General features: G+C 63.9%; 51 protein-coding genes (2 of these 51 cut by a window edge). 40 read left to right on the top strand and 11 right to left on the bottom strand.

Annotated elements, in window-relative coordinates; genetic code table 11:
• Positions 1-295, bottom strand: the beginning of a protein-coding gene (locus tag P8014_RS00525) for a PBP1A family penicillin-binding protein (protein WP_337815347.1). Its footprint begins 2,210 nt before the window's first position; the window shows 295 of its 2,505 coding nt (coding positions 1-295); the start codon lies at positions 293-295; its stop codon lies beyond the left edge, outside the window.
• A gap of 146 nt (positions 296-441) precedes the next feature.
• Complete coding sequence (locus tag P8014_RS00520) at positions 442-1,335, bottom strand: EamA family transporter (protein WP_337815346.1); 894 nt, start codon at positions 1,333-1,335, stop codon at positions 442-444.
• Between the two features lie 99 nt (positions 1,336-1,434).
• Between P8014_RS00520 and P8014_RS00515 the strand changes: the two genes are divergently transcribed.
• Positions 1,435-2,313 carry a LysR family transcriptional regulator gene (locus P8014_RS00515; protein WP_337815345.1) on the top strand — a complete coding sequence of 293 codons (879 nt, stop codon included), beginning with the start codon at positions 1,435-1,437 and terminating at the stop codon, positions 2,311-2,313.
• A 72-nt stretch (positions 2,314-2,385) separates the two neighbouring features.
• On the opposite strand, the gene ald is transcribed toward P8014_RS00515, so the two are convergent.
• A complete protein-coding gene (gene ald / locus P8014_RS00510) occupies positions 2,386-3,498 on the bottom strand; it encodes an alanine dehydrogenase (RefSeq protein WP_337815344.1) in 1,113 nt (370 codons plus the stop codon).
• A 146-nt stretch (positions 3,499-3,644) separates the two neighbouring features.
• On the opposite strand from ald, the gene P8014_RS00505 reads away from it, so the two are divergent.
• The 3 genes from P8014_RS00505 to P8014_RS00495 all read left to right on the top strand — a co-directional run bounded on the left by P8014_RS00505 (position 3,645) and on the right by P8014_RS00495 (position 5,635).
• Positions 3,645-4,115 carry an Lrp/AsnC family transcriptional regulator gene (locus P8014_RS00505; protein ID WP_337815343.1) on the top strand — a complete coding sequence of 157 codons (471 nt, stop codon included), beginning with the start codon at positions 3,645-3,647 and terminating at the stop codon, positions 4,113-4,115.
• Between the two features lie 468 nt (positions 4,116-4,583).
• Positions 4,584-5,291 (top strand): AzlC family ABC transporter permease, encoded by a 708-nt coding sequence (locus tag P8014_RS00500; RefSeq protein WP_337815342.1) that lies wholly within the window; start codon positions 4,584-4,586, stop codon positions 5,289-5,291.
• Positions 5,291-5,635: an AzlD domain-containing protein gene (locus P8014_RS00495; RefSeq protein WP_337815341.1), complete on the top strand. Its 345-nt coding sequence runs from the start codon at positions 5,291-5,293 to the stop codon at positions 5,633-5,635. Before P8014_RS00500 ends, P8014_RS00495 begins: the two co-directional genes overlap by 1 nt.
• Before the next feature lie 60 nt (positions 5,636-5,695).
• Here P8014_RS00495 and P8014_RS00490 read toward each other — a convergent pair whose 3' ends face one another.
• A complete protein-coding gene (locus P8014_RS00490) occupies positions 5,696-6,409 on the bottom strand; it encodes an SIMPL domain-containing protein (protein ID WP_337815340.1) in 714 nt (237 codons plus the stop codon).
• Between the two features lie 204 nt (positions 6,410-6,613).
• On the opposite strand from P8014_RS00490, the gene P8014_RS00485 reads away from it, so the two are divergent.
• The 17 genes from P8014_RS00485 (at position 6,614) to P8014_RS00405 (ending at position 26,557) form a co-directional block, all read left to right on the top strand.
• On the top strand, positions 6,614-6,958 hold the full coding sequence (locus tag P8014_RS00485; RefSeq protein WP_337815339.1) for a DUF2934 domain-containing protein: 345 nt from the start codon (positions 6,614-6,616) through the stop codon (positions 6,956-6,958).
• Positions 6,959-7,253: 295 nt separating this feature from the next.
• Positions 7,254-7,718 (top strand): universal stress protein, encoded by a 465-nt coding sequence (locus tag P8014_RS00480; RefSeq protein WP_337815338.1) that lies wholly within the window; start codon positions 7,254-7,256, stop codon positions 7,716-7,718.
• 42 nt (positions 7,719-7,760) lie between these two features.
• The gene (locus tag P8014_RS00475) at positions 7,761-9,026 is read left to right on the top strand and encodes a DUF4010 domain-containing protein (protein ID WP_337815337.1); all 1,266 of its coding nucleotides are present in this window, start codon (positions 7,761-7,763) and stop codon (positions 9,024-9,026) included.
• 26 nt (positions 9,027-9,052) lie between these two features.
• Complete coding sequence (locus P8014_RS00470) at positions 9,053-10,441, top strand: FAD/NAD(P)-binding oxidoreductase (RefSeq protein ID WP_337815336.1); 1,389 nt, start codon at positions 9,053-9,055, stop codon at positions 10,439-10,441.
• Complete coding sequence (locus P8014_RS00465; protein ID WP_337815335.1) at positions 10,438-11,337, top strand: hypothetical protein; 900 nt, start codon at positions 10,438-10,440, stop codon at positions 11,335-11,337. The genes P8014_RS00470 and P8014_RS00465 overlap by 4 nt, the downstream gene beginning before the upstream one ends.
• Position 11,338: 1 nt before the next feature.
• On the top strand, positions 11,339-12,772 hold the full coding sequence (gene pyk, locus P8014_RS00460; RefSeq protein WP_337815334.1) for a pyruvate kinase: 1,434 nt from the start codon (positions 11,339-11,341) through the stop codon (positions 12,770-12,772).
• Between the two features lie 34 nt (positions 12,773-12,806).
• Complete coding sequence (eno, locus tag P8014_RS00455) at positions 12,807-14,102, top strand: phosphopyruvate hydratase (RefSeq protein WP_337815333.1); 1,296 nt, start codon at positions 12,807-12,809, stop codon at positions 14,100-14,102.
• A 69-nt stretch (positions 14,103-14,171) separates the two neighbouring features.
• Positions 14,172-14,885, top strand: coding sequence for a Crp/Fnr family transcriptional regulator (locus P8014_RS00450; protein ID WP_337815332.1), 714 nt, complete (start codon positions 14,172-14,174; stop codon positions 14,883-14,885).
• A gap of 226 nt (positions 14,886-15,111) precedes the next feature.
• Positions 15,112-15,909, top strand: coding sequence for a polyphosphate kinase 2 (gene ppk2 / locus P8014_RS00445; protein ID WP_337815331.1), 798 nt, complete (start codon positions 15,112-15,114; stop codon positions 15,907-15,909).
• Between the two features lie 12 nt (positions 15,910-15,921).
• The gene (locus tag P8014_RS00440; RefSeq protein ID WP_337815330.1) at positions 15,922-18,414 is read left to right on the top strand and encodes a plasma-membrane proton-efflux P-type ATPase; all 2,493 of its coding nucleotides are present in this window, start codon (positions 15,922-15,924) and stop codon (positions 18,412-18,414) included.
• Between the two features lie 12 nt (positions 18,415-18,426).
• The gene (locus P8014_RS00435; RefSeq protein WP_337815329.1) at positions 18,427-19,578 is read left to right on the top strand and encodes a hypothetical protein; all 1,152 of its coding nucleotides are present in this window, start codon (positions 18,427-18,429) and stop codon (positions 19,576-19,578) included.
• Positions 19,575-20,486 (top strand): prenyltransferase/squalene oxidase repeat-containing protein, encoded by a 912-nt coding sequence (locus tag P8014_RS00430; protein WP_337815328.1) that lies wholly within the window; start codon positions 19,575-19,577, stop codon positions 20,484-20,486. Before P8014_RS00435 ends, P8014_RS00430 begins: the two co-directional genes overlap by 4 nt.
• Positions 20,479-22,893 (top strand): phosphoenolpyruvate synthase, encoded by a 2,415-nt coding sequence (gene ppsA / locus P8014_RS00425; RefSeq protein WP_337815327.1) that lies wholly within the window; start codon positions 20,479-20,481, stop codon positions 22,891-22,893. The genes P8014_RS00430 and ppsA overlap by 8 nt, the downstream gene beginning before the upstream one ends.
• Positions 22,890-23,852 (top strand): LOG family protein, encoded by a 963-nt coding sequence (locus P8014_RS00420; protein WP_337815326.1) that lies wholly within the window; start codon positions 22,890-22,892, stop codon positions 23,850-23,852. The genes ppsA and P8014_RS00420 overlap by 4 nt, the downstream gene beginning before the upstream one ends.
• A gap of 12 nt (positions 23,853-23,864) precedes the next feature.
• Positions 23,865-25,244: an MBL fold metallo-hydrolase gene (locus P8014_RS00415; RefSeq protein ID WP_337815325.1), complete on the top strand. Its 1,380-nt coding sequence runs from the start codon at positions 23,865-23,867 to the stop codon at positions 25,242-25,244.
• Positions 25,241-26,026, top strand: a complete 786-nt coding sequence (locus P8014_RS00410; RefSeq protein WP_337815324.1) for a sulfite exporter TauE/SafE family protein — start codon at positions 25,241-25,243, stop codon at positions 26,024-26,026. The genes P8014_RS00415 and P8014_RS00410 overlap by 4 nt, the downstream gene beginning before the upstream one ends.
• A 54-nt stretch (positions 26,027-26,080) precedes the next feature.
• Positions 26,081-26,557, top strand: a complete 477-nt coding sequence (locus P8014_RS00405; RefSeq protein WP_337815323.1) for a universal stress protein — start codon at positions 26,081-26,083, stop codon at positions 26,555-26,557.
• A 64-nt stretch (positions 26,558-26,621) separates the two neighbouring features.
• Here P8014_RS00405 and P8014_RS00400 read toward each other — a convergent pair whose 3' ends face one another.
• Positions 26,622-26,996 (bottom strand): DsrE family protein, encoded by a 375-nt coding sequence (locus tag P8014_RS00400; RefSeq protein ID WP_337815322.1) that lies wholly within the window; start codon positions 26,994-26,996, stop codon positions 26,622-26,624.
• Between the two features lie 113 nt (positions 26,997-27,109).
• On the opposite strand from P8014_RS00400, the gene P8014_RS00395 reads away from it, so the two are divergent.
• The 8 genes from P8014_RS00395 to P8014_RS00360 all read left to right on the top strand — a co-directional run bounded on the left by P8014_RS00395 (position 27,110) and on the right by P8014_RS00360 (position 34,507).
• Positions 27,110-28,081, top strand: a complete 972-nt coding sequence (locus P8014_RS00395) for a 1-phosphofructokinase family hexose kinase (RefSeq protein ID WP_337815321.1) — start codon at positions 27,110-27,112, stop codon at positions 28,079-28,081.
• 21 nt (positions 28,082-28,102) lie between these two features.
• Positions 28,103-29,113 carry a 2-hydroxyacid dehydrogenase gene (locus P8014_RS00390; RefSeq protein WP_337815320.1) on the top strand — a complete coding sequence of 337 codons (1,011 nt, stop codon included), beginning with the start codon at positions 28,103-28,105 and terminating at the stop codon, positions 29,111-29,113.
• A gap of 28 nt (positions 29,114-29,141) precedes the next feature.
• Positions 29,142-31,673 carry an alpha-glucan family phosphorylase gene (gene glgP, locus P8014_RS00385; RefSeq protein WP_337815319.1) on the top strand — a complete coding sequence of 844 codons (2,532 nt, stop codon included), beginning with the start codon at positions 29,142-29,144 and terminating at the stop codon, positions 31,671-31,673.
• 13 nt (positions 31,674-31,686) lie between these two features.
• Complete coding sequence (locus tag P8014_RS00380; protein ID WP_337815318.1) at positions 31,687-32,307, top strand: TetR/AcrR family transcriptional regulator; 621 nt, start codon at positions 31,687-31,689, stop codon at positions 32,305-32,307.
• 160 nt (positions 32,308-32,467) lie between these two features.
• The gene (locus P8014_RS00375) at positions 32,468-33,199 is read left to right on the top strand and encodes a dienelactone hydrolase family protein (RefSeq protein ID WP_337815317.1); all 732 of its coding nucleotides are present in this window, start codon (positions 32,468-32,470) and stop codon (positions 33,197-33,199) included.
• Positions 33,200-33,203: 4 nt separating this feature from the next.
• Positions 33,204-33,551, top strand: a complete 348-nt coding sequence (locus P8014_RS00370) for a DsrE family protein (protein WP_337815316.1) — start codon at positions 33,204-33,206, stop codon at positions 33,549-33,551.
• A gap of 28 nt (positions 33,552-33,579) precedes the next feature.
• On the top strand, positions 33,580-34,314 hold the full coding sequence (locus tag P8014_RS00365) for an SDR family oxidoreductase (protein ID WP_337815315.1): 735 nt from the start codon (positions 33,580-33,582) through the stop codon (positions 34,312-34,314).
• Between the two features lie 37 nt (positions 34,315-34,351).
• On the top strand, positions 34,352-34,507 hold the full coding sequence (locus P8014_RS00360; protein WP_337815314.1) for a hypothetical protein: 156 nt from the start codon (positions 34,352-34,354) through the stop codon (positions 34,505-34,507).
• A gap of 55 nt (positions 34,508-34,562) precedes the next feature.
• Here P8014_RS00360 and P8014_RS00355 read toward each other — a convergent pair whose 3' ends face one another.
• Positions 34,563-36,089 (bottom strand): GGDEF domain-containing protein, encoded by a 1,527-nt coding sequence (locus P8014_RS00355; protein ID WP_337815313.1) that lies wholly within the window; start codon positions 36,087-36,089, stop codon positions 34,563-34,565.
• Positions 36,090-36,464: 375 nt separating this feature from the next.
• Between P8014_RS00355 and P8014_RS00350 the strand changes: the two genes are divergently transcribed.
• From P8014_RS00350 to P8014_RS00305, 10 genes are all read left to right on the top strand, one after another.
• Entirely contained in the window at positions 36,465-39,020 is a 2,556-nt protein-coding gene (locus P8014_RS00350) for an EAL domain-containing protein (RefSeq protein ID WP_337815312.1), read from the top strand.
• Positions 39,021-39,160: 140 nt separating this feature from the next.
• Complete coding sequence (locus tag P8014_RS00345; RefSeq protein ID WP_337815311.1) at positions 39,161-39,862, top strand: CerR family C-terminal domain-containing protein; 702 nt, start codon at positions 39,161-39,163, stop codon at positions 39,860-39,862.
• Positions 39,863-40,044: 182 nt separating this feature from the next.
• Entirely contained in the window at positions 40,045-41,121 is a 1,077-nt protein-coding gene (locus P8014_RS00340; protein WP_337815310.1) for an efflux RND transporter periplasmic adaptor subunit, read from the top strand.
• On the top strand, positions 41,100-42,854 hold the full coding sequence (locus P8014_RS00335) for an ATP-binding cassette domain-containing protein (RefSeq protein WP_337815309.1): 1,755 nt from the start codon (positions 41,100-41,102) through the stop codon (positions 42,852-42,854). Before P8014_RS00340 ends, P8014_RS00335 begins: the two co-directional genes overlap by 22 nt.
• Positions 42,844-43,986, top strand: coding sequence for an ABC transporter permease (locus tag P8014_RS00330; RefSeq protein ID WP_337815308.1), 1,143 nt, complete (start codon positions 42,844-42,846; stop codon positions 43,984-43,986). The genes P8014_RS00335 and P8014_RS00330 overlap by 11 nt, the downstream gene beginning before the upstream one ends.
• A 6-nt stretch (positions 43,987-43,992) precedes the next feature.
• Positions 43,993-45,102, top strand: a complete 1,110-nt coding sequence (locus P8014_RS00325) for an ABC transporter permease (RefSeq protein ID WP_337815307.1) — start codon at positions 43,993-43,995, stop codon at positions 45,100-45,102.
• Between the two features lie 251 nt (positions 45,103-45,353).
• Positions 45,354-46,454: an ABC transporter ATP-binding protein gene (locus P8014_RS00320; RefSeq protein ID WP_337815306.1), complete on the top strand. Its 1,101-nt coding sequence runs from the start codon at positions 45,354-45,356 to the stop codon at positions 46,452-46,454.
• Between the two features lie 87 nt (positions 46,455-46,541).
• A complete protein-coding gene (locus P8014_RS00315) occupies positions 46,542-47,741 on the top strand; it encodes an extracellular solute-binding protein (RefSeq protein WP_337815305.1) in 1,200 nt (399 codons plus the stop codon).
• 160 nt (positions 47,742-47,901) lie between these two features.
• Entirely contained in the window at positions 47,902-49,158 is a 1,257-nt protein-coding gene (locus tag P8014_RS00310) for an ABC transporter permease (protein WP_337815304.1), read from the top strand.
• The gene (locus P8014_RS00305) at positions 49,155-50,009 is read left to right on the top strand and encodes an ABC transporter permease (protein WP_337815303.1); all 855 of its coding nucleotides are present in this window, start codon (positions 49,155-49,157) and stop codon (positions 50,007-50,009) included. Before P8014_RS00310 ends, P8014_RS00305 begins: the two co-directional genes overlap by 4 nt.
• A 94-nt stretch (positions 50,010-50,103) precedes the next feature.
• On the opposite strand, the gene P8014_RS00300 is transcribed toward P8014_RS00305, so the two are convergent.
• The 5 genes from P8014_RS00300 to pstS form a co-directional block, all read right to left on the bottom strand.
• On the bottom strand, positions 50,104-51,357 hold the full coding sequence (locus tag P8014_RS00300) for a D-amino acid dehydrogenase (protein ID WP_337815302.1): 1,254 nt from the start codon (positions 51,355-51,357) through the stop codon (positions 50,104-50,106).
• Positions 51,358-51,462: 105 nt separating this feature from the next.
• Positions 51,463-52,359 carry a phosphate ABC transporter ATP-binding protein PstB gene (pstB, locus tag P8014_RS00295; RefSeq protein ID WP_337815301.1) on the bottom strand — a complete coding sequence of 299 codons (897 nt, stop codon included), beginning with the start codon at positions 52,357-52,359 and terminating at the stop codon, positions 51,463-51,465.
• Between the two features lie 17 nt (positions 52,360-52,376).
• On the bottom strand, positions 52,377-53,219 hold the full coding sequence (gene pstA / locus P8014_RS00290) for a phosphate ABC transporter permease PstA (protein ID WP_337815300.1): 843 nt from the start codon (positions 53,217-53,219) through the stop codon (positions 52,377-52,379).
• Positions 53,220-53,232: 13 nt separating this feature from the next.
• Positions 53,233-54,168, bottom strand: a complete 936-nt coding sequence (pstC, locus tag P8014_RS00285; protein ID WP_337815299.1) for a phosphate ABC transporter permease subunit PstC — start codon at positions 54,166-54,168, stop codon at positions 53,233-53,235.
• 196 nt (positions 54,169-54,364) lie between these two features.
• Positions 54,365-55,438, bottom strand: coding sequence for a phosphate ABC transporter substrate-binding protein PstS (gene pstS, locus P8014_RS00280; RefSeq protein WP_337815298.1), 1,074 nt, complete (start codon positions 55,436-55,438; stop codon positions 54,365-54,367).
• A 256-nt stretch (positions 55,439-55,694) separates the two neighbouring features.
• Between pstS and P8014_RS00275 the strand changes: the two genes are divergently transcribed.
• Positions 55,695-57,671 carry the 5' portion of a mechanosensitive ion channel domain-containing protein gene (locus P8014_RS00275; RefSeq protein ID WP_337815297.1) on the top strand. The gene runs 363 nt beyond the window's last position, so the window shows 1,977 of its 2,340 coding nt (coding positions 1-1,977); its start codon is at positions 55,695-55,697; its stop codon lies beyond the right edge, outside the window.

The following is a 57,671-nucleotide window of genomic DNA, read 5'->3' as shown; positions in this document are numbered from 1 at the left end:
CGTTTTCAGCGGCCACGAAGGCATTGCCGAGCTGCAGCGGCATCTGCCGCAGCGACACCGTATCGTGCAACTCCGGACCTATGGTGGCCAACAGACTGTCATTGGCACCGTAGATCTCCAACGGCAGCGAGGGCCGCCAATGCCGCAACTGCGCAACCGACGGTAGCGAACGCCACTGCAGATACAGCCAGCCGGCCAGCCCGCTCGCACCCGTCAGCCCCAGAATCAGCAAGATCAAAAAGGCTTTGAGCCAGCGGCGGGATTTGCGCGGCGAAGGCGCGGCCTCGTGCTCCATGAACAACTCCGTATAACCCACAACGCACGGACCAGAGCAGTCCGCATCTCGAACCTCAGGCCTTGGACCAGCAAGCGCTCCAGCGGTTCAATGACGTGAGTGCAAACGGAATTACGAGTTAGCAGAATTTGATGCTCACAGACGTATCAAGTACGCAGTCGAGGCCGCCCGGCGATCCACAAGGCGCCGCCCATCAGTGCAACCCCCGCCCACTGCACAGGCGACAAGCGATTGCCGAACACCCAATGGTCAACCAGAATCGCGGTAATCGGATAGATAAACTGCAGAATTGCGATCTGAACTGCCTGCAAATGACGCATCCCCGCGTAGAGCAGTACATAAGCGATTGCCGTCGGTCCAACTCCCAACCCAATCAACCATCCCCATGGTGCGGCGCCGTCCGGCCAGCCATGAAACCACGGCCACCAGGCCAGCAGGATGGCACCGATCGCGCATTGCCAAGCGGCCAGGCCGAATGCGCTCATCGACCTTTGCGTTTTCGCAATCAGGGTCACGGCGGTATAGCTCAGAGACGCGACGAACGCATACCCCAGGCCGTGGAGGTAACGTGTCTGCTCGGCAGAAGCGCTGTGCGTGGCGAGCCCCGTAGTCAACGCCAGCCCGATCAGCGCAGCAAAACCGGCACCGATCCGCACCGGCGACCTTGATTCGCCCCAGAAAATCATGCCGAATGCCATGACCCATAGCGGCTGAACATGGAAGGCGACGGTCGCAATGGCGATCGACGTATCGCCAATCGCAGTGAAGAAACAGGCCCAATTCAAGATCATCAGCCCGCCAGTCAGAATCGCGATGAGAAAACCAGCCGCAGTGAGCCGCAACTCGGAGCCACGCCCAACCAGCAATGCGTAGGAGAACAAGATCAGCGCACCGAAGGCGCAACGAAAGAACACTGCAGTCAGCGGGGATTGGCCGGATTTCTCGACGAACAGACCAACGGTGCCGAGCAGAACGCCGCCGGCGCTCATCAACAAAACGCCCCGCCCTCGATCGGCGGCGCCCTCGCGACCGGAATCCATGGGGCGATCATTATCCGTGTGCATGACGCACAGTTTCGGGAAAAATTAAAATTCGTAAAGCTAATAAACTAAAATGTAAACTTTCGATTGACGAATAATATGGTCATGCAGGATCTACAGATCGATTGGTTGCGCGCTTTCGTTGCGATTGTCGACGGAGGCTCACTAAGCTCTGCCGCCAAAATCATTCACCGCTCCCAGGCGGCGGTCAGCATGCAACTGAAGAAGCTGGAACACGCGTCCGGGGCGGCACTGCTGATCCGCGATGCACGGCGTCTGGCGCTGACCCCGGAGGGCCGGCAGTTGCTGCCATATGCACGCCGCATCATCGCCACGCAGCAAGAAGCTCGAGCGGCTTTATGCGAGCCATCGGTTTCGGGACACGTGCGCCTGGGCATTCCGGACGATTACGCGGTGTCATATCTCGCCCCGGTCCTGCGCACGTTCTCCGCACAGTATCCCGAGATCGAAATCACCCTCGTCTGCACGCAATCGACCTCTCTGCTGCCGCAGATCCATGCGAACGAACTTGACGTCGCGCTTGTCTCGCAGGAACGCCCGGGGCAGGGCACCGTACTCTTTCACGAACCGCTGGTCTGGGTCGGTTCGCCCACGGTCGAAACCTGGCGTGACGATCCTCTGCCGATCGCCATATACGAGGAGGGTTCAGTAGTACGTCGCGTGACCGAAACAGCGCTCGACGCGCAAAAACGGCGCTACCGCCTCGCCTACCACAGCCCGAGCTTGATCGGCCAGATCGCTGCGGCACAGAGCGGACTTGCCGTAGCCGTATTGACGCGCTGCAGCGTACCCGATTCCCTGCAGCTCTTGGGCTCGAGACACGGCCTGCCGGCGCTGCCGCCTACTCCCGTGGCCCTGGTCGCCAGTCAGGCGGCCGAAAACTCGGAGGCCGCACGCCATCTTCAACAGCAAATCGTGGCAACGCTCGCCCGCGAGACCGTATCCGGCAGACCGTAAACGCAGGCGGGCAAACGGAACGAACCGCATGACCGCGGCCTTTGCGGCCGCGGTCATGCACCCATCAAGCCCTCAAAGGGCTTGCGACGGATCGATGAAGTCCAGCTTCAGCGCCTCGCCGACCTCGGCATTGGTGAGCTTCCCGGCATGCACGTTCAAACCGCGCAGCAGATGCTCGTCTTCCGCCAGGGCCTGGCGCCAGCCCTTGTCCGCCAGCTTGAGAATATAGGGCAGCGTAGCGTTATTCAAAGCGTAGGTCGACGTCAAAGGCACACCGCCCGGCATGTTGGCGACGCAATAGTGCACCACGCCGTCGATCACATAGGTCGGCTCCGCATGGGTCGTCGGACGGGAGTTCTCGGTGCAGCCGCCCTGGTCGATCGCGACATCGACAATGACCGATCCCGGCTTCATCCGCTCGATCATGTCACTCGACACCAGCTTGGGCGCCGCCGCTCCGGGGATCAACACGCCGCCGATGACTAGGTCGGCCTCCAGCACATGGCGCTCAAGGCTGTCGCGCGTGGAATAGACGGTCTTCGCCCGCCCCTGGAACAGGCCGTCGAGTTGCTCGAGCGCCGCCTCGGACTTGTCCAGCACGACGACGTCCGCACGCATACCGACCGCTATCTCAGCGGCGTTGCGCCCGACCACGCCGCCGCCGATGATCACCACCTTGGCCGGCTCCACGCCCGGCACGCCACCGAGCAGCATGCCACGCCCGCCATGCGCCTTCTCCAGCGCACTCGCACCTGCCTGAATCGCCATGCGCCCGGCCACCTTGGACATCGGCGCCAGCAGCGGCAGCCCGCCGCGCGGCGAGGTCACGGTCTCATAGGCGATGCAGGTGGCGCCGCTCTTGAGCAGGTCGGCCGTCTGTTCCGGGTCCGGGGCGAGATGCAAATAGGTGAACAGCAACTGCCCTTCGCGCAGCATCGCCCGTTCGGGCACCTGCGGCTCCTTGACCTTGACGATCATGTCGGCGCGCTCGAACACCTCCGCCGCCGTTGCGCAGATTTCCGCACCGGCCTTGCGATAGGCATCGTCGTCCGCGCCGATGCCCGCTCCCGCGCCCTGCTCGACCACCACCTTATGCCCGTGCGCAACCACCTCGCGCACGCTCACCGGCGTCATGCCGACACGGTATTCGTGATTCTTGGTTTCCTTCGGTACGCCAATCAACATGTCTGCTCCTCCCTCGGTACAAGCTGAATTGAAAACTCCAGCCGCCGATTATGGTTCGCATACAACGATTTTTTATTTCAAAATAGCCCTTAAAGCACGCACACTCTGCAACTTTTAATCAGAATACAAGCATTTCATCGAATATCATGCCAGACACTCCAGAACTCGACGCCCGCGACCGCCGCATCCTGCGCCAGCTGCAGGAAAACGGGCGCCTCACCAACGCCGAACTGGCCGAACGCGTAAACCTTTCTCCCTCGGCGTGCCTGCGCCGGGTACGCCAGCTCGAGGACAGCGGCGTCATAGAACGCTATGCCGCACTGCTCAGCCGCACGGTGCTGCACAAGGAGGGCACCGCGATCATCTTCATCCGCCTGGAGCGCCAGAACCCGGACGTGTTCCGCGGCTTCGAAGCGGCCGTGCGGGAAATTCCCGAGGTCATGGAGTGCTACCTGATGGCCGGCGAAGCCGACTACATGCTCAAGGTCGTCTACACCGACGCCAAGGACTTCGAACGCATCTACCTGGGCACGCTGCTGCGCCTTCCCGGAGTATCCGGTACGCAGTCGCATCTGGCCTTGCGACAGGTTTACAGCAGTCCGGCCCTGCCGCTGTGAGGGAACTTTGCCGCGCCGTTGAGCCGAGACGGCTGATTCGGGTTCAAAAGAAATCCGGAGCTTCAGAAATATGCGTAAGCTCAATCTGTGAATCGCACTCGGCGCCGAGCGTTTCAAATGCGCGTGGCATGACGCCGCAAACTTGCGCACCGTTCCTCACTTCAGACACCCTAGGGCCTGTTCACGCGATTGATCGGTGCGCTGTTGCGCCCGGTTGACCACCAATTAAGGCACGAGGAGAGAGGTTTCGTCATTTCAAATGAACGACGAGCAACGCCGAATGGCGGTCAACCGGACACAACCCGCAGGGCCGGGCCGCTTTTCGCGTCCCGCGGCGTTGCCGCTCGCTCATGTAGCCGGGCTACACCACGCTCGCAGCGACTTGCGGGCCACGAAAAACAGCTCCGGCAGCGCATCGCGCAATAGTGCGAACAGCCCCCAAACACTCCTGACCGTTCATCACTCCCCATGCAGACCTCCCGCCTCAGAGCCTTCAGTGCCGGCTTCATGTCGATCGTCCCTCTCATGCCCGGCGTCATTCCGTTCGCCATGATCTGCGGAGTGACGGCCATCAAAGCGGGGCTGTCGCCGCAGGCGGCGATGGGCATGTCGCTCATCGTCTTCGCCGGCGCCTCGCAACTAGCAGTCATCCAGTTGCTTGCGGCCGGGGCATTGCCGCTGGTCATTTTCTTCACCGCCGTCATCATCAACCTGCGCTTCGCGATGTACAGCGCATCTCTCGCCCCATACTTCCAACATCTGCCGAAACGCTGGCGCTGGCCCCTGGCCTATTTGCTGACCGATCAGGGATACGCCATGACCATCAACCATTATCTGAGCGACAAACCAACTGCCGACACGCACCGGCACTGGTTCTATTTCGGCACCGGCATCGCCATGTGGGGTGCTTGGCAACCGGGTACGGCTGCCGGAATTTTGCTGGGTTCCACGATCCCGGCGAGCTGGTCGCTGGATTTCGCCATTCCCCTCACGTTCATGGCCCTGCTGATTCCCGGGCTGCGCGACCGGCCGACCCTGGTCGCCGCCCTGGTGGGTGGAGGCGTTGCCGTGCTGGCCGCCGGGCTGCCCTTCAACCTCGGGCTGGTGCTGGCCGCCGTCAGTGGCATCGCCGCCGGACTCGCCGCCGAAACCCTGATGCAGCGCCGGGAGGGCTGATGGGAATTTCACTCTCTTCAGCCGGTCTGTGGCTGCTAATCCTGCTGATCGGACTCGGCACCTTCGCTCTGCGGCTGTCCTTCATTCATTTCTGGGGGCGCATCGAATTGCCGCAGATCGTGCATCGGGCACTGCGCTTCATCCCCGCTGCCGTGCTGGCCGCACTGGTCTTACCCGCGTTGATACGCCCCGAAGGCGCGATCGACCTATCACTGCACAATCTGCGTCTGATCGCCGGGCTGCTGGCCGCCGTCGTCGCCATGCTCACGCGCAACGTCTTGTTCACGCTGGCAGCGGGAATGGCCGCCCTGTGGCTGCTGCAGGCGCTGGTGGGCGGCGCCTGAAACAGGCAAAACACATGCCCCGCACTCCGGCATGAGCATCGACTTTAACTTGCCGGCTCACTAAGGCTCGCAGCGCATCTTGGCCGTGGCACGCACCGCCACCTTAGTCGCACCGGGCGCCAGGGCCGCTGGCTCGGCTTTCATCGCCGCCATGCGCACGAGGCCGACCGGCGGACGTGAACCCTCGTCGCTGAGATTGACCTCGGAGAACGCCCAAGCCGAGCAACCCAGGGCCTGCGAAACCACCCGCGCACGGCGCTTCAGGTCCCGGATCGCGGCCTTGGTCTGCTCCTGGCGAGCGGCGTCCAGCGCCTTTTCGGCCGGTTCGGCCTGTACGCTCTCGACGCTGAGCCCCGCCGCCTGGAGCTTTCCGGCGAGCTGCGGAAACGTCCCGGCGTCGCCCACCGCCTCTATCCGCCCGATCAGACGCCAACCGACCTGCTTGCCCTTGTCGTATACCGGACTGCTGTGCAACCCGCGCGTCTGGGCGTTCACGCCCGGCGTGCCTTCGATCAGGCGCAGCGCCGAATTCATCCGCTGGTTCAGCTGCGACGCCAGCCCGGGAAGCACCTGCTCGCCCCCGTTCTTCTGCGCGATTGCCTGCAGCAGCAGGCGCAGACGCGTGTTCGGCACCTCGGTGGACGCGGTCACCGAAAACCCAACCTCCGCAGCCCTGGTGTCCGCGCTGACCGCGGCGCTGCAGGTCCCTGCAAACAAGGCCGTGCACAGCGCCACCGCAAAAGGCATCGTGATTCCGTATTGAAATTTGCTCACGTCAATTCTCCTCTTCGGTTGCATTTAACGACACTGTCATAGCGATACCCCTATATTTTTCGGAATAAAGTTTTATGATGGTGACCAGCTCATCTACAGGCAGCGGCACGCTTGCCGCGTCCGGCCCGACTTCCCCTGAGCCCGGCACGTTGCTTGCTTCGGCTCAAGACCGTAGTCCTACCCCTACCACTTGTGGAGGCCCACATGAGCGATACTACCGAACCGACCAAGCCCCGCCGCCGTACCGCCACGACCAAGACAGCCGCTTCGAGCAAGACGGCCAAACCCGCAGCGAAGAAGGCTGCAGCCAAGCCTGCGGCAAAAACCGCATCAAAAACAGCCACGACCGCCAAATCAGGCACCAAAACGACGCGTTCACGCAAGAAGGCGGCCTCGCCGGTCACCGCCGAGCAGCGTTATCGCATGATCGCCGAAGCAGCCTACCTGATCGCGGAAAGCCACGGTTTCGACAGTGGCCGCACCCTGGACGACTGGCTGCAGGCCGAAGCGCAGATAGACCGCCAGCTGAGCGGCACCACCCAGCACTGAGGCGCCCGTTCCAAGCGGCCCAAGGCCGCCTGCGCCCATTGACGGGCCTCCCAAAACGGGCCGGCCCGTCGGCCACCGTCCGATCCGCAACGGATCGGACGGCCGCGTATCGCGCACAAACCGGTTTTAGTTGATCACGATCAAGCCGAGCGCACGCAGGCTGCGAACCGCCGCTGCGCAAACGGTCAAACATAGGGTGGAGAGTTAAGATGTTCTCCGATGAACCTGTTGCACAAACGCACCCGTAACCGACCGATCGACAAGCGGCGCCGAAGCGCCGCTCTGGGGAGAGACCATGGGCCTATACCAGCGCATCCTGATTCCCACCGACGGCAGTCCCAGCTCCAACGCCGTCCTAGAACACGCCGCCCGCCTGGCACACGACCAGGGCGCACGGGTCAAACTGGTCACCGTAGTCGACGAGACGCTGGGCGACCACGTGGGCGGCGAGCTGGCCTGGATCGAGCCTGAACTGCTGCGTGAAAACCTGCTGGCCGGCGCCCGCAAGTCCCTGGACGGCGCCGTAGCCCGCGCCAGGGAACTCGGACTTGAAGTCGATTCCGAACTCATCGAATCCAGCGACGGGCGCATCGACCGGGCCATCCTCGATGCCGCCGACGGCTGGCAGGCCGACCTGTTGGTCATCACCACGCACGGCCGCCACGGCCTGGCCCGGCTGCTGCTCGGCAGCACTGCCGAAACCCTCGTCCGGCGCGGCAAGCTGCCGATCCTGGTCGTGCCGGCCGGCGATGCACATTGAACGGCGACGCGCCGCAGATGCACCGCATGGAGCGCTGAAGACGTGCCTCACGTCGCTACGTTGTCGCCGCTGCTGATCGCCTTCGTCGCCACGACGCTGTTCGGCTTCGTGATCGGCCTCGAACTGCACAGCTACCGGCGCGCCGCCGGCGAGGGTCTGGGCTACGGCACCACCCGCACCCTGACCCTGCTGGCGGTGTTCGGCTTCGTGCTGGCCCTGCTCGATCCCGATCTGCGGCTGTATGGAGTGGGTCTGCTGATCGTTGGCGGCTTCTTCGCCATCAGCTACTGGCATCGCCAGCGCGAAGGCCGCAAGCGCCTGCTGACCCACCTGGTCGGCCTGCTGGTGTATGCCATCGGCCCCCTCGCGCTCAAGGGCCCGCTGTGGCTGCCGGTGCTCTACGTCGTCGTCATCCTGCTGATGCTCGGCGAAAAACCTGGCATCCGCCGCCTGTCCGACGCCTTCCGCAGCACCGAGGCGGTCACCCTGGCCAAATTCCTGATCATGGCCGGACTCATCCTGCCCCTACTGCCGGACAGCCAGATCGCAAGCTTCGTCACCGTAACCTGGTACCAGCTGTGGCTGGCCGTGCTGGTCGTATCCGGCATTTCCTACATAAGCTATATCGCCCAGGCCTACTTCTTTCCGGCCCGCGGCATACTGCTCACCGGCGCGCTTGGAGGCCTGTACTCGAGCACCGCCACCACCGTCGTACTGGGCAAGCGCATACGCGAAGCGCCCGACGACGGCCGCCTGAGCGCAGCTGCCATCGTGCTCGCCACGCTGATGATGTACCTGCGACTGTGGGCGCTGATCGCCCTCCTCGGACACGGCGCCACAGCGCTGCGCCTGGCATTGCCGTTCGGCATTCTGGCGCTGAGTTCGGGCGTCGTCGTATGGCTGTTGCTGCGCGGTTCGCAACGCTCCGCTGCCGATCATGACGAAGCCCCGCCACACCACCCTCTGGAATTCTCGACCGCACTGCTGTTCGCGGTGCTGTTCGTACTGTTCGCCGCCATCACGCATTTCGTGATCACCGACTACGGCGCTCGCGGCCTGCACGTATTGTCCTTCGCGGTCGGCTTCACCGACATCGATCCCTTCATCCTGTCGCTGCTCGACGGCAAGTTCCCGATCGGGGAAACCGCTCTGATGGTCGCCGTGGTCATCGCCAGCGGCAGCAACAACCTACTCAAGGCCGGTTACGCCCTGGCCCTGGGCCGCAACCGGGCGGTCATGCCTGCCGCCGCCTGGCTCGCTGCGACATTTGCCATTTCCATCGGCTATGCCTATCTCACAAGTACCTGAATCCACAGCACACGGGATAACTCAGCATGACTACCGACAATACGGACGTTCTCATCATCGGCGGCGGACCAGCCGGCATGATGACCGGCATTACCGCTGCACAGTTCTGGCCCGACAAACGCATCACCGTCGTGCGCCCCGAAGAAGACGCCCTGGTGCCCTGCGGCATCCCCTACATCTTCGGCACGCTGGGCGGCACGGAAGAGGATCTTGCCGGCCGCGCGCCGTTCCTGGCCGCCGGCGGACATCTGATCGTCGACCGCGTCGCCGAGATCGATCTGCAGGAACACATCGCAACCCTCGAATCCGGACGTCGCATCGGCTGGGAGCGGCTAGTGCTCGCCACCGGCTCGCGCCCGTTCGTACCACCGATACCGGGACATGAACTCGAAGGCGTCTTCACGGTCATTAAGGACTATGACTATCTCGACGAACTGCTCACCGAAACGCTACCGGACCTGCGCAGCCTCGCCGTCATCGGCGGCGGCTTCATCGGCGTCGAGTTCGGCGACGAGCTGCGCAAGCGCGACATCGAAGTACACATCGTCGAACAGCTCCCGCAGCTGCTCGCCGCATCGTTCGACAGCGATGCCTGCAGCATCGTCGAACAACGCCTGCGCGAGAATGGCGTACACGTGCACACCGGCGCCACCGTCACCACCATCGAGGCCGACGAGACCGGCAAACGCGTCGCCGGCATTCGGCTCGTCGACGGCCGCCTGATCGAGACCGACGCCGTGCTGATCGCCATCGGCGCCCGCCCCAACACCGACCTCGCACACGCCACCGGCATGACCCTGGCGCGCTCCGGCGGCGTCTGGGTCGACGGTTTCCAGCGCTCGCGCGAACATCCGGACGTCTTCGCCGTCGGCGATTGCGCGCACAAGCAGGACTACTTCACCCGCCACGCCAGCCATGCCCTGCTCGCCTCGCAGGCCGCCGCCGAAGGCCGCATTGCCGGCATGAACCTCTACGCCCTGCGCCTGCCGCGCGCCAACGCGGGCACCATCGCCGTCTACGCCAGTCAGGTCGGCGACCTCGCCTTCGGCGTCGCCGGGCTCACCGAGGCCAGTGCCCGCGAGATCGGTTTCGAGGTCTTCACCGGCACCTCGCGCCTGCCCGACCACCACCCCGCCACCATGCCGGACACGCACGAAGTGTTCTGCCGCTTGGTGTTCGACGGCAACAGCGAACGCCTGCTCGGCGGCCAGATCATCGGAGGCCCCACCACCGGGGAACTGGTCAACATCATCGGCGTCGCCATCCAGCTGCACGCCACGGCCTCCGACCTGGCCAGTTTCCAGTTCGGCAGCCAGCCGCGCCTAACCGCGCCGGTCCACCCCATCGTCGCCGCCACCGGCGAGGCGCTACGCGCCCGCGTACACTGTCTTGATAATCTGAGAGGTCACGCATGAACAACCATTCGCCGATTCCCTTCGACGTTCCCGCCACCTGCCACCAAATCTACCTGGACAACCTTCAGCGGGCGACCCAGGGCAGCGGACGGCTGATGCTGATGGCCGGCGACCAGAAGGTCGAACATCTCAACGACGATTTCGTCGGTAGCGGAATCGCCGAGGATGACGGCGATCCCGAGCACCTGTTCCGCATCGCCGCGCAGGCCCGCATCGGCGTCTTCGCCACCCAGCTCGGCCTGATCGCGCGCTACGGCCCCGACTACCCGGACGTCCCCTACCTCATCAAGCTCAATGCCAAGACCCATCTCATCTCGACCGCCAGTCGCGATCCGGTCAGCCTGCAGTGGCACACGCTGGAGCAGGTCGCACGCCTGCGAGAAGATTCCGCGCTGAACATCGTCGGCGTCGGCTACACCATCTATCCCGGCAGCACCTATGAAAGCCAGATGTACTCCGAAGCCGCACGCCTGGTGTTCGAAGCGCACCAACTCGGCCTGCTCGCCGTCATCTGGGCCTACCCGCGCGGCGAGGCGGTCAAGAACGAGTACGATCCGCACCTGATCGCCGGCGTGGCCGGTCTGGTCGCCTGCCTCGGCGCTGACTTCGTCAAGGTCAACCCACCCGACGGTGGCGCGGACAAGCTGCGCGAGGCGGTACGTGCCGCCGGGCGCACCCGCGTGATCTGCGCCGGCGGCCGCGAAACCACCGTCGAAGCCTTCCTCGAACGGCTGCACGCCCAACTGCAGGAAGCCGGAATCGCCGGCAGCGCCACCGGGCGCAACATCCACCAGCGCCCGCTGGACGAGGCCGTGCGCTTCTGCAACGCCATCAGCGCACTCACCTTCGACAACGTCGATCCGGCCCGCGCGCTCGCCATCTACCACGGCGAATGACATGAATCTGCCACGCCACAAGACCAAGATCGTCTGCACCATCGGCCCGGCTTCGGACAAGATCGCCGTACTCGTGCGCATGATCCGAGCCGGCATGAACGTCGCGCGCCTCAACCTCGCCCACGGCGACGCCGACAGTCATGCGGGCACCGTCGCCAAGCTGCGCCAGGCCTCCGAGCAGGCCGGCCGGCCCGTGGCCATCCTGGCCGACCTGCCAGGCCCCAAGCTGCGCATCGGCCGCATCAGCCCCGCCCCCCTGCGCTTGCACCACGGAGATCGCTTCACCCTGACCACCGAGCCGCTGGTCGGCAACGCGGAACGGGTTTCCGTACCCGATTTCCCGGAACTGCCGCAGGCGGTACGGCGCGGCGAATCGCTATTCCTCAACGACGGTTTCATCCAGCTCAAGGTGCTGGAAGTCACGGGTTCCGAGGTCCGCTGCCGCGTGACCGTCGGCGGCGAACTGCGCTCGCACAAGGGGCTGAACATCCCGCACATGCACATCTCGCTGCCGGCCTTCACGGAGCGCGACCAGGCGCTGCTCGCCTTCGCCTGCGAACAGCAGGTGGACGCGGTCAGCATCTCCTTCGTCGGTGATGCCAGCGACGTCGAACGTGTGCGCAACGAAGCCGCAGCGCTCGGCGCCGCCCCCTATCTGATCGCCAAAATCGAACGCGCCGACGCCCTGAACCACCTCGACGAAATCCTCGACGCCGCCGACGGCTGCATGGTCGCGCGCGGCGACCTCGGCGTGGAAACCCCCATCGAAGCCATCGCGCTAATTCAGAAACGTCTGATCCGCAAAGCCAACGCCCTCGGCAAGCCCGTGATCACCGCCACGCAGATGCTCGAATCCATGGTCGACCACAGCCGCCCGACCCGCGCCGAGGCCACCGACGTAGCCAACGCGGTGCTCGACGGCACCGACGCCGTCATGCTGTCCGAGGAGTCGGCCATCGGCGCCTATCCCGTGGATGCCGTCAAGATGCTCGGCCGCATAGCGCGCCAGACCGAACCCGCACGCCGCGCACAGCCATCGGCCACAATGTTCGACCGCCGCCGCGACACGCGCCGAAGCATTGAGGACATCGTTTCGCTCAACGTCGTCACTTCAGTCGAAAACCTGCGTGCACCCTACGTCTTCACACCCACGGAAACGGGCGCCACCCCTCGGCGCATCGCCAGCTTCCATCTGCCGTCCTGGACCGTGGCGCTGTCCCGGCACCACGTCACCTGCCAGCGTCTACTGTTCAGCTACGGCGTCCACCCCTTACACACTGCGGACGACTCGCGCAACTGGCAGGACATAGCCTACGACTGGCTGCACGCCAACAAACTCGGTGGCGGACCGCTCATCTTCACCCAGGGATCATCACGCGGCCATCCCGGCACCACCAACCGCGTGGAGATCCTGCCCGGCGTCGACCGGCACTGACCGTCACCACCCCACCCAAAAGGAGAAGACTCACATGGACGCCACCATTACCGCACTCACCGCCCGCGAAATCCTCGACTCACGCGGCAACCCCACGGTCGAAGTCGACTGCACCCTGGCCTGCGGCGCGCAAGCCCGCGCCGCAGTACCCTCCGGCGCCTCCACCGGCGCACGGGAAGCCGTCGAACTGCGCGACGGCGACGCCAAGCGCTTCGGCGGCAAGGGTGTGCTCAAGGCCGTCGCCCACATCAACGACACCGTCGCCCCCGACTTCATCGGCATGGACGCTCGCGACCAGGCCGCCATCGACGCCACCCTAATCGCCCTCGACGGCACCGAGAACAAGGCCCGCCTCGGCGCCAACGCCATGCTCGGCGTGTCGCTCGTGGTGGCCCGGGCCGCGGCCGCGGCCAGCGACCTGCCGCTGTACCGCTACCTCGGAGGGCCGGCCTCCACGCGCCTGCCCGTGCCGCACATGAACATCCTCAACGGGGGCGTGCACGCGCACTGGCAGGGCCCCGACTTCCAGGAATTCATGATCGCCCCCTACGGCGCCGGCAGCCTGCGCGAAGCCGTCGAATGGGGCGCCGAGGTCTATCACGCCCTGCTCGCGCTGCTGGAGAAGAAGGGCCTGTCCGTTGGCATAGGCGACGAGGGCGGCTTCGCGCCGCACGTCAAGTCCAACGAGGAGCCGCTCGAACTCATCGTGCAGGCCATCTCCACGGCCGGTCTGCGCGCCGGCACCGACGTCGGCATCGCCATCGACCCAGCCTCCAGCGAATTCTTCGAGGACGGCCACTACAACCTGCGCACCGAAAAACGCCAGCTCGAAGCCCCCGAGATGGTCGAGTACTACGAACGCTTGGTCGACGCCTACCCCATCGCACTGATCGAGGACGGCATGGCCGAAGACGACTGGGCGGGCTGGAAGCGCTTCAACCACGCGCTGGGCGACACCATCGAACTGGTCGGCGACGACATCTTCTGCACCAATCCGGCGATCATCGCCAAGGGCATCGAGCAGGACATCGCCAATGCCGTGCTGATCAAGCTCAACCAGATCGGCACGCTCACCGAGACCATCGCCGCCACGCGCCTGGCGCGCGACCACGGCTGGGGCGCCTTCGTCTCGCACCGCTCGGGCGAAACCGTCGACAGCTTCATCGCCGACATGACCGTCGCGCTGGACACCGGCCACCTCAAGACCGGCGCGCCCGCGCGCGGCGAACGCGTGGAGAAGTACAACCAGCTCATGCGCATAGAGGAACACCTCGGCACAGCGGCACGCTATGCAGGCAAGCACGCCTACGTACGCCCGGTACGCTTCTGAACGCTCCTGCAAGCTCTCCGTTCCGCAACCGCCGCGCGTTCCCCGCGCGGCGGTCGACAGCATTCGTCCATGCACGCACATCACCACGCTGATCCGCTGCCCGAACGCCTGCGCCCGCTAACGCTGTTCAACGGTCTGCAGGATGCCGAACTAGGCACGCTCGCGACCGGCCTGCAACCCTTGCGGTGGGCGAAACGCGCACAGGTCATGCCCGCCGCAGACACCACAGGGTTCTTTTACGTCCTGCTGGATGGAAGAGTCCGCATCGAAGCGGAACATCCCGACAGCGGCCGCGCCGTCACGCTGTATCTGCTCGACCCCGGCGATGGCCACAACCTCATCACCCTGCTGGACGGCCAACCGCACCGCGTACTTGCGGAGACGCTGGACGAAACGCAGGCTGTTTGCGCACCGCTCGCCCGCTGGCACGAGTGGATGCGGTGCTATCCCCCCCTGCGCCGGACGCTGCTGCACTGCGCCGCCACGCGCCTACGCGAACTGACCGAACTGGCCGAGGATCTGGCCCTGCACGAAACCTCGGCCCGCCTCGCCCATCTGCTGCTGCGCCACATCGACACCGAACAGGGTCAACACAGCCTGCTGCACGGCCTCGTGCACGAGGACATTGCCCGCCTCATCGGCAGCGTGCGCGTTGTCGTCAACCGTCTGCTCAACCGCTTCAAGCACGAAGGCATCATCGACACCGATGCCGGACACATCCACATCACCGATCTCGAAGGACTGCTGCGCAAGGCCGAACGCCGCCTGCACTCACGCCGCTGAAGCCACCTCCGGCGGCAGCTCGCCCGGCAACCGAATTTGATGTAACCCTGGTTACTGCCGTCCCGGCCCGCGCCAGGCATGCTCTGCGCGCATTGCCTGCGGCGTCCGGCCGACTTGATTGATCTGCGTCAAGTCCGCGGCAAATGCCCTGAACCCATCCGGGCCCCCGCAATCTAAACTCACACCGCGCGCATCCGCGCGCTGCTTCGCAACCCGAGTACGCGCCATGGCGAAACATCGTTCCAGCATTCCCTATCCCGATGCTCCGTCGAAGAAGGCCTACAAGCGCGAACTGCATGACCTGCAGATCGAACTGGTCAAGCTGCAGAAACACTTCATCGCCCATGGCGACCGCATCCTGGTCATCTTCGAAGGGCGCGACAGCGGCGGCAAGGACGGCACCATCAAGCGCATCATCCAGCACCTCTCACCGCGCGAGACGCGCGTGGTGGCACTGGGCAAACCGTCCGAACGCGACCGCACCAGCTGGTACTTCCAGCGCTACGTGCCGCACCTGCCTGCGGCCGAGGAAATGGTCCTGTTCAACCGCAGCTGGTACAACCGCGCCGGCGTCGAGCGCGTAATGGGATTCTGCAGCGAGATCGAACACGAAGAGTTCATGGAAACCGTGCCGGCCTTCGAACAGATGCTTATCCGCTCCGGCATCCACCTGCTCAAGTACTACCTCGACATCAGCAAGAACGAGCAGAAGAAACGCCTCATCGCACGCCGCACCGATCCGCTCAAGCAGTGGAAGATGAGCCCGATCGACGCCGTCGCGCAGAAACACTGGGACGACTACAGCCTCGCCCGCAACGAGATGTTCGCACGCACGCACAGCGCACCGGCGCCGTGGACAGTGGTGCGCGCCGACGACAAAAAGCTGGCCCGGCTCAGCGTCATCAAGGACCTGCTCACCCGGCTGGACTATGCTGACAAGAACCACAGCCTGATCCGTCCCAATCCGGACGTCATTTTCCACTACGCCGACGCCTGCCTCGACAACGGTACGATCGCACCGTAAAGGAGTTGAGCCTTGATCAAGAGTATCGACAGTCAGAATGCGGAAAAGCTCTCCGTCGACGATATTTTCAAACAACTCGAAAGCACGCCGCAGGGACTGGCCGCGGGCGACGCCCAGCAACGTTTGACGCAGTTCGGCCCCAACGCACTGGAAGAGAAGAAAGTCAACCCGCTGCAGCGCTTTCTCAGCTATTTCTGGGGACCGATCCCATGGATGATCGAAGTGGCCGCGGTGCTCTCCGCGGCTATCGGCCATTGGATCGACCTCATCATCATCCTCGTACTCCTGATCTTCAACGCGCTGATCGGCTTCTGGGAGGAACACAAGGCCGCCAACGCGCTGGACGCACTCAAGAATCAGCTCGCACTCAAGGCTCGCGCGCTACGTAACGGCCAATGGGGCGAGGTGGACGCCGCCAAGCTGGTGCCGGGCGACGTGGTTCGCCTGCGGCTGGGCGACATCATCCCTGCCGACGCCAAACTCATCGACGGCGAATACCTGTCCATCGATCAGTCCGCCCTGACTGGCGAATCGCTGCCGGTGAACAAGAAATCCGGCGAAGTCGCCTACTCCGGCTCGGTGGTTAAGCAGGGCGAGATGGTCGCCGTCATTACCGCCACCGGCGGCGACACCTTCTTCGGCAAAACGGCCAAGCTGGTGCAAGACGCCGGCGCCGTTTCACACTTTCAAAAAGCGGTCATGCGCATCGGCGATTTCCTGATCTTCGTCGCTGTCGGCCTGTCCGTCGTGCTCATCGGCGTTGAACTGTTCCGAGGCGAACCGCTGCTCAAGCTGGTACAGTTCGTGCTTATCCTGGTCATCGCCTCGATTCCCGTCGCCATGCCGGCGGTGCTGTCCATCACCATGGCGCTGGGCGCGCTGGCGCTGTCCAAACTCAAGGCCATCGTCTCGCGGTTACAATCCATCGAGGAAATGGCCGGCGTAGACATTCTGTGTTCGGACAAGACCGGCACGCTGACCCAGAACAAACTCACCCTGGGTGAACCAGCGGTATTCGACGCCGCCGACGCGCAGGCACTGATTCTCGCCGGTGCATTAGCTTCCAAGGCCGAGGACAAGGACGCCATCGACCTCGCGGTGATCGGCGGCCTGAGCGACGCCAAGGCGCTGGACGCGCATACGCAGACCGGCTTCATTCCCTTCGACCCGGTCGGCAAGCGCACCGAAGGCCAGATCAAGGACGGCGACGGCAAGACCTTCCACACTACCAAGGGTGCGCCGCAGGTGGTCATGGAACTGGCCCGGCTCGGCGGCGACGAGGCCGCGCGCGCCAACCGGCTGGTCGACGACTTCGCCGCCAAGGGCTACCGCACGTTGGGCGTGGCGCGCTCGGACGACGACGGCAAGAGCTGGACCTTCCTCGGCATCCTGCCGCTGTTCGATCCGCCGCGCGAGGACTCCGCCCAGACCATCAAGGAAGCCGGCGAGCATGGCATCAAGGTCAAGATGGTCACCGGTGACAACGTCGCCATCGCCCGCGAAATCTCCGGCCAGCTCGGCATGGGCAAGAACATCCAGCCGGCCACCGAATTGTTCGCCGGCGATAGCGCCGATGCGCCGCCGGACGCCGCCGAGCGCATCGACAAGGCCGACGGCTTCGCCCAGGTGTTCCCGCAGCACAAGTACGGCATCGTCAAGGTTCTCCAGGACCGCAACCACCTGGTCGCCATGACCGGCGACGGCGTCAACGACGCCCCGGCGCTCAAGCAGGCCGACGTCGGCATCGCCGTCTCCGGCGCCACCGACGCCGCGCGCGCCGCCGCCGACCTGATCCTAACCGCACCCGGTCTGTCGGTCATCACCCGCGCGGTCGAGGAAGCCCGGCGCATCTTCGAACGCATGACCAGCTACACGATTTACCGCATCGCAATGACCATCGACATCATGGTGTTCGTCGTGCTCGCCATGCTCACCTTCAACTTCTATCCGCTCACTGCGGTAATGATCATCGCACTCGCCCTGCTCGACGACATCCCGATCATGACCATCGCCTACGACAACACTTGGCTCAGCCCCAAACCGGTGCGCTGGGACATGCACCGCGTGCTCAGCCTGTCCAGCATCCTGGGCTTCCTGTCGGTGGCGCAGACCTTCGGCCTAATGTACGTCGGCGACCGCTTGCTGCACATGGATATTCCGCATCTGCAGACCGCCGTATTCCTGCAGCTCGTGATTGGCGGCCACCTCATGCTGTTCGTTACCCGCAACCGTCACGCCTTCTGGCGGGCACCCTACCCGGCCTGGCCGCTGTTCGGCGCCATCGTCGCGACCCAACTGTTCGCCGTCCTGATGACCGGCTTCGGCTGGCTGGTGCCGGCGCTGCCATGGAGCGACATCGGCTGGGTGTGGGTCTACAACCTGGTGTGGATGGTCGCGCTGGACTTGGCCAAACTCGGCAGCAACCGGCTCATGGACCACCGTGCCGCATTCAAGCAGCACTATCTCGCCAGCGCCAACCGCCCGCTGCATCCGCACGGGCACTGAGGGGCCGAGTACATGAGCCGCAGCGCAGCACGCGAGCTGAGCAACCTGATCGAGGGCTACGGCATTCTCGGCGAAGCCGGCCACTCATTGCGCTGCGGCATGGTCATACCGTTCGCGCGCGCGTTCGGCGATGTCGTCTCGCCCGACGGTGACGGCACCTTCGCCATCGGCTACGACGTGCGCGCCAGTTCGCCCTCGCTGGCCGAGGCCGCCAGCCTCGGACTGCGCTCCGGTGGACACCACGTCACCCATATCGGCGCCTGCACCACTCCGCAACTCGAATGGTACGTCGCCAGCACCGGCCTGCGCGGCGGCCTCATGATCACCGGCGGCTGCGCACCGCCGCAACACAACGGTCTGCGCCTCTACAGGCAGGATGCCGTTCCGGTGGCCGCCGCCGAAGTACTGAGCGCACTGTCGATAGACGACCTCAACGAACTGTTCGCCCAGGCCTGCAATCCGGTCCTGCACCAGGATCACCCGCTGCAGGCCTATGCCGCCTTCCTGCGCAGGCGCCTGGAGCCGGCCAATTTCATCAAGCTCTGCCTGGACGTCGGCAACGGCCTGGCCGGCGCGGAGTTCGAAGCCGTCATGGCCCACTACCGCCAACTGCGCCTGTGGCGCGTCGGCTTCACCCCCGACGCGGCGTTCCCGACGCGCGGCCCCGATCCGTTCGCACCGCAGGCACGCACCAACGTCGCCAACTGCATCATGGCCAACGGCTGCCACCTGGGCGCGGCGCTGGACGCCGACGGCGACCGTCTGGCCGTCGCCGACGAACGCGGGCACGCAGTCGCTCCCGACACCCTGGGCGGCGTATTGGCTCTGGCGCTGCACGAACAGCACGGCGGCCCGCTGCGCGTGCTGTACGACCCCGCCGTACGCCACGGCGTGATCCGCACGCTGCAGCGGGCCGGCCTCGACCTCCGGCCGCAGCCGGGCAGTGCCGCCGCCGCTCATGCTCCGCTGCACGGAAACAACGCGGCCTTCTACTTCAACGCCGTCGGACACTACGCCTTCGGCGACTTTCCCGGCACCGCCAATGCCCTGCTCGCCCTGATCGTGCTCATCAACCACCTCACCCGGAGCGACGCGCCACTGTCGGTCCAGGCCGGCGCAGTCGAGCCCGAACACGTTCCGCAACAACCGGCGAAAGACGCATGATGCCGGTCCACGCAATACGCGCGAATCCCGAAGCGACGGGATTCCAACCCGACATCGCGCGCGAAGCCGCCATCCGCTACGTTCTCGGCCGCCGCTGCCCGCAGGGTGGCTACTCCTTCTACCGCACGCCCGAATGGGGCGTGGAAGAACCCAATGCGCCGGACACTTTCTTCGCCCTGTCCTCGCTGCGCCTGCTCGGCGTAGAACCGCCTCAGGCAGACCGCACCGCAGCCTGGCTATCGGACCTGCAGGAACCCGACGGCGGCTGGCCCACGCTGATCATCGGCTGGGCCGCCGATGCAGCGCTCGCGCTGCTCGAACGGGGACCGCGACACGATCCTCAACTCTGGCTACGGACCTTGTGGACGCAACGGTTGGGCATGGCGAACGAACATCGCGACTGGCGCGGCACACTGCTGAGCCTGCTGCAGCTGACGCAACTGGTGCGCCGCCACGTCCCCCATCTACTGCCCCTTGGGCGCGGACCACTGGCGCACCTGCTCATGGCATCGCGCTGCACGGACGGCGCCTGGAGCGTTCCCGGAGCCGATCTCGAAACAACCGCCATCGCGCTGCGTCTGGCACAGGCGACCGGGCTGCAAATCGACCGCCATGCCCTGACCGCATGGTGGCGGCGCTGCGAAGACCCGAGGCTCGGCCTGCGTCTGACGCCAAGCGCCGGCCTGACTTCAGCGGGCACGCTGCACGGCGGTCTGGAAGTATCGGTAAGCTTAGGGTTGCAACCGCGCCACCTCAATGTCATAGCCACGCAAATACGCTTGCTACAACATCCATCCGGTGGCTTCGGCGCACGTCATCGGGCTCTTGCCACGCTACAGGACACCTGGCTCGCACTGGCCGCCGCAAACCTGCTTGGCAAGTTACTACGGGAGAACGACCATGAGTGACTACAAATACATTCGGTTCTTCGACGAACTCGGCATCGACGATGTACCGCTGGTCGGTGGCAAGAACGCCTCGCTGGGCGAAATGTACCGCAAGCTATCGGCCGAGGGTGTGCGCATTCCCAACGGCTTCGCCATCACCGCCAGGGCCTACGACTACATGCTCGACGCGGCCGGTGCCTGGGATACGCTGCACGAGGCTCTGGACGCACTCGACCCCGACGACGTCACCGATCTCGCCCGACGCGGCAAGCGAGCGCGCGAAATCGTCTACGGCGCCGGCCTGCCCGACGACCTGGCCGCCGAAATCATCCGCGCCTACCGCCAGTTGCAGGACGAATACGGCGAAGACGTGAGCCTCGCGGTACGGAGCTCGGCCACCGCCGAGGATCTTCCCACCGCCAGCTTCGCCGGCCAGCAGGACAGCTATCTCAACATCCGCGGCGACGAAAGCCTGCTCGACGCCTGTCGTCGCGATTTCGCCAGCCTGTTCACCGACCGCGCCATCCACTACCGCATCGACCAGGGTTTCGACCACTTCAAGGTCTCCCTGTCCATCGGCGTGATGAAGATGGTGCGCTCGGATCTGGCCGCATCCGGCGTGATGTTCTCGCTGGACACCGAATCGGGCTTTCGCGACGTGGTGTTCATCACCGGCGCCTACGGCCTGGGCGAAAACGTGGTCCAAGGCGCGGTCGACCCCGACGAATTCTACGTGCACAAGCCGACCTTCTTCGCCGGCCACCGCACCGTGCTACGCCGCAACCGCGGCGACAAGGCGGTGAAGATGGTCTACGTCGAGGGCGAGACGCGCCAGACCACGCGCAACGTCCCCACGCCAAAACATGACCGCGAACACTACTGCGTCGAGGATGCCGACGTGCTCGAACTGGCCGACTACGCGCTCAAGATCGAGACCCACTACGGCCGCCCGATGGACATGGAATGGGCCAAGGACGGCCTCGACGGTCTGCTCTACATCGTCCAGGCACGCCCCGAGACCGTCGCCTCGCAGCGCAAGGCCACCACGCTGGAGAGTCACGTGCTCGACGGCCGCGGCGGGGTGTTGATCACCGGCCGTTCGGTCGGGGAGCGCATCGCCTCGGGCCGGGCGCACGTGATCGCCGACGTGGCGCACCTGTCCGACTTCAAGGCCGGCGAAGTGCTCATCGCCGACACCACCACCCCCGACTGGGAGCCGGTGATGAAGATGGCCGCGGCCATCGTCACCAACCGAGGCGGACGCACCTGCCACGCCGCCATCATCGCGCGCGAACTCGGCATCCCTGCCGTAGTCGGCGCCGGCGAGGCGACCACCGCCGTGCCCAACGGTGACATGGTGACCGTCTCCTGCGCCGAGGGCGACACCGGGCGCATCTACGAAGGCGAAGTACCGTTCCACGTCGAGCGCACCGAGGTCGAAGACATCGAACGACCGGCCACCGAGGTCATGCTCAACCTCGGCAATCCGGAGCTGGCCTTCAAGACCTCGTTCCTGCCCAACGACGGCGTCGGCCTGGCCCGCATGGAATTCATCATCAACGAATACATCAAGGCGCATCCGCTGGCCCTGCTGCATCCCGAGAAGGTCAGCGACCCCGAGGCAAGCAAGACCGTCGAGCGCCTCCTTCGCGGCTACCCCGACGGCGCGGCATTCTTCGTCCAGCGGCTGTCCGAGGGCATCGGCACCATCGCCGCCGCCTTCTGGCCCAAGCCGGTGGTGGTGCGCATGTCCGATTTCAAGTCGAACGAGTACGCCAGCCTGGTCGGCGGCGCCGACTTCGAGCCGACCGAGTTCAACCCGATGATCGGTTTCCGCGGCGCCTCGCGCTATGCCCACCCGGCCTATACCGAAGGCTTCCGTCTTGAGTGTCAGGCCATGAAGCGGGTGCGCGAGGACATGGGGCTGACCAACGTGATCCTCATGCTGCCCTTCGTGCGCCGCGTCAACGAGGCCGACGAGGTACTGGCGAAGATGGCCGAGTTCGGTCTCAAACGCGGCGAAAACGGCCTCAAGGTCTACGCCATGTGCGAGATTCCCAACAACGTCATCCTCATCGACCAGTTCGCCAAGCGTTTCGACGGTTTCTCCATCGGCTCCAACGATCTCACCCAACTCACCCTGGGCGTGGACCGCGACAGCGAGATCGTCGCCTTCGACTATGACGAGCGCGACGAGGGCGTGAAGGAAATGATCCGTCTGGCCGTCGAGGGCTGCCGGCGCAACGGTATTCATTCGGGGCTGTGTGGCCAGGCGCCGTCGGATTATCCTGAGATGGCCGAATACCTGGTGGAACTGGGCATCGATTCCATGAGTCTCATTCCCGACACCATCATCGCCACCACGCGCCGGGTGCTCGAACTGGAAGCCAGGCTGCAGCGTGCCCCCCGGGCAAAGGCCGGCGCATGAGCCGCCGGCCCGCCATACCGGCTCCGGCGCATCCCACCGAGCGCCGCGAACCGCTGCCCTGGGAGCAGCCCAAGGCGACCGGGGAGGAGGCCGAGGCGGAAGCACACCTGAGCGCGATCATGCGGCACCCCTCCTACGCAGAGGCCGACCGCGACGTCGACTTCCTGCACACCGACGCCACACGCGGCATGCGCCTGCAGCTCGACTACCTCAAGACCGAACAGGGTCTGGCGTCGCGCGACATCCGCCACTGCATCGTGATCTTCGGCAGCACGCGCCTGCGCGAACCCGAGACGGCACGCAACGAGCTTGCCGCAGCGCACCGCGAGGCCGCCGCGCATCCCGGCGACGCAGTGCGCGAGAAGGCCGTACGCCTGGCCGAGCGGCGCATGGAGCTGGCGCGCTACTACGAGGTCGGGCGCGAACTGGGGCGGCTGGTGGGCGAGGCCGCACGCCGGCGCGGCGACTCGCGCCTGGCGGTCATGACCGGCGGCGGCCCGGGCGGCATGGAGGCGGCCAACCGCGGCGCCTTCGAAGCCGGGGCCGACACCGTGGGGCTGAACATCACGCTGCCGCGCGAGCAGTACCCCAACCCCTATCTCACGCCGGGGCTGTGCTTCCAGTTTCACTACTTCGCACTGCGCAAGCTGCACTTCATGAAACGCGCCGCGGCCATCGTCGCCCTGCCCGGCGGCTACGGCACGCTGGACGAATTGTTCGGCGCGCTCACCCTGATCCAAACCCGCAAGACCGCGCCCATCCCCATCGTGCTCGTCGGAGAGGCGTACTGGAGGAACGTCTTCAACGTTGACTTCCTGGTCGACTCCGGCAGCATCGCCGAGGAGGACCGCGAGCTGTTCTGGTATGCGGAAAGCGCCCAGCAAGCCTGGGACGGCATCCGCGCCTGGCATGAACTCAACGGCAGCTCGCTGTTCGACGGCGAGCTGCCCGAGGACTGAGGAACCACGACCATGAACATATCCTTCCACGGCGCCGACCGCGACGTCACCGGCTCCTGCCATCTGCTGGAAGCCAAGGGCAAGCGCATCCTGATCGACTGCGGCATGTACCAGGGCGGGCGCGAGCTGGACGAGGAAAACGCCGAGGACTTCGGCTTCGACCCCGCCTCCATCGACACCCTGCTGCTCACCCACGCCCACCTCGACCATTGCGGGCGCATTCCACTGCTGGTCAAGCGCGGCTTCAACGGCGAGATCATCACCACCGCGGCGACCCGCGAGCTGGCGCGCGTGGTCATGCTCGATTCGGCGCATCTGCAGGAAGAGGAAGCCGAGCGGGATGCGCGCTACGCCCATCGCCGCGGCCGCGAACCGCGCCAGGCGCTGTACGGCACACTGGACGCGCTCAACGCCCTCGACCAGTTCGGCCGCACCGCCGTCTACGGCCAACCCATCGAGCTGGGCCCGAACCTCGGCGCCACCTTCCATGACGCCGGACACATCCTCGGCTCGGCCAGCATCCGCATCGAGGAGGGCGACGGCAAGCGGCGTTCGGTGATCTTCTCCGGCGACCTCGGCAACAGCGGGCGCCCCATCCTGCGCGACCCGCAGATCCCGCCGCAGGCCGATGCCGTAGTCATGGAAACCACCTACGGCGACCGTCTGCACAAGCAGATCACACCCTCCGTGGAAGAACTCTACGAAGCCATCACGGAGACGCTGCGGCGCGGCGGCAACGTCATCATCCCCACCTTCGCCTTGGAGCGCGCACAAGAGATCCTCTACTATCTGCGCGACGGCGTGGAAACCGGCCACCTGGCGCGCAACCTGCCGGTCTTCCTGGACTCGCCGATGGCCATCTCGGCCACCGAAATCTTCCGCCGCCACCCCGAGTGCTATGACGCCGAAGCCTGCGCACTGTTCGAACACGGACGCGATCCCTTCGCCCTGCCCGGGCTGCGCTTCACCCGCGAGACCGCCGACTCCATCGCGCTCAACCGCCTCGCCGGCGGCGCGGTCATCATGGCCGGCTCGGGCATGTGCACCGGCGGACGCGTACGCCATCACCTGCGCCACAACCTGTGGCGCAAGGACTCCAGTGTGATCTTCGTCGGCTATGCCGCGCCGGGCACGCTGGCACGCATCCTCATCGACGGCGCGCAGCGCATCAAACTGTTCGGCGACGAAATCCCCGTGCGGGCGCGGCTGCATACCATCAACGGCTTTTCCGCGCACGCCGACCGCGACGAACTGCTGGCCTGGCACGGCGCGCTCAAGCCGGCGCGGACCATACTCGTGCACGGCGACGAAAAGGCCATGCGCAGCTTCGCCGAACGCCTGCACGACACCGAGGTCAGCATGCCCGACAAAGGCGACGAGATCAGCCTGTGAAGCGCACCGCGCGCCTGCTCGCCAGCGGCGTGGTCACCGGCCTCGGCGGCGGGCTGGCCAGCCTCGGCGGCGGAACGATCCTGATCCCTCTGCTCACCGAGTGGCTGGACATGAGCCAGCTCGAAGCGCGCGGCACGGCCATGGCGACCTCGGGCTTCACCGCGCTGAGCGGTGCCCTGAGCTACGGCCTGCACGGCAGCGTCGACTGGCGCACGCTCGTGTGGACCGGGCTCCCCGCCCTCATCTGCGCGCCGGTAGCCGCCCGCATCTCCCGCGCCTGGCCACAGGCGCTGCTGCGCCGCACGTTCGGCGTCGTCGTCCTGCTCGGCGCGCTGACGCTGCTTCTCAAGGGCACGGTCGGCGGCGGCTTCGCGGATACCTGGCCGCTGGCCTGGCTGGCGCTGGTCGGGGTGATCGCCGGCAGCGTGGCGGGCATCGTCGGGGTCAGCGGAGGGCCGGTGCTGGCGCCGCTGTTCGTACTCGGCCTCGGCATGCCGCAAGCCCTGGCCCAGGGTTCCTCGCTGCTCGCACGCCTGCCGGCCATCGCCGGCGGCGTTGCCGAGAACGCGCGCGAAAAAGCCGTCGACTGGCACAGTCTGCCGCTGCTCGCGACCGGCGTCGTCGCCGGCACCGTGATCGGCAGCCTGCTGGCGCTGCATCTCCCCGAGCGCGGCCTGCATTGGCTGTTCGCAGCGCTGCTCGTGGCGCTCGGGCTGCACGAACTGGGCAACCGTCCGCTGCACCGCCACATCGAGCATCGCCCGCATGGTTCCTATCCCTGAGCGTCAGCGCTCCGTCCGGCGCCTGCACGAATTCTTCCCGAGGAGGCCAATCGCATGAGTCTGTATCAGCGCATCATCGTCCCGGTCGACGACAGTCCAGCAGCGATGTACGGATTGCAGGCAGCCCTTGCGCTGGCCAAGGATCAGGCCGCACAGCTCAAGCTGTTCACCGTTGTCGACGAGGCCAGCAGCGGCTACGCGGGAGGCGAACTGGGCTGGATCGAACCGGAAGGCATCGACAAGGAGCTGCGCTCCGAAGCCCGGCATCTGCTCAACGAAGCGGTCGCCAGCGCGGAAGCGGCCGGCCTGGCTCCGGAGCAGGAGTTGATCGAGACGCCCAGCGGACACACCGTTCGCGCCATCCACCAGGCGGCATCGCAATGGCGGGCCGACCTCATGGTCATCGGCACGCACGGCCGTCACGGCATGGCGCACATGCTTTTCGGCAGTACCGCGGAGGACGTCGTACGCAGCCCCGAGCTGCCGATTCTGGTCGTTCCCATTCCCCACGCCGGCGAAGCACAGGAATGACCAGGCAAACGCCTGCCGCCACGCCGCAGCGACAACGGCGTAGCGGATCGGTGGCAATGCAGGCCTACCAGGTCAGCACCTTGCCGGCCGCGCCCAGCGTCGGCAGCGCCTTGCCCGGCGTCAGCAGCGGCACCGGCCTGGCCAGATCGTCGGCCGTCATGCCGTTGAGATCGAGCGACTGCGCGCAGCCGATGATCTGCACGCCGTTGTCCTCGGCCAGCGCCATGAACTCCGCCACGCTCTTGCCGCCTTCGAGCGGGAAAATCGTCTCCGCCACGCCCTTGCCGAGCAGTTCGGTGGGCGGGCCGGTGAAGTACATGACGACGTTCTGCTCCATTGCCGCGGCGATGGAGGCGAGGGAAAACGCCGAAGGCAGGCGCTTGGGATTTTCCTTGCCGGTGATGAGGATGATGACCAGATCGGGAGCTTGTTCGGACATGATCGACCTCCAGTCTTTCTTCACGGGAAACCGGCTTCGGGCCGGCCACACAAAATCGGACAACCATCCAACTTCGTGAGTTCCCAAACCGTCGAACCGCCCTCGGTGCGCCCATGACCGACAATCGCAAACACCCGCCGCTGGTCACCCTGACCCTCAATCCCTGCGTCGACGTCAGCTACGACCTGCCGCGGCTGATCGAGGACCAGAAGGTCCACGCCAGCGCCAACCGCTACGACCCGGGCGGCAACGGCATCAACGTCGCCCGCGCCTTCAAGCGCCTGCACATGCCCGCGCACGCCTGCTGCATCGTTGCCGGCGAAATCGGCAACCTGCTCGAACGCCTGGTCGCCCACGAACTCGATTTCCCGCACTGCGTGCGCATCGAGGGCGAGACACGCATCAACGTGACCCTGCTGCAGCAGGACCCGCGTGCACAGTTCGAAGTCAGCGGACTCGGCCCGCCGGTCAGCGGTTTCGCGCTGCAGGAACTCGTCGACGAGGTGCTGGGCCTGGCCGGCGGCGGCTACGTCGTGCTCACCGGGTCGCTGCCACCGGGCGTACCCAAGGACATCTACGCCACGCTGGTGCGCGAACTCCACCTGCAGGCCGCCCACGCGGTGGTCGACGCGCAGGGCGAAGTTCTGGCGCGCGCCATCGAGGAGCGGCCCTTTCTGATCAAGCCCAACCGCTACGAACTCGAGCAACTCGTCGGCCATAGCCTGCCGAACCTCGACGCGGTGATCCGCGAAGCCTGTGCGCTGCAAGCCCGCGGCATCGACTACGTCTGCGTATCGCTGGGCGGCGAAGGCGCGCTGCTGGTCGACGGCGAGCATACCTACCATGCGCATCCACCGCCGGTGGAACCCTGTTCCACGGTTGGAGCCGGCGACTCCATGCTGGCCGGACTCATCACCGCGCTGGCCCGCGGCGAAGGACCGGCCGAGGCGCTGCGCCTGGGCCTGGCCTGCGGCAGCGGCACCGCCAGCCGCCCGGGCACCGAGCTGTTCGACTACAACCAGATGCGCGAGCTGCTCGGACGCGTGGAAGTCGCCAGCGTGACCGACTGTCTCGCCGTCAAGTAGACCCAGCCCCACGAGGTCCGTATGCGCATACTCGTCTTCAGCAACCACAGCTACGATCGCGACTCCTTCGAAGCCGCCCGCGGCGACAGAACCGACCTGCTGTTCGATTACACGGCGGCACGCCTGGAGGCGCGCACCGCCGGCCTGACGGCCGGTTTCGACGCCGTGTGCTGCTTCGTCGACGACGACATCGACGCCCCGGTGCTTGAAACCCTGGCGGCCCAGGGCACGCGCCTGGTGCTGCTGCGCTGCACCGGCTACAACAACGTCGATCTCGAAGCCGCCGAACGCCTCGGCGTCGCCGTCATGCGCGTCGGCCGCTACTCTCCCTACTCGGTGGCGGAGTTCGCCGCCGGCCTGATCCTCACCCTGAACCGCAAGCTCCACCGCGCCTACAACCGCGTGCGCGAAGGCAACTTCCGCCTCGGCGGCCTGCTCGGCTTCGACCTGCACGGCAAGACCGCCGGCATCGTCGGCACCGGACGCATCGGCGTCGCGCTGGCGCACATCCTGAATGGATTCGGCTGCGAGCTGCTCGCCTACGATCCGTATCCCTCCGCCGAATGCGAGGCTCTGGGCGTACGCTACGTGCCGCTGCCCGAGCTGCTGGCCGCCAGCCACATCGTATCCCTGCATCTTCCCCTCACGCCGCAGACCCGCCATCTCATCGACGCCGAGGCCCTGGCCGGCATGCGGCCGGGGGCGATGCTGATCAACACCAGCCGCGGCGCCCTGGTCGACGCCAGCGCCGTCATCGAGGCGCTCAAGAACGGACACCTGGGGGCGGTCGGTCTCGACGTCTACGAAGAGGAAGGCGACATGTATTTCACCGACCATTCGGACCGCATCATCGACGACGACGTCTTCGCCCGGCTGCTGACCTTCCCCAATGTCGTGATCACCGGACATCAGGCATTTTTCACCCGCGAAGCGATGGAGACCATCGCCCGCACCACGCTGCGCAACATCGACGATTTCGCCGACGGCCGCGACAACGAAAACCGTCTGCATCCAGCACGCACCGCCAACTGACCGCACGCCCCTGCGAGGCCAACGACCGATGGACAACATCAAGCGCTACCTGACCCGCGAACTGCCCTCCCCCCTGGATCGGCTGACCGAACTCGCGCTCGACCTGCGCTGGAGCTGGAGCCACTCCTCCGACGCGCTGTGGCGCACCATTGATCCGGAACTATGGGAGGCGACCTCCAACCCCTGGCTGATCATGGAAAGCACCTCGCGAGAGCGCCTGGAAGAACTGGCGCAAAACGACCAGTTTCGCGCCGAACTGGAGCGCCAGCTCACCGAACGAGAGGAAAACCTCAATGAAACCACCTGGTTCGACAGCCTGTCCGACGGCGGCACCCTGAACCTGGTTGCCTACTTCAGCATGGAATTCGGCCTCAGCGAATCCCTACCCATCTATTCGGGCGGCCTTGGCATCCTTGCCGGAGACGTGCTCAAGACGGCCAGCGACCTGGGCGTTCCAGTCATCGGCGTCGGCCTGCTCTACCAGCAGGGCTATTTCCGCCAGGCACTGAACGTCAAGGGCGAACAACTCGCCTACTTCCCTTACAACGATCCGGCCATGCTGCCGGTAATGCCGCTACGCGACGGCGACGGCGGCTGGCTGCGCGTGACCGTGGAACTGCCCGGACGCAGTCTGCAGCTACGCTGCTGGGAAGCACGCGTCGGCCGCACCCGCCTGCTGCTGCTCGACGCCAACGACCTGGTCAACAATCCACGCGACCGCGGCATCACGGGAGAACTCTACGGCGGCGACGACGAAACCCGCCTGGAGCAGGAAGTCGTACTCGGGATCGGCGGCTGGCGCATGCTGAAAGCACTCGGTCTGCAGCCCAAGGTCTGCCATCTCAACGAGGGACACGCCGCGCTGGCCGTGCTGGAACGCGGCGCGCACTGCATGCGCGACCACACCATCACGTTCGACGAAGCCCTGCTGTGCACCCGCGCCGGCAACGTCTTCACCACGCACACCCCGGTGCCGGCCGCCTTCGACCGCTTCGCTCCATCGCTTGCCCGCCAGTATCTGAGCCCCTACGCCGAACAATGGGGCATGGACATCGAGACCTTGCTGGATCTCGGCCGCGCACACCCCGGCAATACCGAAGAATCCTTCAACCTGGCCTACCTGGCACTGCGCGCCAGCGACGCCGCCAACGGCGTCTCCCGCCTACACGGCGCCGTCTCGCGGGAACTCTTCGCCCCCCTGTTCCCGCGCTGGCCGCTGGCCGAAGTGCCTATCGGCCACATCACCAACGGCGTGCACATGCCGAGCTGGGATTCGCGTGAAGCCGACGAACTCTGGACCCAGGCCTGCGGCAAGATGCGCTGGATCGGCGAACTCGATACGATCGAGAACGACATCCACGCCCTGGCGGACGAGGCGCTGTGGGACTTTCGCGCCAGGCAAAGACAGGAGTTCATGCTGGCCGTGCGCAACCGCCTGGCGCGGCAGCGCGCGAGTCGCGGAGCGGCGCGCGACACCATCGATGAATGCACCCACCTGCTCGACCCCAATGCGCTCACGCTCGGCTTCGCCCGCCGCTTTACGGCCTACAAACGCCCCAACCTGCTACTGGCCCAACCCGACCGGCTGCAGCGTCTGCTAAGCGACCCGCAACGCCCCGTGCAACTGGTCATCGCAGGCAAGGCGCACCCCAAGGACGGCGACGGCCAGGCAATGATCCGCGAGTGGGCCGAATTCATCCGGCGCCCCGGCCTGCCGCACGGCCGCGTGGTATTCATCGAGGACTACGACATGGCTGTCGCCTCCGAACTGGTGCAGGGCGTGGACGTATGGGTCAACACCCCCCGCCGGCCCTGGGAAGCCAGCGGCACCAGCGGCATGAAAGTCCTGGTCAACGGCGGCCTCAACGTCTCTGAACTCGACGGCTGGTGGGCCGAGGCCTACGCCCCGGAAGTCGGCTGGGCACTGGGCGACCGCGGCGAACACGACTCCGACCCGGCCTGGGACGCCTTCGAGGCCGAAACGCTGTATAAGCTGCTCGAAACGGCCGTCATCCCAGAGTTCTACACGCGCGACAGCGACGGCATCCCCCGGCGCTGGGTCGCCCGCGTGCGCGAAAGCATGGCGAGGCTGACGCCGAGCTATTCGACCAACCGCATGTTGCGCGAGTACGTCGAGCTGTACTACCTGCCGCGCGCGCACGCTCTGGACGCACGCCTGGCAAACGGAGCCGCGGCGGCGCACGACATTCACCAGTGGCGGCAACGCATCCGGGCGCACTGGCAGGCACTGCGCATCGGCAACATCGACATGACGCCGACCGACGATGGGTTGGAGGTGGACGTACAGGTGTTCCTGGACGATCTGCCGCCCGACGACGTCGGCGTACAACTCTACGCCGACGGCGACACTCCATCCGCACCGCCCGAGCGCCACCCGCTCCAGCGCGGACCGGCCCTGTCGGGTGCGGTGAATGGCTTTCGCTACCAGGCACGGATACCGACTTCGCGGCCGGCAAGCGACTACACCGTGCGGGCCATCCCCTTCCATCCACTGGCCGAGGTGCCGCTGGAGGAAGACTGTATCCACTGGGCAGTCTGATACACTCGCGCCCATGGAAGCCGTCCGTCATCGCTGCCCGGAAACCACCCGCCAACGCCTACTCGAAGCGGCGCATCGCGAAATCTACGAACACGGCTACCAGGCTGCCAGCCTCGACCGCATCCTCGCCGACACCGGCCTGAGCAAAGGTGCCCTGTACCATCATTTCGGCACCAAACAGGCTCTGGGCCTTGCAGTGGTCAACGAAGTCATCGGCACCCGCATGCAGGAGGAGTGGATCGAACCGATACAACAGGCGCAACGCCCGCTGCAGACGATCATCGAACTGCTCGGCCTGAAGCAGAAACGCGCTACGGAAATGTCCATCCGCCTGGGCTGCGACCTCAACAACCTCATGCAGGAAATGAGTCCGCTTGACGAAGCATTCCGCCAGTCGCTGGCCAAGGTGATCACGCAGTGGCGTGCGACGCTGGAGTCGGGTTTGCGGCGTTCCCGGGAAATAGGCGAGCTGCGTAGCGGAGTCGACTGCGCACGCACAGCATTGTTCGTGGTCGCCGCAATCGAAGGCTGCGTAGGCACCAGCAAGAACCAGCGCAGCGTCGAGGAGCACCGCGACTGTCTCGACGGCGTCAAGGACTACCTGTACAGTCTGTACGCCGAAGGCACGCGCTGACGGCCACGTCGTGTGCGGCGTACATGCAAGGCTGCACATCCTCATGCCATCGGGCAGAAAACACAGCAGCAGACGAACATCGCCGATTGACGGTTTTACCGGCCGCCCTCAACATACCAACCGGTCTGCATGAAATATACCCCGACCTCCAGGAGGCTCCATGCCGCAAAACACCTCGGCCGTCGCTCAGCAATGGATCGACATCGCCCCCGATCTGCGCGGCTATCTCGCTCACCCTGCTGACGACCGCCCTCACCCGATCGTGCTCGTGTTCATCGAAATCTTCGGCATCAATCCACACTTCCAGAAAATCGCCGTCCGCCTGGCCGAGGCCGGCTTCACCGCCCTGGTTCCCGACATCTACCACGGCCATGTGTTCGACTACTCGGACTCCAGCAACGCCATTGCCCATCTGCGCACTCTGGACGACGAGCAGGTCATGCGCGAGGCCGCCTTCTCGCTGGAGTTTATCCGCGGCCAGTCCTGCGCGAGCGAAGCCGTCGGCGCGCTCGGCTTCTGCATGGGTGGCCGCTACGCGTTCCTCGCCAACGCGGCGCTCGGCTCTCGCCTGCGCGCATCGGTGGCGTTCTACGGCGGCGGCATCGCGCCGGAGCACGACACCGTCGGACGCAAGCCGCTACTGAACCGCGTGCCGGAGATGCAGGCTCCGCTGCTGCTGCAGTACGGCAGCGCCGACCAGTCCATCCAGCCCGCCGAACACGCACGCATCGTCGAGGCGCTGAGCAGTGCGCACAAACGTTATTCGCTCGAGGTCTATCCCGGCGTCAACCACGCCTTCTTCTGCGACGAACGGCCGAATTACGATCCCGACGCCGCCGCACAAGGCTGGCAGCGCACTCTCGATTTCTTCCATCGCCACCTTGGAGACTGAACCAATGGCCAAACTCGCTATCGTGTTGCTTTCGGACATGCAGGATCCGGTCAAGGTCGAAATGGCCCTGCGCTTCTCACAGGTCGCCAAGAAGGAAAACCGGCTGGAAGACATCCGGTTCTTCTTCTTCGGCCCCGGCGTGCGGGTGCCGGGACAGATCAAGGACGACGCCCAGCTCGCTCCGCTACTGGAGGAGCTACTCACCAGCGGCATCACCACCCTGGCCTGCATCTACAACGCCCGCGGCCTGAACGAAGAGGACAACCTCAAAGAGGCCGAAGTCCAGATGCAGGCGATCGGCGCAGACCTGGTCGACGTCGTCGACCGCGGCTATCAGCTCATGACGTTCTGAAAAAGCGCCCTGTAAGGAGGCCTCCCGAATGGATCTCGGACTGAACGGCCTGAACGTGCTGGTCACCGGAGGTACCTCCGGAATCGGCGCGGCAATCGTCGAGCGCTTCGCGCAGGAAGGCGCCAATGTCGCTTTCTGCTCGCGCTCCCCGGAAAAAGTCGATCGAATGCTGGAAAGACTGAGCCGCTACCCGGTGGAGGTAACCGGCAAGCCCCTGGACGTCACTGACACCGACGCCTTCATCGCGTGGGCGCAGACGCTGAACGGACCGGACATCTTCGTGCCGAACGTCAGTGCCCTGTCTTCCGACTGGGACGCATCGCTCGCCACCGACCTCGAAGCGACGGTACGCGCAACCGAGGCGCTGGTTCCAAGGCTGCGGACGTCGGCGACGCCGGCCATCACCTACATCGGCTCGAAAGCCGGCTCGTTCGGTACGCCGCATTTCGAATCCTACGGCGCCGTCAAGGCCGCAATGACCCACTACATGAAATCGCTGGCACGACGTCTCGCCGCAGAGGGCGTCCGCGTCAACACGGTCTCGCCCGGCGACATTTTCGTCACCGACGGTTTCTGGGACAACATGCGCCGGAACCGGCCGGAAGTGTATCAGAAGACGCTCGACGCCAATCCACTCGGACGGCTGGGTACGCCGGAGGAAATCGCCAACGTCGTCGTGTTCCTGTCCAGCCCCGCCGCCGGTTTCGTAAGCGGCGCCAACCTGCTCGCCGACGGTGCCTCGACGCTGCACGTCCACGGCTGACGCCACCCCCTCTCAACGCGTTCAAGGAATCGACCACATGTCATCCCCGCATCTATTCACCCCGCTCAAGCTGCGCGGCCTGGAAATCCGCAACCGCATCTTCGTCTCACCGTATTGGCCGCTGCACGCCGCACATGCGCTCGGCGCCGAAACCCCGTGGCCGAAACAGTACGAACGCGCCCGGCCGCGTTGAGCGGCCTGGAACGGCTTTTGTCTGCGGCAACGGGATGGCGCGAACAAAAGCCGTGTCAGTTCTCCGAACGCTGGTAAATCACTGTGCAGTTACGGCCTTCGCGCTTGGCCGCATACAAGGCCCGGTCCGCCGCCCGCATCAGGTCGTCCGCCGAACCCATGTCATCACCCGGCTGGCGTTCTTTGAGGTGGGTGGCCAATCCAATCGAAACCGTAATCGACACGTTGACATCATCGACCGACAGCTCAAGCTCCGACAGGCGTTTGCGCATTCGCTCCAGCAGCGTGAACGCGGCTTCCTCGCTCGTACCCGGCAACAGCACGACGAATTCCTCTCCGCCGTAGCGTGCCACGATGTCCGTCTTCCTCATCTGCTCCGTCAGCGCGCGCGCGATCGACACCAATGCGGTATCACCGGCCTGGTGTCCATAGCCATCGTTGATGCGCTTGAAGTGATCGACATCGACGAAACCGACTGACAACGGGCCCCCCTCGCTGACGGCCGCCTCGAACTCGCGTCTCAATATCTCGTTCAAACGTCCGCGATTGAGCAGTCCCGTCAGCGGATCGGAATAGGTCTGCTGCTCCAACACCCTGTTTCGCGCCTCGAGCATTTCACTGCGAGCCTTGTATTCGCCCGCTTCCTGCAAGGACTTCAGATTGCGCAGCAGTAGCACGTCCCGCGCCTCGCTCAACAACGCGGTAACGTCGTGTTCGCACACCAATGCGATTTCAAACAAGGCGGCATAATCGGGCAGCAGTGCCGCAATCCGGCTCAGTACGGCCTCGAAATCCTCGACATCGAGCCCAAGGCTGCTCTCGGCCTGCTGAGCCAACTCGCGGGTATCGTGACGGAACTCGGCATCGAGCAGCCAGAAATCGGCCAGCAAACCGGAAAAATTCACACAGCGTTCGAGCTCGGAAGCCTGTACCGGAGCATCGATAGCGCCCAGGTCATGGCTGCAGCGTACCGCACGCCATAGCGCCTCCGGCAGCCGCCAGCTCTCCAGCAGATGACTGCCGACCTGCGCATGATCGAAGCCGAAAGCCCGGATTTCCGCCTGCGTCAGATCAGTGTGCGTATGCGTCTCGGCAAGCACCCGGCTATAGCGCTCGGGTTCGGCCTTCTCCAACACCAACATGCCGATGTCCTGCAGCAGGGCAGCCAGGAAGAACCGCCCCGACTCGCCGCCGTGCAACTGCTCTGCCAGCACCCGCGCAGCGACAGCCGACGCCAACGACCGGCGCCAGTACGCCTGCTTGTCGACGCAGCCTCCATTCTTGGGGGGCTCCAGCGAAAAGCTCAACGCCAAAGTAATGGCCGTATTGAAGCCAAGCAGGCTGACCGCCTGACGCAGGTTGTCGATCTGACGTCTGGCTGCATACAGCGGAGAATTCGCAGCCTTCAGCAGGCGTGCGCTGAGCGCGGGATCGTTGGCCACCACCCCGGCGACCTCGCTGAGCCCTGCGTAGGGGTCTTCCCCCAACTCCAATACCCGTATGGCGACCGACGGCAAAGTCGGGAGAGTCGCTGTCCTGCGCAGCAATTCGTCGAATGCCGCCTTCAATGAATCGCCGCTCATCTACACCTCGAGAAACCCTGAGGTCTCCAAAAACCTCCGCAGCAGTATGCCAGAGTGCATCCACTGCTGTCGTGATACTGCAATGCCGTTCGCCGGCCCGAGTCACCGGCAAGAACAGGAACGCAACCGAGTATTCCAGCTGCATGCAGCGACCTCCCGGCCACCGGCTGCGCGATGCGGCGCCGACGACCGGATGGCCGAATGCGGAGCGAGATGGTAGCCTGAGGTATGCAGCTTCCTGCTAGGATTGCTTCCGACGGGACCGAGACTGGCCGAACCGAGGCGAAGACCGCCACCCAATGTCGGTGCTCTCGCCACAGAGCCTCCACCCACCCATAATGATCAACAAGAACACGACTGACGCGCGATGGTTCGATGACTGCCCACTCACCAGGCGACCTTCCTGCAATTGTCGGCATCGCCCTGCTCGACGATGCAGGACGCATCTGCAGTCACAACGCCGCACTGGCCGAAATGTTCGGCGACAAGCTGCAGGGCGCCACGCTGCAGAAAGCGCTGCCGCTGAACGAACGCATGCAGCGTCAGATCGAGCGCACCATCAGGCTCGCCAGGGCGCGTCGACAATCCCTGCCGGGTCCCTCGCATTTGCAACACGCGGGCCAACAGTACCAATTGCGTTTCATCCCCCTGCAGTGTGCCGGCGCGACGCCGCACATGGCGGCGCTTGTCCACGTGTCGCAGCCTCACGAACGCGAGGTTCATCGGCAAACATTGCGTTCCCTGCACACCTTGCACGAGGCCATCGTCAAGCTCCTGACCGAACCGGACACGCACACGCTGATCCGCGCCGTCTGCCGCGTCCTGGTCAAATCCGGCGGCTACCCTCTAGCCTGGGTCGCCAGCGTCTCCGACGCCCGGATCGAACACATGGATTCGGCTGCCGATCCGACCGGCTATCTGGACGAACTGTTAGCGCAAGGGGGCGAGCAAGCTCTGTTCGAATTCCCTATCGGTCTGGCGTTGAATACCGGCCGACCGGCCGTATTCCACCAGGGCGACCACAGCAACGCGCCCTCCGCACACCTTGCGCTGGCACAAGCCTATGGCTACCAGTCCATCTCTGCCTTCCCGGTCTCGATCGACGATCAGGTCCGAGGCGTCATGTGCGTCTATTCGCATCAGGCGCTCGCCTTCAAGGACACCGAATACGACACTCTCGGGTACGTTGCTGAAGGACTCGCGTACGGACTTTCGCGCCTCGAGCAACGTCGTGCGCAACAGTTGACCGAGGACAAGCTGCGCCAGACGACGACCCTGTTCGAAGCCTCTCGCGAAGGCCAACTCGTCACCGACGAGAACTTCCGCATCATTGCCGTGAACCCGGCATTGACCGAACTCACCGGCTACGTCGAACAGGACCTGACCGGACAGCTACCCTCCGTATTCCACTCGGGTCAGCATGACCGAGCCTATTACGACAACATCTGGAAAGCGATCGAATCCCAGGGGTTCTGGCAGGGCGAGATATGGAACCGCTGCAAGGACGGCAGCATCAAACCGTTTTGGCTGCGCATCGTGCAGATTCCGCCTACCGCAAACGCTCCGGCACGCTACGTCGGCACCTACACCGACATCGCCACGCTGAAGGAGACCGAGGCCCGCTTGGAGCATCTCGCCCATCACGACGCGCTGACCGATCTGCCCAATCGGACGCTCCTGGAAACCCGTCTGGAGCAGGCGCTTCAAAGAGCCAAACGCCACGGCAACCTCATTGCCATCCTGTTTCTGGATCTTGACGGTTTCAAGCGCATCAACGACAGCCTGGGCCACAGCTCCGGCGACCGTCTGTTGCTAAAGGTCGCCGAGCGCCTGTGCCACGTCATTCGCGAGGAAGACACCCTGGCCCGCTTCGGCGGCGACGAATTCGTGGTGCTGGTCGAGAATCTGCGCCAACCCGAACAGGCCAGCATCATCGCACGGCAGCTGCTCAAGGCCGTTGCCAAGGACCTCGAGCTGGACGACCAGGCCCTCAACCTTTCGGCCAGCATCGGCATCGCCGTCGCCCCCAGCCACGGCCAGAATCCGCATGAGCTGATCCAAAACGCGGACACCGCCATGTATCGCGCCAAGGCCAGCGGCCGCAATACCTACCAGTACTACACGCGCGACCTGACCATGCGCACGCGGCGCCAGCTCAGCCTGGAAAATCTGCTGCGCAATGCCCTGGAACGCGACGAGTTTCATCTGCGCTACCAGCCGCTGATCGATATCGGCAGCGGCGACATCGCAGCGGTGGAGGCACTGTTGCGCTGGGAACGCCAGGGGGAAGAGGCCATCGGTCCCGACGAGTTCATCCCGCTGGCCGAGGAACGAGGGCTGATCGTGCAAATCGGCCGCTGGGTTCTGGAACAGGCCTGCCGGCAGGCAGTAGCCTGGAGCAAGAGCGATATAGGCCCGCTGCGCGTTGCCGTCAACGTCTCGGGCCGCCAGCTCGAACAACGCGGCTTCGCACGCCAGATAGACGACCTGTTGCTGCGTTATCAGCTGCGCCCGGAATTGCTCGAACTCGAGGTAACCGAAACGGTATTCATGGAGCACGACTCGGCGTCCGGCATCTTCGACTATCTGGACCAGCTCGGACTGCGGCTCGCCATCGACGATTTCGGCACCGGCTACTCCTCGCTTTCGCGCCTGACCCAGCTGCGCCCCAACACCATCAAGATCGATCGCTCCTTCATCCAGGCCGCCCCGCGGCAGAGCGATGCCGCAGCCATCACCACGGCCATCATCCAAATGGCCCACAGCCTGGACATGGAAGTCGTCGCCGAGGGTGTCGAAACAGAAGCTCAGCTCGAATTCCTGCGTTCGCGCGCCGCCAACCTCATCCAGGGATACCATTTCACCCCACCGCTCAAGGTCGACGCGCTCGAGGAGTGGGTACGCGATTACCGACGCCGAACATCCTGGTAATCCACGTGAGGCAGTAACGCCCGGAGTCGCATCCCTGTTCCACTGAACCGCGCTGCAAGGCGCCGGCCGCCCCGGCTTGACATCCATTCCGTGCCGGATCATGATTTCGCTTAATTCATTTGAATGAATATCTGCAATCCATGGCGCAGCCCACCGCTCAGGATAGCGACAGTGCACGCGGCGACCTGACCCGCCAGCGGCTACTTGAAACCGCTGTCGAGATCTTCGCCCACAGCGCCTACGACAGCGTGCGCACACGTATGCTGGCAGACGCCGCAGGCGTGAACCAGGCCGCGATTCCCTACTATTTCGGCGGCAAGGAAGGTTTGTATCTGGCCGTCGCGCAGCGGATCGCCGAACGGCTCGGGGGCGAGATCAGCACACTCACGGCCCAGGCGGCCCCCTTGCTCGACGAGGCGGCACAGTCTTCCGACGATGCCATCGAACTCGCGCTGCGCGGAATCCTCTCCGACTTCGCCCGCGTCATTCTCACCCAGCCCGAACCGCACGCGTCCGCGGCCATCATCCTGCGCGAACAACAGCAGCCGACCAAGGCGTTCGACCTGCTCTACCGGCAGACCATGGCGCCGCTGCACTGCACCATGACCGCCCTGGTCGCCCGCCTGGACAAACTCGACGTAGACTCCCCCGAAGCGATTCTGCACGCCCATATGCTCCTCGGCCAGGCACTAGGATTCATCGCCGCCCGCACGACTCTCCTGCGCCGTCTGGGACAACAGCAGATTGAGCCCCCGCAGATCGAGTACGTCGCCAGCCTGCTTCGCAACAGCAATATCGCGACAGGGCTCCACGAACCGCCCCGGACAGAGCCATGCGAATAGCCCCGGGTACAACACACAATCGTCGCCAAGGCCGACATATCCGCCTCGGCAAAAAATGCTTTACTCCACATCTACTGCATGGGTTATTGGCGGATTCTCCGCCGGACGACTTTGTCCGCGGCCTTCCGGATATCCCGAACGCAACCCATAACGGCACTTGAACGTCAGGGGGAGCCCCAGCGATGCCATCACGTCCGCGCAAGAGCCTCATCATCGTCATCTCCGTACTGCTGCTCGGCATCAGCGTGTTTCTGATCGCAGCCGGCCTACGGGGCGCCGGAACCCATTGGTTCGACAGCGGCACGCAAACGCCGGGCGACACGCTGACCCTGTACGGCAACATCGACCTGCGCGAAGTACAGCTCGCCTTCAACGAACCCGGCCGCATCACCGGGATGCCTGCTCAAGCCGGAGACACGGTAGAGAAAGGCCAATTGCTGGCCTCTCTCGACAAGCGCCGCTACGTGGCGGATCTAAAGCGCGCCCAGGCCTCGCTCAATGCCAGCAAGGCCGCGCTTGACCGCCTGCTTTCCGGCTCTCGCCCCCAGGACATCGCGCGCCTGCGCGCAGTCGTCGATGCGGACAAGGCGGAACTGGAAGCCAAGCGCCTCACCTACCAGCGTCTCGTCAGGCTGGTGAGGCAAAAGGCTGGTACACAACAAAATCTCGACGAAGCGCGCGCCGCCATGCAAGCGGCCACCGGACACCTGAAAGCCGACCAGCAGGCCCTCAATCTAGCGATCGCCGGCCCCCGCCTGGAGGACATCGCCCAGGCACGGGCAAGCGTCGCAGTAGAGCAGGCAGCGCGCGACCTCGCTCAGATCGCGCTCGACGACACCGCACTCTACGCGCCCAGCAGCGGCGTGATCCGCAACCGCATCATGGAACCCGGCGACATGGCCTCGCCGTCGGCCGCCGTCTATACACTGGCGCTCACCTCACCGCTGTGGGTACGCGCCTACGTGGACGAAGCCGATCTCGGACATATCCGCCTCGGCCTCCCTGCCAGCGTCAACAGCGACAGTTTCCCGGGACATTCCTTCAAGGGCTGGATCGGCTACATCTCACCAACCGCTGAATTCACCCCCAAATCGGTCGAAACCACGCGCGTACGCAGCCAACTGGTCTATCAGGTCCACGTCTTCGTCTGCAATGCACAGGACCGCCTGCGCCTGGGGATGCCGGTGACCGTTCATATCGCGCTGAACGCCAAGCCCCTCGAGAATGGCAAAACGCCATGCGCTCAGCCCGGGACCTGAGACCCGCCCCTCGCGCCGCGCTGCGGGTCAATGGCGTACACAAGACGTTTCGGGACAAACACCGCGAAACGCACGCGCTGCAGGGCGCCAGCCTCATAGCCCGCAGCGGCAACATCACCGGCCTGATCGGCCCGGACGGTGCCGGCAAGACCACGCTGATGCGCATCATCTCGGGGCTGCTGCGCCCGGACCGCGGCGAGGTCAAGGTGCTCGGCATAGACGCCGTTGCCGATCCGCTGAAGGTTCAGGGACAGATCGGCTACATGCCCCAGCGCTTCGGGCTGTACGAAGACCTCAGCGTGCGCGAAAACCTCGATCTCTACGCCGATCTGCACAGCGTGCCGGCAAGTGTGCGCCCCGCCCGCTACGACGAATTGCTGCACATGACGGGCCTGGCGCCCTTCACGGCGCGCCTCGCCGGACGTCTCTCCGGCGGCATGAAGCAAAAGCTCGGTCTCGCCTGTACGCTCGTCCAGCCTCCCCGCCTGCTGCTGCTCGACGAACCTACCGTCGGCGTCGACCCGGTGTCGCGCCGGGAACTCTGGCAGATCATCGAACGCCTCGTCGGCGAGCAGGACATGAGCGTACTGCTGGCAACCGCCTACCTCGATGAAGCCGAGCGCTGCACGGAGGTCGTTCTGCTGCACGAAGGCCGCCTGCTAGGTCAGGGCGCGCCGGAGCACTTCACGGAGGGGCTGGAAGCGCGTGTGTGGTACGCCGAACGCCCCAGCGACTCCCGCCGCCGGCTGCTCACCGAGTTGCAGGAGCGCCCCGAGGTGCTCGACGCGATCATCGACCGCGACGGCGTGCGCACCATCCTGGACACGGCCAGCGCTCCGCCCGCCCTGGCCGGAACGACCTGGCAGCCACTGCGTCCCAGTTTCGAGGACGCCTTCGTCGAGCGTCTCAGCCACTCCGTGAAATCGGGCACGAAACACCGCCCGCCACCAAAAGACAGCGGCCGGCACAGCCATGCGACGGTCATATCCGCCCACGGCCTCACCCGCCGTTTCGGCGACTTCTACGCGGTGCGCGGCGTCGATTTCGAAGTCCACCGCGGCGAGATATTCGGCCTGCTCGGCGCCAACGGCGCGGGCAAGTCGACCACCTTTCGCATGCTCTGCGGCCTACTTCCACCCAGCGACGGCGCGCTTTCCGTGGCTGGCGTTGACCTGCGCAAAGCGGCTTCCGCCGCTCGTGCACGCATCGGCTATATGGCGCAGAAATTCTCGCTGTACGGCCATCTCAGCGTAATGCAGAACCTGCACTTCTTCTCTCGCAGCTACGGCCTGCGCGGCGCACGCCAGCGCGAGCGGATCGACTGGGCGCTGCAGGACTTCCGCCTCTCCAGTCTGGGCAGTTCATCGGCGAACGAACTGCCGCTGGGCTACAAACAACGCCTGGCCATGGCCTGCGCGCTGATGCACGAGCCGGACATCCTCTTTCTCGACGAGCCCACCTCCGGCATCGATCCGCTGGAACGCCGTGCTTTCTGGACGCGGATCAACGCCTTGGCTGCCAGCGGGGTGACCATCATGGTCACCACCCATTTCATGGAAGAGGCCGAGTATTGCGACCACCTCGTGATCATGGCGCAGGGGCGGATTCTGACCACCGGCACGCCGCAGGAAGTCAGAGCGCACAGCCACATCAGAAAACACCTGCGGCCCAGCATGGAAGATGCCTTCATCAAGCTCACGCAAAGCGCGGAGAAACATCCGGATGCGCCCTGACGCCGCCTTACACAACAGCAGCGGCATGCGCCTGAAGGGCTTGCTGCGCAAGGAATTCCTGCAGATTCTGCGCGACCCATCCAGCCTCGCGATTGCCTTCGTGATGCCGGTCATCCTGCTGCTGCTGTTCGGTTACGGCGTCTCGCTGGATGCCAAGCACGTCGCCCTCGGTTTCGTCGCCAATCAGCCCGGACCACAAAGCGAAAGCCTGCTCGGCGCCTTCCGCCGATCGCAGTACTTCACCCCACGGCGCATGCCCGATATGCAGGCCGCCAAGGCCGCCCTCGATCAGCGCCGCATCAAGGCCATCATTCACGTGCAGAGCGACTTCGCCGCCAGGATGCTCAGCGGCGACACGGCTCCGGTACAACTCATCGTCAGCGGCGTGGACGCCAACCAGGCGCGCATCATCCAGGGCTACGTAGGCGCAACGCTGCAGAACTGGATCCAACAGCAACTCGAACTCGAAGGCCGCTCCTCCGCGCTGCCGGTCGAAACCGACACCCGGGTCTGGTTCAACAGCGAGGTGCGCAGCCGCGACTATCTCGTGCCCGGGCTGGTGGTCGTCATCATGACGCTGATCGGCGCCCTGCTCACCGCTCTGGTCATGGCGCGGGAATGGGAACGCGGCACGCTCGAAGCGCTGATGGTCACGCCCATCACCCTGCGCGAGATTCTGCTGGGAAAGCTGCTCCCCTACTTCGTGCTCGGCATGGGCGGCATGGCGCTTTCGCTGGTCATGGCCCTATGGCTGTTCCAGGTGCCGTTGCGCGGCAGCCTGCTCGTACTGATCCTGATGTCGGCGCTGTTCCTGCTCGTGGCCCTGGGCATGGGCCTGATGATCTCGATTCTCGCCCGCAACCAGTTCCTGGCGGCGCTGGTGGCCATCATCGCCACCTTCCTGCCGGCCTTCATGCTGTCCGGCTTCATCTTCGACATCGGCAGCATGCCATTCTGGCTGCAGTGGCTGACTTATCTCGTTGCTGCCCGCTATTTCGTCGCCATCCTGCAGACTCTGTTCCTGGCCGGCAACGTCTGGAGCGTCATTCTGCCCAATGCCTTCGCGCTGGCGGTGATGGCGGTGTTCTTCCTCGGCGTCAGCCGACTGATGCTGCACAAGCGCCTGGAGTGAACAGCCATGTGGCACCGCATCCACGCACTGGTCATCAAGGAACTGCTCGCGCTGATGCGCGACCCCCGCGAACGGATCCTGATCATCGTCCCGCCGCTGATCCAGTTGTTGATCTTCAGCTACGCCGCAACTTTCGACCTGAATCACGTACGCCTGGCCGTATACGACCAGGACGGCGGCAGCGCCGCACGCCAACTGATCTCGGATTTCACCGGCTCGCCGAACTTCGAACTGGTCAGGCGCCTGCACAGCCAGCACGACATCACCGGCCTGATCAACAACCGCAACGCGCTCATGGTATTAGTCGTCCCCCAAGATTTTTCCCGCCGCCTGCGCAACGGCCTGCCCACCCAGGTGCAGGTACTGCTGGATGGGCGCAACTCCAACACCGCGATGATTGCGCTCAACTATGCCCGCAACATCGTGAACAACTTCAACGACAGCTGGCAACGCGACCACCACCTCGCAAAACCGCCGGCGGCGCTGGTCACCCATGCCTGGTTCAACGCCAATCTGGAAAGCCGGCTGTTCATCGTGCCTGGAGTCATCGGCGTGCTGCTATTGGTCGTGGTCATCATGTCCACGGCGCTATCCGTGGCACGCGAACGCGAACAAGGCACCTTCGACCAGTTGCTGGTCACCCCCCTGCGGCCGCTGGAGATTCTCATCGGCAAATCGATGCCCGGCCTGATCATCGGCCTGTTCGAGGCAACGATCGTGATCGGTACCGCGGTATGGTGGTTCGATGTGCCCCTGCGAGGACATTTGGCGACGCTTTATTTCGGCATTCTGCTGTTCCTGCTTTCGGCGATCGGCGTGGGCTTGATGATCTCCTCGCTCGCCGCCACGCTGCAGCAGGCCCTGCTCGGCGGCTTCATGTTCCTGGTTCCCGCCGTCATCCTGTCCGGCTTTGCCACGCCCATCGGCAACATGCCGCAGGCCGTACAGTACATAACGCTGTTCAATCCGCTGCGCTATATCATGGTCGTGTTGCGCGGAGTGTTCCTGGAGGGCACCCCGTTTTCACTTCTGCTCAACCAGTTCTGGCCGATGGCCCTGATCGGCGTCTGTACGCTCGCATTCGCCGGATGGCTGTTCCGGCATCGCATGTACTAGATCAGTGCACATGACCAAATTTAGTGCGAGAGAGCAACAAAAATAGAAACAACTAATTGTTTTAAAATAAATTTTTAATCTGGCTTAACATTTGCTTTACACAGTCCACAGAAAATACCTTGATCAAATATGCCCTCAACATTACTTGAAAATGCGTCTACGCTATTGTCACCTATATAGAGATAACGGTCGTTTTGCAGTGATGACCCCACTATTCGAAATCAAACCTCCAGCAGGGCCGCATCCAACATATGGCTGAGCAAGAACAAGATGCTTACGTACGTTTCGCCGACATCCGCAAGAGCTACGACGGTGAGACACTCGTTGTAAAGAATCTCAACCTGGACATCGAGCGCGGGGAATTCCTCACCATGCTGGGCCCCAGCGGATCCGGCAAGACCACCTGCCTGATGATGCTCGCCGGTTTCGAGACCGCCACACATGGTGAGATATATCTGGACGGTACCCCGATAAACCACGTCGCGCCGCACAAGCGCGACATCGGGATGGTGTTTCAGAACTATGCGCTGTTCCCGCACATGACCGTGGCGGAAAACCTGATGTTTCCGCTGAAGGTACGCGGCATTTCCAGCACAGAGGCCAAGAGCAAGGCTGAAAAAGTCCTCGACATGGTGGGCCTCGACGGCTTTTCCAATCGTCGGCCAGCCCAACTGTCCGGCGGCCAGCAGCAACGCGTAGCCGTCGCCAGGGCATTGGTGTTCGAACCCAAACTCGTACTGATGGACGAACCCTTGGGCGCTCTCGACAAGCAGTTGCGCGAGCAAATGCAGTTCGAGATCAAACATATCCACGAAAACCTTGGCGTCACCGTCGTCTATGTAACGCACGATCAAAGCGAAGCGCTGACGATGTCGAATCGAATCGCGGTGTTCAGCGAAGGCGTCATTCAACAGTTGGCCACGCCGGACGAGCTGTATGAGCAGCCGTCCAATGCGTTCGTCGCACAATTCATCGGCGAGAACAACCGCCTCTGCGGCACGATTACCGAGACCGATGGCGACGAGTCTGTGACAGTACGCACCGACACCGGCGCCGTCGTGCGCGCGCTGCCGGTCAATGTCGACGGCATCGGCAGCAAGACGACGTTGTCGTTACGCCCCGAGCGGGTCGTCGTCGAGCCGGAACCGGGCAATTTTCCCAATGTCTTCGATGCTCAGGTCATGGAACTGATCTACCTCGGCGACCACATCCGCACACGGATCAATATCGCCGGTCATGACGATTTCGTGATCAAGATTCCCAATACCCATACGGCAACGCGCAACCTCAAACCGGGCATGCAAATCAAGGTCGGATGGCACATCAACGATTGCCGGGCGTTGGATGCATAAACCGCTTCCAGCGACACTCCATCTCAACCTGCAAGCACGATGCGTCTATCCGGCATAAGGCGCAGGAACTACAACGGAGAAAAGAGCATGAAGCGTAATGATAACGATGATGAATCCCGCATCCTGACACTTGGCGATGTGACTCGCCGGGATTTCCTGGCGTTGGGGGCAAAAACGGCAGGCCTGATATCGCTCTCTTCCCTGGGAACGCTGTGGAGCCGCGAAGTCTTCGCCGCGACTCAGACGATCAATGCGGTTTCCTGGGGCGGAGCCTATTCGATGAGCCAGAAGAAGGCCTACGAGGAGCCCTTTACCAAGGCAACCGGCGTGACCTTCCAGAACATCGACAAGTCCGCTACCGGCCCCGCCCTGCTGACCGCCCAGGAACAGACGGGCAATGTCTCCTGGGACATTGTGGACGCACTGCAGGCTCCGGCCGAGCTACTGTACTCGCAGGGCCTGCTCTACGAAGTAGATTACGACAAGGATCTTGCCCCAGCTCCCGACGGCACGCCTGCAACCGAGGATTTCGTCAAGGGCTCGCTTGGCGGCGACGGCAAGAAGGGCGGCTTCGTCCCGACTATCGCCTACGACACGCTGTTCTCCTTCAACAAGACGGCCTTCCCCAAGAACAAACAACCTCAAACGATCAAGGACGTGTTCGACCTGGAAAACTTCCCTGGCAGGCGTGCGCTGCAGAAGATTCCAGCCGGCAACCTGGAGTGGGCCCTGTACGCCGACGGCGTGCCGCGCGACAAGGTCTACGAAGTGCTCGCCACGCCGCAGGGCGTCGAGCGGGCGTTCAAGAAGCTCGATACCATCAAGTCCGATACCATCTGGTGGACCGAAGGCGCGCAGCCTCCGCAGATGCTTGCCCAGGGTCAGGCCGTGATCGCCAGCGCCTACAACGGCCGCATTTTCAACGCGATCGCCGCGAATCATCAGCCGCTTGACTTCATCTGGGATGGCGCATTGTATGAGTGGGACGGCTGGGTCATCCCCGCGGGCCTGCCGAAAGATCGCCTGGAACTGGTCAAGAAGTACCTGCGCTTCTCCACGGACACACAGCGTCTGGCCGATCAGGCGAAGTACATCGCCTACGCGCCGGCACGCAAGTCCTCGATTCCGCTGATCGGCTCGTACTACAAGGATCCCAGCCTGAAGATGATGCCCTTCATGCCGACCACGCCAGAACACCTCAGTGTCGCGATCCCGAAGAACGCAGCCTTCTGGTCGAACTACGGTCCGCAGCTGCAGCAGCAATTCAGCGCCTGGTTGGCGGCCTAAGAAGCACTCGACTCCAACCGACCATGGGCCTCACGGCGTTCGGCATGGGCGACTGTGCCGAGCGCCGTAGAATCGGACCCGCCTTGCCTATTGCTGCCGGGCGGGCTCTCTTTAACGGCCCGATAAGATAGACGGCAAAACATCAGGGAGCATGCAGGACATGGCTGTTGCCACCTCGGATACTGTCATCGCCGAAGAAGGTGCCTCGCTGAAAAAGGCACTGCGACGCGCGGAACGGCGACGCAAACTGGGAGCATTTTCGCTGACGACCCCGTTGTTGCTCTTCGTACTGGTGTTCTTCCTGTTTCCGCTGGCCAAAATGTTCTGGCTCAGCGTCGCCAACCCGGTGATTCCGCAATACATGCCTCGCACCGTGCAGGCGCTGAAGGATTGGAGCCCGCCCAAGCTTCCACCGGAGGCTGCGTATGCCGCCGTCGCTAAGGACCTGAAGCAGGCGCGTAAGGAGCACACCTTTGGCCGTATCGCCAAGCGACTGAACGAGGAAGCCCCCGGTAGCTTTACCCTGATCAACAAGACCACCATGCGCATAGCGCGCATCGATCACGGCCCCTGGAAAGCGGCCCTGATCAAAATCGACAAGAAATGGGGCGATCAGGCGACCTGGCGCTTGCTCAAACGTCAAAGTTCCCCGGTCACGGCCGACTTCTATCTGACGGCCTTCGACCTGCGCTACAACCAACAGGGCAACATCGTACGCGAACCCTCGTACAGTCAGATCTACGTGCCCCTGTTCGTCCGTACGTTCTGGATGAGTGCGCTGATCACCTTGCTGACCGTGCTGCTGGGTTATCCGCTGGCCTTTTGGCTGACGTCCCTGCCCGATCGCACCTCGAACCTATTGATGATCGCGGTGCTGTTGCCGTTCTGGACATCGCTGCTGGTCCGCACCACGGCCTGGATCGTACTGTTGCAGGATCACGGTGTCATCAACAATATTCTGGTCTGGGCGCACATCGTAAGTGATCAGCACCGGCCCAAACTCATCTACAACCAGCTCGGCACCATTATCGCCATGACGCAGGTGCTGTTGCCCTTCATGATCCTACCGCTGTATAGCGTCATGCGCGGCATCTCGCCAAGCTACCTGCGCGCCGCGATCTCGCTGGGCGCGCGCCCCGCACTCGCATTCTGGAAAGTCTATGTACCGCTCACGCTGCCAGGAATCGGTGCCGGAGGTCTGCTGGTATTCATTCTTTCAATTGGCTACTACATCACTCCGGAACTGGTCGGCGGACAGTCCGGTCAGTTCATCAGCAACATGATCGCCTACAACGTCCAGCAGTCTCTTAACTGGGGGCTGGCTGCGGCCCTGGGAACCATACTGACGGTATCGGCCTTACTATTCTATATCGTTTACAACCGGCTCGTCGGCACCGGAAGGATCAGCCTCGGATGAAAACGAACCTGCCCCCTTACGCCAGCCCGCTACAGCGGCTTTGGTACTTCAGCTTCCGCACCTATTGCATCATCGTGCTGACATTTCTGCTGTTGCCATTGCTCGTCATTATTCCGCTGTCGTTCAACGCCACGCCGTATTTCGTCTTTACGCACAAAATGCTGACCCTGGATCCTTCGGGTTACTCACTGCGTTGGTACCAGCACCTGTTCTCCGATCCGAACTGGATGCATGCCATACGCAGTAGTTTCATCATCGCACCGATCGCCACGGTCATCGCCACTGTGCTCGGAACGCTGGCGGCCCTGGGGCTGTCACGCTCGCACATGCCGTTTCGGCAAGCAATCACCAGCCTGCTCATCCTGCCGATGATCGTACCGCTGATCATTACCGCCACCGCCGCGTTTTTCTTTTTCTCATCGCTGCATCTGGTCAACACCTACGTAGGCATCATCATCGCCCATGCGATTCTCGGCATCCCGTTCGTCGTCATAACGGTGACGGCGACGCTCAGCGGATTCGACTACCAGCTTGTCCGCGCGGCACAGAGCCTGGGCGCCAATCCCCGCTATACCTTTTTCCGAATCACCATGCCCTTGGTGCTGCCCGGCATCATTTCCGGAGCACTGTTCGCATTCATGACCTCTTTCGACGAAGTGGTCATCGTGATGTTTCTCGCTGGGCCGGTTCAGCGCACCTTGCCTCTGCAGATGTGGAACAACCTGCGTTACAACATTGATCCCACCATCCTTGCGATCGCCACTCTGATCATCCTGCTGTCCGTGGTCATGCTGCTGACCTTGGAATTCCTCCGGCGGCGGAACGCAAAGATGCGCGGCTTGGCTTCATAGGGCTCGTCGCCGGGCGCTCTCACACCCGGCCACGCTTTCGCATCGATGGATTTGAAGTCCTCGCGCGACAGCACGCAGAGGCCGTCGCTGCAGTTCACGCGTAGCGCGCCAGCGTCAGCCCATCCGTGGAAATTTCCGGCTCACGCCCGGAGACGATGTCCGCCAGCACCTTCGCAGAACCGCAGCTGAGCGTCCAGCCCAACGTCCCATGACCGTTGTTGAGGAACAGATTGGCATAGGGCGTGGCGCCGATAACCGGCGGACCATCCGGCGTCATGGGTCGCAGCCCGCACCACCACTCGATCTGCGAAAAATCCGCAGCGTCCGGGAACCAATCCCGTGCGATGCGCTCGATGACACCGTAGCGGCGCGACCCCAACGACAGATCGAACCCGGCCAGCTCGGCGATACCCGCCACGCGCAAACGCTTGCCCAGACGCGTAATGGCGACCTTGCGGGCCTCGTCCATCAGCGACGAACGCGGCGCCGCCTCGAGATCAACGATCGGGGCAGTCAGTGAATAGCCCTTGACCGGATAGACCGGCAGGCGAATGTCCAGCGGCGCCAACAGAGCCGGTGCGTAACTGCCGGCTGCAATCACATAGGCATCCGCGGCAACAACCCCTTGATCCGTATCCAGACCGGTTACCCGCCCGTCTTCGGCGCGCACGCGGGATACCGACACGCCGTAGCGAAAATCGGTACCTCGCTGACCGGCCAGGCTGGCAAGTTCGGATGTGAAACGCTGGCAATTGCCGATCTCGTCGTCCGGAAACCGCAGACCACCTGCGAGCAGATGCCGGCGGCGTTCAAGCCCCGGCTCCACCGCCAGGCACGCCTCTGCATCGAGACGTTGCGCCGGAATGCCGTTTTCGGCAAACAACCGCAGCTCCTGCTCGAGACCGCTCATCTGTGCTTCGCTACGGAACAGCTCGAGCGTGCCGCCCTGCCCCTCCTCGTAGCGCAGGCCGGTATCTTCACGTAGGGCCACCAGCGTCTGATGGCTATAGCGACTCAGGCGCAGCAGACGCGTCTTGTTCAGTTCATAGCGGCCGGCAGACGCGTTGGCGAGCATGTTCAACATGAACCGCCACATTGCAGGGTCCCGGCGCCAGTGCAGCAGCAGCGGAGCGTCGCGCTCGAACTGCCAGCGGACGGCCTTGCGCAGAAGGCCCGGAGAGGCCCACGGCGTTGCATAACCCCACGACACCATACCGCCGTTGGCGAAACTGGTCTGCAGCGCCGGCCCCGCCTCACGCTCGAGCACGGTCACTTCATGGCCGGCCTGTAGCAGATACCACGCACTGGTTACACCAACAACGCCCGCACCGAGCACCACGACTTTCATCGTTCCCCCATACGCGAATGGCCGCCAGTACCGTACGCCGTCGATAGGCAACATGCGGTACTGGCGGCCATTGTAAGACCCACGCCGGCGTTGTGCGGCAAAAAATCAGCCGAAACGGCCGGTAATGTAGTCCTCGGTTTCCTTGCTCTGCGGATTGGTGAAGATCGTGTTGGTTTCGTTGTACTCGACCAGCTTGCCCAGATACATGAACGCCGTGTAGTCGGAAACGCGCGCCGCCTGCTGCATGTTGTGCGTCACGATGGCGATCGTATAGTCGTTCTTGAGTTCGTAGATGAGTTCTTCGATCTTCAGCGTCGAGATAGGGTCAAGCGCCGAGGCCGGTTCGTCGAGCAGCAGCACTTCGGGCTTGACTGCGATGCCCCGCGCGATACACAGGCGCTGCTGTTGACCGCCGGAGAGCTGGGTACCGCTCTGGCGCAGCTTATCCTTGACCTCGTCCCAGATCGCTGCCTTGCGCAACGCCCATTCGACACGATCGTCCATCTCCGCGCGCGATAGCCGCTCGTAGAGCTTCACGCCGAAAGCGATATTGTCGTAGATAGACATAGGGAAAGGCGTGGGTTTCTGGAAAACCATACCCACCTTGGCGCGCAGCAGATTGAGGTCCTCGCCGGAAGCCAGAATATTTCGCCCGTCCAGTAGAATTTCGCCGCTGGCGCGCTGATCGGGATACAGGTTGTAGATCCGGTTGAAGGTACGCAGCAAGGTCGACTTGCCGCAGCCGGACGGGCCGATGAAGGCCGTCACCTGCCGTTCCGGGATCTGCAGATCGATATTGTGCAGGGCGTGAAACTTGCCGTAATAGAAATTCAGCCCCTGGACCACGACCTTGGGATTAGGCACCGATGAAATACCGACGTGACCAACCGCGGCGACGTTGCTTTCCGCAGCTCTATTGCGGGCCGGCACGCTGCCCGACGCCTGCGTCTCGATCTTGAAAGCGGCCGAGGCCTGTCGCTGTTCGGTGGAATCATGATTCATGGGTGTGCTCCGGAGATTCAGTCGGCCTTGCTGCCGCGGAGGAAGGCGCGCGCAAGGATGTTCATGACGAGGACGGTCAGAGTGATGAGCAAGGCACCGGCCCAGGCCAAGTGCTGCCAGCGCTCGTAGGGACTCATGGCGAAGTTGAAGATCACCAGCGGCAGCGCCGGCATGGGCTTGTCCATGTTCGTATTCCAGAACTGGTTGCCCAGCGAGGTGAACAGCAATGGCGCCGTTTCGCCGATGATCTGCGCCGTCGCCAGAATCACGCCCGTGACCAGCCCCGTCGAGGCCGAACGGTAAACGATGGACACGGTCACTTTCCAGCGCGGCGCACCCAGGGCCACGGCGGCCTCGCGCATCGTATCGGGCACCAGAGCCAGCATGTTATCGGTGGTGCGCACCACGATGGGGATCACGATGAGCGCCAATGCGACGGCGCCGGCCCAGCCGGAGAAACCGCCGAACTTGATCACCAGGATTTCGTAGACGAACACGCCGAGCACGATCGAAGGCGCGCTGAGCAATACGTCGTTGATGAAGCGAACCGCCGGCGTGATCCAGTAACGGCGCCCGAACTCGTACAGATAGGTTCCGGCCAGGATACCGATCGGCGTCCCGAACAAGACGCCGAAAAAGGTCAGCAGCAGGGTGCCGACGATGGCGTTGGCGAGTCCGCCGTTGGCGTCGCCCGGCCCGGGAGTGATCTCGGTGAATACGCGCCAGTCCAGATAGCGCGCACCCTCGCTGAACAGGGTCCACAGCAACCAGCCGAGGAAGAACAGGCCGAACAGCGTGACCAGCACGGATATCGTGAGGTTGAAGTAGTTCAGGAGGCGGCGGCGAACGTAGAGATTCATGGTCATGCTCCCCTCAGGCCTTCTCGCCGCCCTGGCTGCGCTCGAGCCGCATCAGCAGCAGGCGCGCGAAGGACAGGATGATCACGGTGATCACGAACAGCAGCAGGCCGAGAGCGATCAGCGAAGAGGTGTACAGCGGGGCGTCGGCCTCGGTGAATTCGTTTGCGAGCGTGGAGGAAATCGTGTTGCCCGGCATGAACAGCGACATGTTCAGGCCATGCGCGTTGCCGATGACGAAGGTGACCGCCATGGTCTCGCCCAACGCACGTCCCAACCCGAGCATGATGCCGCCGACGACGCCCACCTTCGTGTACGGCAGCACGACCTTCCACACCACCTCCCAGGTGGTCGAACCCATGGCGTAGGCCGACTCCTTGAGCGTGCGCGGCACGACTTCGAACACGTCGCGCATGATCGAGGAGATGAACGGAATCACCATGATGGCGAGGATGAAACCCGCATTGAACACGCCGATGCCGATCGGGGGCCCCTGGAACATCGGTCCGATCAGCGGCAGTCCGCCGAACAGGTCCGTCATCACTGGCTGGATATGATCGGCGAAGAACGGAGCGAATATGAACAACCCCCACATGCCGTAGATGATGGAAGGAATGGCCGCCAGCAGTTCGATCGCGGTGCCCACCGGGCGCTTGAGCCAGGCCGGGGCCATTTCGGTAATGAACAGCGCGATGCCGAAGCTGACCGGCACACCGATCAACATGGCGATCAACGAGGTGACAAGCGTGCCCACGATCGGCGACAGAGCGCCGAAGTTCAGCGTGACCGGGTTCCACTCCGAGCTGGTCAGGAACCCCCAGCCGAAGTGCGACAGTGCGGGCCAGGCTGCAAGCGCCAACGCCACCAGTATCGCGGCCAGCACGATGAAGACGAAGAGCGCGAAGAACAGGGTCGAGCCCTGGAACAGGCGGTCACCCAGCGATTGACCCAAACGGGATCGATGTGCGGATACGGCAGACGCGGTAGCTGACACGCTGACAACCTCTGATGACTATGGAGCGATTCGCCCGCAAATGTACAGGCTCACCCCCCAGCGGTAAAACGGACGCAGGGGGCCGGCATAACGCCGACCCCCTGCGCGATTCCGGAGGCGATGACATCCGGATATCAGTCCTGGACGCCGGTCGTTACTTCATGCTCATCGAGGCGTTCCACACGGCCTTGCCGTCGGGACCCTTGATCTCCTGCGACCAGGTCTGTTCGACCATCTTCACCACGCTCTGGGGCATTGGCACGTAGTCGAGCTTCTCGGCCATGGCCTGGCCGTGATGATAGGCCCAGTCGTAGAACTTCAGCACCGCCTGGGTGGTTTCCGGCTTCATGGCCTTCTTGTAGACCAGGATGAAGCTCGCGCCCGTGATCGGCCAGCTCTTGGCGCCGGGCTGGTCGGTCAGCACCATGTAGTAGCCCGGAGCGTTCTTCCAGTCGGCGCCGGCAGCGGCGGCCTGGAAGTTCTCGGCAGTCGGAGCCACGTAGTGGCCGTCACGATTCTTGAGCTGCACGTAGTTCATCTTGTTCTGCAGCGCATAAGCGTACTCGACATAGCCGATCGAGCCCTTGATGCGGTTCACGTAGGAAGCCACACCCTGGTTTCCCTTGCCGCCGACACCAGCCGGCCAGCTGACCGACTTGTTGTTGCCGACCTTGTCCGCCCAGCTCTTGCTGACCTTGGTCAGGTAGTTGGTGAAGATGAAGGTGGTGCCGGAACCATCCGAACGATGCACCACGGTGATCGCGCGGTTCGGCAGGCTGAGGCTCGGGTTCAGGGCCTTGATACGAGGATCGTTCCAGCGCTTGATCTTACCCATGAAGATGTCGGCCAGCACCTGGCCGTCGAGGTGCATGTGCCCCATCATCAGGCCCGGGATGTTCACGACCGGCACCACGCCGCCCATGATCATCGGGAACTGCATCAGCCCCGCCTTGTCCAGCTCGGCCGCTTTGAGCGGCGCATCGGAGGCGCCGAAATCAACGGTCTTGGCCTTGATCTGCTTGATGCCGCCACCGGAACCGATCGCCTGATAGTTGAACGCCACACCGGTCTGCTTCTGATAGACGTCGGCCCACTGCGAGTACACCGGATACGGGAACGTCGCACCCGCACCATTGATCTGCATGACCTCGGCGTGCGCCGTCGCCATGAGGCCGGAGCCGAGCAGGGCCGCGCCCACGACCAAGCCCTTGCTGAAATGCTTAAGCATGTTGTTCACCTCAACGGAATAAGAATGGTAAAGCCAGAACGGGCTTCCCCCCTCTACCTGGCTGAGCGCAGTCTACGAACAACGAATGACACGAATGTGACAGCCGAAACTCTCGCTAGGCATAGTCCTGTCGCCGCCGCACGACATCTTGGCTATCGGGTTCACATATTTACACTGCGCCTCTTGTCTCGGCGCTATGCTAGGCTTCAGCCAACAGCGCCTGCCCCACCCTTCCTGCCTGTTATTACGACGCATGATGTCCACCCTAGCGCGCATACTCTTCTTCGCACTGATCCTGTTCGCAAGCTCGGTCGCCACCGCTTCCGACGTCAAGATCGACTCGTCGACGGTGCGCACCGACCAGGCTGCGGTCGAGCGCATTGCCAAACAGATCGAACGCAACACGCTCACCAGCAACAACGATCTGAAGCGACTCATCGAGCAGGTCACCGACTACAAATCCCATGCCGGCGACTGCATCAGCGCGCGCCAGGCGGAAAGCAACGACGTTACCCAGCAGATCATGGCCCTCGGCCCGGCAGTCAAGGGCGAGTCATGGCAGGTAACCTCATCCAGGCTGCAACTGGAACGACAGCAGACCCAGACATCGCAACTGCTGGCCAGTTGCCGGCTGCTCGAAGTCAGCAGTGCCAATGTCCTGCGCGATCTGCTAAAGCTCCAGAACGAACGGCTTACCAACCGCCTGCAGACACGTGGACCGCCGACCGGGCACATCATCGAACAATTGCTGCCGGAACTGTCCAAACCCAGCAAGTTGTTCAACCTGCAGAGGTTGCGGGACCGCCTCGGCTCCGGCAGCCCGGACACTCTGTACTGGCTCGGCGCACTGACCCTGCTCGGTTTGGCCGGGGGCTTGCTTTGGCGGCATCGGCTCGCACGTGTAACCCCCGTAGACGCCGCACATGATCTGACCCGCGCCGTCGCACAGGCCATCGCGCTAAGCCTGAACCGCTACCGCCCAGGCTTGCTCGTCAGCGGCTTATGGTCGATCTATTGGCTGACGGCAGGCCCCGCCGCCTGGGGCTGGCCGCTGCTGGCCGGCATCAGCTTCCTGCTGTTCGCCTATCATCTGGCGCTCGTCGCGATCCGGGCGACGTTCAATCCGCCGGCACCCGCCCGACCGTATCTGCCCTTCTCCAAACCGCTGGCGCAACGCTTCGGCAAATCCCTGCGCTGGCTCGCCTTGAATGGGACGATCGGAGGGGCGATCTTCGCCACGCCGATCGCGGATGCCAGCTCGCCGAATCTCATACTGCTGGCGCGCTCGCTGTGGGGCACCCTGCTCGTGCTCAACATCATCTGGACCGTGTGGCTGATTCGCAGCCTGCGCGGCAAACGGGGCATTGGTCCCGTTCGCGTGACCATCGCAATCCTGCTACTGGTGGGACTTGCCGCGGAATGGACCGGATTTCGCGACTTCAGCCAGTTCGTGGTCGGCGGCGTCGCGCTGACCCTGGTCTGCCTGCTGATCGCCTGGCTGATCTCCGCCCTCAGCAGCGACCTGATCGACAGCATGGACGAGGGCCGCCATGCCTGGGAACGCCGCCTCAAGGAACGCCTCGGCGTCAGCGGAAACAACTTCGTCCCCGGTCTATTCTGGCTACGGATACTGATCCACATTCTGATCTGGGTGGCACTGATCTTCTCCCTCATGCGCATTTGGGGCGTACCCAGCACCACCCAGATGGTCATGCTGAGTTGGGTGATGCGCGGCTTCACAATCGGCCAGGTCACGATTGAACCGACACGCGTGCTGATCGCGCTGATGGTTCTGGCCCTGCTGCTGTCGCTCGGTTCGTGGGCGCGCGCCGTGCTCGACCAACGCCTGTCACATGCCAGACTCGAGCGCGGCGCACGCGAAGCGGCCGTCGCCATCACCGGCTACGGCATCATCATTGCGGCCGCGCTGATCTCCCTCGTGGTCGCCGGCGTTGCCTTCCAGAACCTGGCACTGATCGCCGGAGCGCTTTCGGTCGGCATCGGCTTCGGCTTGCAGAACATCGTCAACAACTTCGTCTCCGGCCTGATCCTGCTTTTCGAGCGACCGATCCGTACCGGCGACTGGATCGTAGTCGGCAGCGTCGAAGGCTTCGTGCGCCGCATCAGTATCCGCTCGACTCAGATCCAGACCTTCGATCGTGCAGACGTCATCGTGCCCAACTCGGAACTCATCTCCAACAGCGTCACCAACTGGATGCTACGCGACACCTTC

It is taken from the genome of Acidihalobacter sp. (genome assembly GCF_037381185.1).
Classification (GTDB): domain Bacteria; phylum Pseudomonadota; class Gammaproteobacteria; order DSM-5130; family Acidihalobacteraceae; genus Acidihalobacter_A.
The sequence above is the reverse complement of the archived record's forward strand: the minus strand, read 5'-3'. Positions and strand labels throughout refer to the sequence as shown.

Excerpts from the sequence above, each read along its gene's own strand:
- P8014_RS00520 (WP_337815346.1), bottom strand. The coding sequence starts at position 1,335 with ATGGATTCCGGTCGCGAGGGCGCCGCCGATCGAGGGCGGGGCGTTTTG.
- P8014_RS00515 (WP_337815345.1), top strand. The coding sequence starts at position 1,435 with ATGGTCATGCAGGATCTACAGATCGATTGGTTGCGCGCTTTCGTTGCG.
- ald (WP_337815344.1), bottom strand. The coding sequence starts at position 3,498 with ATGTTGATTGGCGTACCGAAGGAAACCAAGAATCACGAATACCGTGTC.
- P8014_RS00505 (WP_337815343.1), top strand. The coding sequence starts at position 3,645 with ATGCCAGACACTCCAGAACTCGACGCCCGCGACCGCCGCATCCTGCGC.
- P8014_RS00500 (WP_337815342.1), top strand. The coding sequence starts at position 4,584 with ATGCAGACCTCCCGCCTCAGAGCCTTCAGTGCCGGCTTCATGTCGATC.
- P8014_RS00495 (WP_337815341.1), top strand. The coding sequence starts at position 5,291 with ATGGGAATTTCACTCTCTTCAGCCGGTCTGTGGCTGCTAATCCTGCTG.
- P8014_RS00485 (WP_337815339.1), top strand. The coding sequence starts at position 6,614 with ATGAGCGATACTACCGAACCGACCAAGCCCCGCCGCCGTACCGCCACG.
- P8014_RS00480 (WP_337815338.1), top strand. The coding sequence starts at position 7,254 with ATGGGCCTATACCAGCGCATCCTGATTCCCACCGACGGCAGTCCCAGC.
- P8014_RS00470 (WP_337815336.1), top strand. The coding sequence starts at position 9,053 with ATGACTACCGACAATACGGACGTTCTCATCATCGGCGGCGGACCAGCC.
- P8014_RS00465 (WP_337815335.1), top strand. The coding sequence starts at position 10,438 with ATGAACAACCATTCGCCGATTCCCTTCGACGTTCCCGCCACCTGCCAC.
- pyk (WP_337815334.1), top strand. The coding sequence starts at position 11,339 with ATGAATCTGCCACGCCACAAGACCAAGATCGTCTGCACCATCGGCCCG.
- eno (WP_337815333.1), top strand. The coding sequence starts at position 12,807 with ATGGACGCCACCATTACCGCACTCACCGCCCGCGAAATCCTCGACTCA.
- P8014_RS00450 (WP_337815332.1), top strand. The coding sequence starts at position 14,172 with ATGCACGCACATCACCACGCTGATCCGCTGCCCGAACGCCTGCGCCCG.
- ppk2 (WP_337815331.1), top strand. The coding sequence starts at position 15,112 with ATGGCGAAACATCGTTCCAGCATTCCCTATCCCGATGCTCCGTCGAAG.
- P8014_RS00435 (WP_337815329.1), top strand. The coding sequence starts at position 18,427 with ATGAGCCGCAGCGCAGCACGCGAGCTGAGCAACCTGATCGAGGGCTAC.
- P8014_RS00430 (WP_337815328.1), top strand. The coding sequence starts at position 19,575 with ATGATGCCGGTCCACGCAATACGCGCGAATCCCGAAGCGACGGGATTC.
- ppsA (WP_337815327.1), top strand. The coding sequence starts at position 20,479 with ATGAGTGACTACAAATACATTCGGTTCTTCGACGAACTCGGCATCGAC.
- P8014_RS00420 (WP_337815326.1), top strand. The coding sequence starts at position 22,890 with ATGAGCCGCCGGCCCGCCATACCGGCTCCGGCGCATCCCACCGAGCGC.
- P8014_RS00415 (WP_337815325.1), top strand. The coding sequence starts at position 23,865 with ATGAACATATCCTTCCACGGCGCCGACCGCGACGTCACCGGCTCCTGC.
- P8014_RS00405 (WP_337815323.1), top strand. The coding sequence starts at position 26,081 with ATGAGTCTGTATCAGCGCATCATCGTCCCGGTCGACGACAGTCCAGCA.
- P8014_RS00400 (WP_337815322.1), bottom strand. The coding sequence starts at position 26,996 with ATGTCCGAACAAGCTCCCGATCTGGTCATCATCCTCATCACCGGCAAG.
- P8014_RS00395 (WP_337815321.1), top strand. The coding sequence starts at position 27,110 with ATGACCGACAATCGCAAACACCCGCCGCTGGTCACCCTGACCCTCAAT.
- P8014_RS00390 (WP_337815320.1), top strand. The coding sequence starts at position 28,103 with ATGCGCATACTCGTCTTCAGCAACCACAGCTACGATCGCGACTCCTTC.
- glgP (WP_337815319.1), top strand. The coding sequence starts at position 29,142 with ATGGACAACATCAAGCGCTACCTGACCCGCGAACTGCCCTCCCCCCTG.
- P8014_RS00380 (WP_337815318.1), top strand. The coding sequence starts at position 31,687 with ATGGAAGCCGTCCGTCATCGCTGCCCGGAAACCACCCGCCAACGCCTA.
- P8014_RS00375 (WP_337815317.1), top strand. The coding sequence starts at position 32,468 with ATGCCGCAAAACACCTCGGCCGTCGCTCAGCAATGGATCGACATCGCC.
- P8014_RS00370 (WP_337815316.1), top strand. The coding sequence starts at position 33,204 with ATGGCCAAACTCGCTATCGTGTTGCTTTCGGACATGCAGGATCCGGTC.
- P8014_RS00365 (WP_337815315.1), top strand. The coding sequence starts at position 33,580 with ATGGATCTCGGACTGAACGGCCTGAACGTGCTGGTCACCGGAGGTACC.
- P8014_RS00360 (WP_337815314.1), top strand. The coding sequence starts at position 34,352 with ATGTCATCCCCGCATCTATTCACCCCGCTCAAGCTGCGCGGCCTGGAA.
- P8014_RS00355 (WP_337815313.1), bottom strand. The coding sequence starts at position 36,089 with ATGAGCGGCGATTCATTGAAGGCGGCATTCGACGAATTGCTGCGCAGG.
- P8014_RS00350 (WP_337815312.1), top strand. The coding sequence starts at position 36,465 with ATGACTGCCCACTCACCAGGCGACCTTCCTGCAATTGTCGGCATCGCC.
- P8014_RS00345 (WP_337815311.1), top strand. The coding sequence starts at position 39,161 with ATGGCGCAGCCCACCGCTCAGGATAGCGACAGTGCACGCGGCGACCTG.
- P8014_RS00340 (WP_337815310.1), top strand. The coding sequence starts at position 40,045 with ATGCCATCACGTCCGCGCAAGAGCCTCATCATCGTCATCTCCGTACTG.
- P8014_RS00335 (WP_337815309.1), top strand. The coding sequence starts at position 41,100 with ATGCGCTCAGCCCGGGACCTGAGACCCGCCCCTCGCGCCGCGCTGCGG.
- P8014_RS00330 (WP_337815308.1), top strand. The coding sequence starts at position 42,844 with ATGCGCCCTGACGCCGCCTTACACAACAGCAGCGGCATGCGCCTGAAG.
- P8014_RS00325 (WP_337815307.1), top strand. The coding sequence starts at position 43,993 with ATGTGGCACCGCATCCACGCACTGGTCATCAAGGAACTGCTCGCGCTG.
- P8014_RS00320 (WP_337815306.1), top strand. The coding sequence starts at position 45,354 with ATGGCTGAGCAAGAACAAGATGCTTACGTACGTTTCGCCGACATCCGC.
- P8014_RS00315 (WP_337815305.1), top strand. The coding sequence starts at position 46,542 with ATGAAGCGTAATGATAACGATGATGAATCCCGCATCCTGACACTTGGC.
- P8014_RS00310 (WP_337815304.1), top strand. The coding sequence starts at position 47,902 with ATGGCTGTTGCCACCTCGGATACTGTCATCGCCGAAGAAGGTGCCTCG.
- P8014_RS00305 (WP_337815303.1), top strand. The coding sequence starts at position 49,155 with ATGAAAACGAACCTGCCCCCTTACGCCAGCCCGCTACAGCGGCTTTGG.
- P8014_RS00300 (WP_337815302.1), bottom strand. The coding sequence starts at position 51,357 with ATGAAAGTCGTGGTGCTCGGTGCGGGCGTTGTTGGTGTAACCAGTGCG.
- pstB (WP_337815301.1), bottom strand. The coding sequence starts at position 52,359 with ATGAATCATGATTCCACCGAACAGCGACAGGCCTCGGCCGCTTTCAAG.
- pstA (WP_337815300.1), bottom strand. The coding sequence starts at position 53,219 with ATGAATCTCTACGTTCGCCGCCGCCTCCTGAACTACTTCAACCTCACG.
- pstS (WP_337815298.1), bottom strand. The coding sequence starts at position 55,438 with ATGCTTAAGCATTTCAGCAAGGGCTTGGTCGTGGGCGCGGCCCTGCTC.